This window comes from Acinetobacter sp. ANC_7682, from assembly GCF_056779795.1.
On record NZ_JBWYIQ010000006.1, the window covers coordinates 1 to 57,021 of the forward strand.

General features: G+C 40.3%; 62 protein-coding genes and 1 pseudogene (1 of these 63 only partly in view). 40 read left to right on the forward strand and 23 right to left on the reverse strand.

From position 1 onward, the window contains the following. Positions 1-151: 151 nt before the first annotated feature. A complete protein-coding gene (locus AC1M9D_RS03685; protein WP_481592064.1) occupies positions 152-1,864 on the reverse strand; it encodes an electron transfer flavoprotein-ubiquinone oxidoreductase in 1,713 nt (570 codons plus the stop codon). A gap of 183 nt (positions 1,865-2,047) precedes the next feature. Here AC1M9D_RS03685 and AC1M9D_RS03690 point away from each other — a divergent pair, with 183 nt between their 5' ends. The 5 genes from AC1M9D_RS03690 to AC1M9D_RS03710 all read left to right on the forward strand — a co-directional run bounded on the left by AC1M9D_RS03690 (position 2,048) and on the right by AC1M9D_RS03710 (position 6,429). Continuing rightward, positions 2,048-2,659: a DUF1285 domain-containing protein gene (locus AC1M9D_RS03690; RefSeq protein ID WP_481611541.1), complete on the forward strand. Its 612-nt coding sequence runs from the start codon at positions 2,048-2,050 to the stop codon at positions 2,657-2,659. 49 nt (positions 2,660-2,708) lie between these two features. Next, complete coding sequence (gene murI, locus AC1M9D_RS03695; protein ID WP_092768145.1) at positions 2,709-3,593, forward strand: glutamate racemase; 885 nt, start codon at positions 2,709-2,711, stop codon at positions 3,591-3,593. A gap of 72 nt (positions 3,594-3,665) precedes the next feature. Further along, on the forward strand, positions 3,666-4,628 hold the full coding sequence (locus tag AC1M9D_RS03700) for a DUF4062 domain-containing protein (protein WP_481610299.1): 963 nt from the start codon (positions 3,666-3,668) through the stop codon (positions 4,626-4,628). A gap of 125 nt (positions 4,629-4,753) precedes the next feature. Continuing rightward, positions 4,754-5,770 carry a ferrochelatase gene (hemH, locus tag AC1M9D_RS03705; protein WP_481590816.1) on the forward strand — a complete coding sequence of 339 codons (1,017 nt, stop codon included), beginning with the start codon at positions 4,754-4,756 and terminating at the stop codon, positions 5,768-5,770. A gap of 14 nt (positions 5,771-5,784) precedes the next feature. Beyond that, a complete protein-coding gene (locus AC1M9D_RS03710) occupies positions 5,785-6,429 on the forward strand; it encodes an MBL fold metallo-hydrolase (protein WP_092768141.1) in 645 nt (214 codons plus the stop codon). Positions 6,430-6,780: 351 nt separating this feature from the next. Here the strand turns inward: AC1M9D_RS03710 and AC1M9D_RS03715 are convergent, their stop codons facing one another. Beyond that, positions 6,781-6,960 (reverse strand): DNA gyrase inhibitor YacG, encoded by a 180-nt coding sequence (locus tag AC1M9D_RS03715; protein ID WP_035264978.1) that lies wholly within the window; start codon positions 6,958-6,960, stop codon positions 6,781-6,783. Positions 6,961-7,044: 84 nt separating this feature from the next. On the opposite strand from AC1M9D_RS03715, the gene AC1M9D_RS03720 reads away from it, so the two are divergent. Beyond that, positions 7,045-7,710 (forward strand): class I SAM-dependent methyltransferase, encoded by a 666-nt coding sequence (locus AC1M9D_RS03720; protein ID WP_179999332.1) that lies wholly within the window; start codon positions 7,045-7,047, stop codon positions 7,708-7,710. Then, positions 7,707-8,933, forward strand: a complete 1,227-nt coding sequence (locus AC1M9D_RS03725; protein ID WP_481611542.1) for a TIGR03862 family flavoprotein — start codon at positions 7,707-7,709, stop codon at positions 8,931-8,933. Before AC1M9D_RS03720 ends, AC1M9D_RS03725 begins: the two co-directional genes overlap by 4 nt. Before the next feature lie 24 nt (positions 8,934-8,957). On the opposite strand, the gene AC1M9D_RS03730 is transcribed toward AC1M9D_RS03725, so the two are convergent. Then, complete coding sequence (locus tag AC1M9D_RS03730) at positions 8,958-9,290, reverse strand: HopJ type III effector protein (protein WP_481611543.1); 333 nt, start codon at positions 9,288-9,290, stop codon at positions 8,958-8,960. Positions 9,291-9,409: 119 nt separating this feature from the next. On the opposite strand from AC1M9D_RS03730, the gene crcB reads away from it, so the two are divergent. Beyond that, a complete protein-coding gene (gene crcB, locus AC1M9D_RS03735; RefSeq protein WP_481611544.1) occupies positions 9,410-9,790 on the forward strand; it encodes a fluoride efflux transporter CrcB in 381 nt (126 codons plus the stop codon). A gap of 72 nt (positions 9,791-9,862) precedes the next feature. Here crcB and AC1M9D_RS03740 read toward each other — a convergent pair whose 3' ends face one another. The 4 genes from AC1M9D_RS03740 to AC1M9D_RS03755 all read right to left on the reverse strand — a co-directional run bounded on the left by AC1M9D_RS03740 (position 9,863) and on the right by AC1M9D_RS03755 (position 13,494). Beyond that, positions 9,863-10,114, reverse strand: a complete 252-nt coding sequence (locus tag AC1M9D_RS03740) for a type B 50S ribosomal protein L31 (protein ID WP_035264993.1) — start codon at positions 10,112-10,114, stop codon at positions 9,863-9,865. 77 nt (positions 10,115-10,191) lie between these two features. Further along, the gene (locus tag AC1M9D_RS03745; protein WP_481590817.1) at positions 10,192-11,484 is read right to left on the reverse strand and encodes an ABC1 kinase family protein; all 1,293 of its coding nucleotides are present in this window, start codon (positions 11,482-11,484) and stop codon (positions 10,192-10,194) included. Between the two features lie 144 nt (positions 11,485-11,628). Next, a complete protein-coding gene (locus AC1M9D_RS03750) occupies positions 11,629-12,933 on the reverse strand; it encodes an MATE family efflux transporter (RefSeq protein ID WP_481590850.1) in 1,305 nt (434 codons plus the stop codon). Between the two features lie 99 nt (positions 12,934-13,032). After that, positions 13,033-13,494 (reverse strand): DMT family transporter, encoded by a 462-nt coding sequence (locus AC1M9D_RS03755; protein ID WP_035264998.1) that lies wholly within the window; start codon positions 13,492-13,494, stop codon positions 13,033-13,035. A 111-nt stretch (positions 13,495-13,605) separates the two neighbouring features. Between AC1M9D_RS03755 and hemW the strand changes: the two genes are divergently transcribed. Both hemW and AC1M9D_RS03765 read left to right on the forward strand, forming a co-directional pair. After that, entirely contained in the window at positions 13,606-14,760 is a 1,155-nt protein-coding gene (gene hemW / locus AC1M9D_RS03760; protein WP_035265001.1) for a radical SAM family heme chaperone HemW, read from the forward strand. 125 nt (positions 14,761-14,885) lie between these two features. Beyond that, positions 14,886-15,299 carry a hypothetical protein gene (locus AC1M9D_RS03765; protein ID WP_035265004.1) on the forward strand — a complete coding sequence of 138 codons (414 nt, stop codon included), beginning with the start codon at positions 14,886-14,888 and terminating at the stop codon, positions 15,297-15,299. A gap of 58 nt (positions 15,300-15,357) precedes the next feature. Here the strand turns inward: AC1M9D_RS03765 and AC1M9D_RS03770 are convergent, their stop codons facing one another. From AC1M9D_RS03770 to hemF, 5 genes are all read right to left on the reverse strand, one after another. After that, entirely contained in the window at positions 15,358-15,963 is a 606-nt protein-coding gene (locus AC1M9D_RS03770) for an SRPBCC family protein (protein WP_481611545.1), read from the reverse strand. 171 nt (positions 15,964-16,134) lie between these two features. Then, the gene (locus AC1M9D_RS03775; RefSeq protein ID WP_481596519.1) at positions 16,135-17,958 is read right to left on the reverse strand and encodes an acyl-CoA dehydrogenase C-terminal domain-containing protein; all 1,824 of its coding nucleotides are present in this window, start codon (positions 17,956-17,958) and stop codon (positions 16,135-16,137) included. A gap of 380 nt (positions 17,959-18,338) precedes the next feature. After that, on the reverse strand, positions 18,339-19,127 hold the full coding sequence (aroE, locus tag AC1M9D_RS03780; RefSeq protein ID WP_481594899.1) for a shikimate dehydrogenase: 789 nt from the start codon (positions 19,125-19,127) through the stop codon (positions 18,339-18,341). A gap of 84 nt (positions 19,128-19,211) precedes the next feature. Then, entirely contained in the window at positions 19,212-19,424 is a 213-nt protein-coding gene (locus tag AC1M9D_RS03785) for a hypothetical protein (protein WP_035265018.1), read from the reverse strand. 250 nt (positions 19,425-19,674) lie between these two features. Further along, positions 19,675-20,607 carry an oxygen-dependent coproporphyrinogen oxidase gene (hemF, locus tag AC1M9D_RS03790; protein ID WP_481611546.1) on the reverse strand — a complete coding sequence of 311 codons (933 nt, stop codon included), beginning with the start codon at positions 20,605-20,607 and terminating at the stop codon, positions 19,675-19,677. A gap of 245 nt (positions 20,608-20,852) precedes the next feature. Between hemF and hemN the strand changes: the two genes are divergently transcribed. Beyond that, on the forward strand, positions 20,853-22,223 hold the full coding sequence (gene hemN / locus AC1M9D_RS03795) for an oxygen-independent coproporphyrinogen III oxidase (RefSeq protein ID WP_481611547.1): 1,371 nt from the start codon (positions 20,853-20,855) through the stop codon (positions 22,221-22,223). An 87-nt stretch (positions 22,224-22,310) separates the two neighbouring features. On the opposite strand, the gene ribA is transcribed toward hemN, so the two are convergent. Beyond that, positions 22,311-22,913, reverse strand: a complete 603-nt coding sequence (gene ribA / locus AC1M9D_RS03800) for a GTP cyclohydrolase II (RefSeq protein ID WP_481594923.1) — start codon at positions 22,911-22,913, stop codon at positions 22,311-22,313. A 317-nt stretch (positions 22,914-23,230) separates the two neighbouring features. Here ribA and dxs point away from each other — a divergent pair, with 317 nt between their 5' ends. The 8 genes from dxs (at position 23,231) to AC1M9D_RS03840 (ending at position 31,957) form a co-directional block, all read left to right on the forward strand. Next, complete coding sequence (gene dxs, locus AC1M9D_RS03805; RefSeq protein WP_481611548.1) at positions 23,231-25,135, forward strand: 1-deoxy-D-xylulose-5-phosphate synthase; 1,905 nt, start codon at positions 23,231-23,233, stop codon at positions 25,133-25,135. 118 nt (positions 25,136-25,253) lie between these two features. Further along, the gene (locus AC1M9D_RS03810) at positions 25,254-26,084 is read left to right on the forward strand and encodes an inositol monophosphatase family protein (protein ID WP_092768116.1); all 831 of its coding nucleotides are present in this window, start codon (positions 25,254-25,256) and stop codon (positions 26,082-26,084) included. Positions 26,085-26,492: 408 nt separating this feature from the next. Further along, positions 26,493-28,307, forward strand: coding sequence for a DEAD/DEAH box helicase (locus AC1M9D_RS03815; RefSeq protein WP_180028266.1), 1,815 nt, complete (start codon positions 26,493-26,495; stop codon positions 28,305-28,307). Positions 28,308-28,730: 423 nt separating this feature from the next. Continuing rightward, positions 28,731-29,549 carry an ABC transporter ATP-binding protein gene (locus AC1M9D_RS03820; protein ID WP_035265033.1) on the forward strand — a complete coding sequence of 273 codons (819 nt, stop codon included), beginning with the start codon at positions 28,731-28,733 and terminating at the stop codon, positions 29,547-29,549. Next, positions 29,546-30,325 carry a lipid asymmetry maintenance ABC transporter permease subunit MlaE gene (gene mlaE, locus AC1M9D_RS03825; RefSeq protein WP_035265034.1) on the forward strand — a complete coding sequence of 260 codons (780 nt, stop codon included), beginning with the start codon at positions 29,546-29,548 and terminating at the stop codon, positions 30,323-30,325. The genes AC1M9D_RS03820 and mlaE overlap by 4 nt, the downstream gene beginning before the upstream one ends. Continuing rightward, on the forward strand, positions 30,325-31,005 hold the full coding sequence (gene mlaD, locus AC1M9D_RS03830; RefSeq protein ID WP_092768112.1) for an outer membrane lipid asymmetry maintenance protein MlaD: 681 nt from the start codon (positions 30,325-30,327) through the stop codon (positions 31,003-31,005). Before mlaE ends, mlaD begins: the two co-directional genes overlap by 1 nt. Before the next feature lie 19 nt (positions 31,006-31,024). Next, positions 31,025-31,657, forward strand: coding sequence for an MlaC/ttg2D family ABC transporter substrate-binding protein (locus AC1M9D_RS03835; RefSeq protein WP_035265038.1), 633 nt, complete (start codon positions 31,025-31,027; stop codon positions 31,655-31,657). Between the two features lie 12 nt (positions 31,658-31,669). Next, positions 31,670-31,957 (forward strand): STAS domain-containing protein, encoded by a 288-nt coding sequence (locus tag AC1M9D_RS03840; protein ID WP_092768110.1) that lies wholly within the window; start codon positions 31,670-31,672, stop codon positions 31,955-31,957. A 110-nt stretch (positions 31,958-32,067) separates the two neighbouring features. Here AC1M9D_RS03840 and AC1M9D_RS03845 read toward each other — a convergent pair whose 3' ends face one another. Then, the gene (locus AC1M9D_RS03845) at positions 32,068-33,081 is read right to left on the reverse strand and encodes a CorA family divalent cation transporter (RefSeq protein ID WP_035265042.1); all 1,014 of its coding nucleotides are present in this window, start codon (positions 33,079-33,081) and stop codon (positions 32,068-32,070) included. A gap of 155 nt (positions 33,082-33,236) precedes the next feature. Between AC1M9D_RS03845 and AC1M9D_RS03850 the strand changes: the two genes are divergently transcribed. Both AC1M9D_RS03850 and AC1M9D_RS03855 read left to right on the forward strand, forming a co-directional pair. After that, positions 33,237-33,836: an LOG family protein gene (locus AC1M9D_RS03850; protein WP_092768108.1), complete on the forward strand. Its 600-nt coding sequence runs from the start codon at positions 33,237-33,239 to the stop codon at positions 33,834-33,836. After that, positions 33,833-34,234, forward strand: a complete 402-nt coding sequence (locus AC1M9D_RS03855; RefSeq protein ID WP_092768106.1) for an NUDIX hydrolase — start codon at positions 33,833-33,835, stop codon at positions 34,232-34,234. Before AC1M9D_RS03850 ends, AC1M9D_RS03855 begins: the two co-directional genes overlap by 4 nt. A gap of 17 nt (positions 34,235-34,251) precedes the next feature. Here AC1M9D_RS03855 and AC1M9D_RS03860 read toward each other — a convergent pair whose 3' ends face one another. Then, complete coding sequence (locus tag AC1M9D_RS03860) at positions 34,252-34,884, reverse strand: ComF family protein (RefSeq protein ID WP_092768104.1); 633 nt, start codon at positions 34,882-34,884, stop codon at positions 34,252-34,254. Between the two features lie 67 nt (positions 34,885-34,951). Then, a complete protein-coding gene (gene recG / locus AC1M9D_RS03865) occupies positions 34,952-36,997 on the reverse strand; it encodes an ATP-dependent DNA helicase RecG (RefSeq protein ID WP_481611549.1) in 2,046 nt (681 codons plus the stop codon). 53 nt (positions 36,998-37,050) lie between these two features. Between recG and AC1M9D_RS03870 the strand changes: the two genes are divergently transcribed. Further along, the gene (locus AC1M9D_RS03870; RefSeq protein ID WP_481611550.1) at positions 37,051-37,848 is read left to right on the forward strand and encodes an NAD-dependent epimerase/dehydratase family protein; all 798 of its coding nucleotides are present in this window, start codon (positions 37,051-37,053) and stop codon (positions 37,846-37,848) included. Between the two features lie 36 nt (positions 37,849-37,884). Here the strand turns inward: AC1M9D_RS03870 and plsB are convergent, their stop codons facing one another. After that, positions 37,885-40,458 carry a glycerol-3-phosphate 1-O-acyltransferase PlsB gene (gene plsB, locus AC1M9D_RS03875; protein ID WP_035265057.1) on the reverse strand — a complete coding sequence of 858 codons (2,574 nt, stop codon included), beginning with the start codon at positions 40,456-40,458 and terminating at the stop codon, positions 37,885-37,887. A 301-nt stretch (positions 40,459-40,759) separates the two neighbouring features. Here plsB and AC1M9D_RS03880 point away from each other — a divergent pair, with 301 nt between their 5' ends. Together AC1M9D_RS03880 and AC1M9D_RS03885 are read left to right on the forward strand one after the other, a co-directional pair. Continuing rightward, complete coding sequence (locus AC1M9D_RS03880; protein ID WP_035265059.1) at positions 40,760-41,632, forward strand: acyl-CoA thioesterase; 873 nt, start codon at positions 40,760-40,762, stop codon at positions 41,630-41,632. A 169-nt stretch (positions 41,633-41,801) separates the two neighbouring features. Continuing rightward, positions 41,802-43,055 carry a dicarboxylate/amino acid:cation symporter gene (locus tag AC1M9D_RS03885; protein ID WP_481592045.1) on the forward strand — a complete coding sequence of 418 codons (1,254 nt, stop codon included), beginning with the start codon at positions 41,802-41,804 and terminating at the stop codon, positions 43,053-43,055. 55 nt (positions 43,056-43,110) lie between these two features. Here the strand turns inward: AC1M9D_RS03885 and AC1M9D_RS03890 are convergent, their stop codons facing one another. From AC1M9D_RS03890 to AC1M9D_RS03915, 6 genes are all read right to left on the reverse strand, one after another. Further along, entirely contained in the window at positions 43,111-44,055 is a 945-nt protein-coding gene (locus AC1M9D_RS03890) for a metal-dependent hydrolase (RefSeq protein ID WP_481611551.1), read from the reverse strand. Positions 44,056-44,188: 133 nt separating this feature from the next. Next, a complete protein-coding gene (gene yihA / locus AC1M9D_RS03895) occupies positions 44,189-45,043 on the reverse strand; it encodes a ribosome biogenesis GTP-binding protein YihA/YsxC (RefSeq protein WP_035265068.1) in 855 nt (284 codons plus the stop codon). An 86-nt stretch (positions 45,044-45,129) separates the two neighbouring features. Next, complete coding sequence (locus AC1M9D_RS03900) at positions 45,130-45,576, reverse strand: RrF2 family transcriptional regulator (RefSeq protein WP_035265081.1); 447 nt, start codon at positions 45,574-45,576, stop codon at positions 45,130-45,132. Between the two features lie 106 nt (positions 45,577-45,682). Next, positions 45,683-46,444 (reverse strand): globin domain-containing protein, encoded by a 762-nt coding sequence (locus tag AC1M9D_RS03905; RefSeq protein WP_481594893.1) that lies wholly within the window; start codon positions 46,442-46,444, stop codon positions 45,683-45,685. Positions 46,445-46,593: 149 nt separating this feature from the next. Beyond that, entirely contained in the window at positions 46,594-48,177 is a 1,584-nt protein-coding gene (locus tag AC1M9D_RS03910) for a helicase HerA-like domain-containing protein (RefSeq protein WP_481611552.1), read from the reverse strand. Positions 48,178-48,189: 12 nt separating this feature from the next. Then, positions 48,190-49,392 (reverse strand): PLP-dependent transferase, encoded by a 1,203-nt coding sequence (locus AC1M9D_RS03915; protein ID WP_481611553.1) that lies wholly within the window; start codon positions 49,390-49,392, stop codon positions 48,190-48,192. A gap of 152 nt (positions 49,393-49,544) precedes the next feature. Between AC1M9D_RS03915 and AC1M9D_RS03920 the strand changes: the two genes are divergently transcribed. The 16 genes and pseudogenes from AC1M9D_RS03920 to rpsN all read left to right on the forward strand — a co-directional run. Next, positions 49,545-50,303 (forward strand): type 1 glutamine amidotransferase, encoded by a 759-nt coding sequence (locus AC1M9D_RS03920; protein ID WP_481593797.1) that lies wholly within the window; start codon positions 49,545-49,547, stop codon positions 50,301-50,303. Between the two features lie 235 nt (positions 50,304-50,538). Beyond that, complete coding sequence (gene rpsJ, locus AC1M9D_RS03925) at positions 50,539-50,850, forward strand: 30S ribosomal protein S10 (RefSeq protein WP_004725677.1); 312 nt, start codon at positions 50,539-50,541, stop codon at positions 50,848-50,850. Between the two features lie 59 nt (positions 50,851-50,909). Beyond that, positions 50,910-51,548, forward strand: a complete 639-nt coding sequence (gene rplC, locus AC1M9D_RS03930) for a 50S ribosomal protein L3 (protein ID WP_481611554.1) — start codon at positions 50,910-50,912, stop codon at positions 51,546-51,548. A gap of 11 nt (positions 51,549-51,559) precedes the next feature. Next, on the forward strand, positions 51,560-52,162 hold the full coding sequence (gene rplD / locus AC1M9D_RS03935; RefSeq protein ID WP_035265093.1) for a 50S ribosomal protein L4: 603 nt from the start codon (positions 51,560-51,562) through the stop codon (positions 52,160-52,162). Continuing rightward, complete coding sequence (gene rplW / locus AC1M9D_RS03940; RefSeq protein WP_035265097.1) at positions 52,159-52,479, forward strand: 50S ribosomal protein L23; 321 nt, start codon at positions 52,159-52,161, stop codon at positions 52,477-52,479. Before rplD ends, rplW begins: the two co-directional genes overlap by 4 nt. Before the next feature lie 11 nt (positions 52,480-52,490). Continuing rightward, positions 52,491-53,315 (forward strand): 50S ribosomal protein L2, encoded by an 825-nt coding sequence (gene rplB / locus AC1M9D_RS03945; protein ID WP_035265099.1) that lies wholly within the window; start codon positions 52,491-52,493, stop codon positions 53,313-53,315. Positions 53,316-53,334: 19 nt separating this feature from the next. Beyond that, positions 53,335-53,610 (forward strand): 30S ribosomal protein S19, encoded by a 276-nt coding sequence (gene rpsS, locus AC1M9D_RS03950; protein ID WP_004281508.1) that lies wholly within the window; start codon positions 53,335-53,337, stop codon positions 53,608-53,610. Positions 53,611-53,621: 11 nt separating this feature from the next. After that, on the forward strand, positions 53,622-53,951 hold the full coding sequence (rplV, locus tag AC1M9D_RS03955) for a 50S ribosomal protein L22 (protein WP_035265103.1): 330 nt from the start codon (positions 53,622-53,624) through the stop codon (positions 53,949-53,951). A gap of 1 nt (position 53,952) precedes the next feature. Next, positions 53,953-54,769 (forward strand): annotated as a pseudogene (gene rpsC / locus AC1M9D_RS03960) (30S ribosomal protein S3). Further along, positions 54,709-55,122 carry a 50S ribosomal protein L16 gene (gene rplP / locus AC1M9D_RS03965; protein ID WP_035265110.1) on the forward strand — a complete coding sequence of 138 codons (414 nt, stop codon included), beginning with the start codon at positions 54,709-54,711 and terminating at the stop codon, positions 55,120-55,122. Before rpsC ends, rplP begins: the two are co-directional and overlap by 61 nt. Further along, on the forward strand, positions 55,122-55,319 hold the full coding sequence (gene rpmC, locus AC1M9D_RS03970) for a 50S ribosomal protein L29 (protein WP_035265113.1): 198 nt from the start codon (positions 55,122-55,124) through the stop codon (positions 55,317-55,319). The genes rplP and rpmC overlap by 1 nt, the downstream gene beginning before the upstream one ends. Further along, positions 55,316-55,573 carry a 30S ribosomal protein S17 gene (gene rpsQ / locus AC1M9D_RS03975; protein ID WP_004691314.1) on the forward strand — a complete coding sequence of 86 codons (258 nt, stop codon included), beginning with the start codon at positions 55,316-55,318 and terminating at the stop codon, positions 55,571-55,573. The genes rpmC and rpsQ overlap by 4 nt, the downstream gene beginning before the upstream one ends. A gap of 91 nt (positions 55,574-55,664) precedes the next feature. After that, on the forward strand, positions 55,665-56,033 hold the full coding sequence (rplN, locus tag AC1M9D_RS03980; RefSeq protein ID WP_035265119.1) for a 50S ribosomal protein L14: 369 nt from the start codon (positions 55,665-55,667) through the stop codon (positions 56,031-56,033). 11 nt (positions 56,034-56,044) lie between these two features. Further along, entirely contained in the window at positions 56,045-56,362 is a 318-nt protein-coding gene (gene rplX, locus AC1M9D_RS03985) for a 50S ribosomal protein L24 (protein WP_035265122.1), read from the forward strand. Between the two features lie 16 nt (positions 56,363-56,378). Then, complete coding sequence (gene rplE / locus AC1M9D_RS03990; RefSeq protein ID WP_004809796.1) at positions 56,379-56,915, forward strand: 50S ribosomal protein L5; 537 nt, start codon at positions 56,379-56,381, stop codon at positions 56,913-56,915. A 9-nt stretch (positions 56,916-56,924) separates the two neighbouring features. Continuing rightward, on the forward strand, positions 56,925-57,021 hold the beginning of the coding sequence (gene rpsN / locus AC1M9D_RS03995; RefSeq protein ID WP_067731180.1) for a 30S ribosomal protein S14. It continues 209 nt past the right edge of the window; the window shows 97 of its 306 coding nt (coding positions 1-97); the start codon lies at positions 56,925-56,927; its stop codon lies off the right edge, out of view.

The window sequence follows — 57,021 nt, forward strand, 5'->3', positions numbered from 1 at the left end:
ACGGAATTAGGTCGACCACTTACCCAAGTTACGCCTTAAATTTGGCTCAATTAGGGGCGCTTTGCATTTCAAATCTTTGTGCAACAAAGCCCATTTTATCTAAATAATATAAAAAAACCCGCTTTCGCGGGTTTTTTGATCTCAAACGAGATTACATATTCGGATAGTTCGGACCACCCGCACCCTCAGGTACAACCCAAGTAATGTTTTGTGACGGATCTTTAATATCACAAGTCTTACAGTGAACACAGTTCGCAGCATTAATTTGGAAACGCTTAGAACCATCATCATTTTCCATGATTTCGTATACGCCAGCAGGACAGTAGCGCTGAGCAGGCTCATCCCATTGAGGAAGGTTAACGTTTACTGGAATTGATGGATCAGTTAATTTTAAATGCGCTGGCTGATTTTCTTCGTGTACTGTATTCGAAACAAACACTGAAGATAAACGGTCAAATGTAAGCTTACCATCTGGTTTTGGATAGTTTGGTTTGAAGTTCACTGCATCAACAGTTTTTAAAGCACTGTAATCAGGTGTCAAATCACGTAAAGTGAACGGAACTTTAAATACATTTTGATCGATAAAGTTGAATGCGCCACCGAAGAATGTACCAAACTTATGCATTGCAGGGCCAAAGTTACGAGCATTATATAACTCTTCTTTTAACCAACTGTTGTTAAATTTCTCTGTATATGACGTTAACTCTTTAGCAAAGAAATCTTCGCCTTCTGTCACACGAGCAATTGCAAGGTCGCCGCCTTTTTCTACACCAGCTTTAATTGCTTCAAATACAGCCTCACCACATAACATGCCTGATTTCATAGCAGTGTGTGAACCTTTAATTTTTGCAAAGTTCAAGAAGCCAGCATCATCACCAATTAAGCTTCCACCTGGGAAGGTGAATTTAGGAAGAGAGTTAAAACCACCTTTAACTACTGCACGTGCACCGTAAGAAATACGTTTACCGCCTTCCAATACATCTTTAATTAATGGATGTGTTTTCCAACGTTGCATTTCCATGAATGGATACATATGAGGGTTTTGGTAAGATAAGTCGACAATCATACCCAATGATACTTGGTTATTTTCAGCGTGATATAACCACCAACCACCAGATGAACCAGTTTCAGTTAAAGGCCAACCTGCACCGTGCATGACTTTACCTGGTTTGTGCTTCGCTGGATCGATTTCCCAAAGTTCTTTAATACCGATACCGTAATGCTGAGGATCAGCATCTTTATCTAAGCCGAATTGAGCAATTAGGCGTTTACCTAAATGACCACGGCAGCCTTCAGCGAATAACGTGTATTTCGCATGGAGCTCATAGCCTGGGGTAAAGTTATGTGTTGGCTCACCATCTTTACCAATACCCATATCACCTGTTTGGATACCTTTTACGGTACCATCAGCATGATACAGAATTTCCGCTGCTGCGAAGCCCGGGAAAATGGATACTTCAAGCTCTTCAGCTTTTTGTCCTAACCAGCGTACAACGTTACCCAGAGAGATGACATAGTTACCGTCGTTGTGCATTGTTTTAGGCACAAAAGCATGAGGCATTTTTTGAGATTTTTGATCTGAAAGAAGGAAGTATGTTTCATCTTCTGTAACAGGTACGTTTAAAGGTGCACCTTCTTCTTTCCAATTTGGGAACAATTCATTAATAGCGCGTGGTTCAAGCACTGCACCAGAAAGAATATGCGCACCTACTTCAGAGCCTTTTTCAACGACACATACAGATAAATCGTTGAGGTTGTTTTCAATTGCAAGTTGACGGATTTTGATCGCAGCTGAAAGACCCGCAGGGCCCGCTCCAACGATTACAACGTCAAACTCCATCGATTCACGTTCGATGTGTTCCATAAAGGACTCCTCATAAAGTAAAGGGTGGCAACCGATAATTCCGACGGTGCTGCCATGAGTGTTCTTAGTTGCAGGTACAATTTTGCTCTCGTACCTTTTATATATTTTGCGCTAGTATAGGTTCAAACCTTGATCAAGCCAATTGGCTGAGTCGCTTTATTTTCCGTCAGCAGGGCATAAACCATGGTAAAACAAAATGATTCTATAACAGCACAGCCTGATTCACTTGTACCTGATGATAAAAACTTAATCAATATCGTACAATATCTAAAAGATGCACAGTCAAGTCACAAAAGGTCAATCCCACCTCTTGAACAATGGAGCCCAAAGCATTGTGGCTCAATGGATTTGAAAGTAAAAGCGAATGGTGAATGGTGGCACGAAGGTCAATTGATTAAAAGACAAAGCCTCATTGACCTATTCTCGACAGTACTGTGGAAAGAAGACAACAAATTTTACTTAAAAACACCCGTTGAGCAAATCGAAATTGAAGTCGAAGATGAACCTTTATTGGTCAATCAGGTAGATCAAGTCGAGATTCAAGGGCTTTCCTATCTACAGCTAACAACGACCACTCAAGATCTCATTATTGTGGATCAAGATCATCCAATCTTTATGCGTGATTTTCAAGGAGAGATGCGTCCTTACGTGCATGTGCGTTTCGGCATCAACGCATTGATACAACGTTCAGCTTTTTTTCATTTAGTTGAAATGGGGGAGTTGAGCGAAAATGAGCAAGGTGAATCAGTTTTGAATTTAAAAAGTGGTAATCTGCTATTGCAATTAGGGACTTGAGGTTTAAGCTTAGCCCATTCATTTAAGCATTATAAAAGTAGTCGTTGAGATGTCTGCAATTTTACCCCAACCGAGCTCTAATGAGCCTATGCCTCATGCACTTGAACATGCCCCTATTGGTATTTTCGACTCGGGTATTGGTGGTTTATCAGTTGCATTGGAAATAGCAAAATATTTACCCAATGAGCATATCCTTTACTATGCAGATACAGCTCATGTCCCTTATGGTCCGCGCGAAGATCAAGATATTCGTCAGCTCACAGCACATGCAATCGAGTGGTTGTATCGTCAAGGATGTAAAGTTGCGGTTGTTGCGTGTAATACGGCATCAGCTTTTAGTCTGGATTACTTAAGGACGCATTATGGTGAGCGATTTCCGATCATTGGGTTGGTTCCTGCGTTAAAACCTGCAGTGTTACAGACACAGTCTAAAGTGGTGGCTGTATTGGCGACTCCAGCGACTTTTAGAGGCCAGTTAATCAAGGATGTAATGCAGAATTTTGCAGATCCTTTAGGCGTTAAAGTTCATCAAGTCACCAGTTTGGATTTGGTTCCTTTCGTGGAAGCTGGGCAACAAAATTCGCAAGCCTGTATTGCAACATTACAACGAGTACTTGATCCCGTCATGCAAGATCAAGCCGATTATTTGGTGTTGGGTTGTACGCATTATCCATTTTTAAAATCTGCAATTGAGCATCTTTATGCAGAGCGACTGACTTTGGTTGATTCTGGATTTGCTGTTGCACGCCAAACAGCAAGAGTCCTTATCAAAAATAAATTCAATGCAACTCAACCATATGACAAATCAGTGCAGTTGCGTTGTGTCGTCAGTGGCGGAAATGCGCTTGAACTTCAGCCTGTACTTCAAAATATGATCGGGCATGAAATACTATGGTCAATTGAAAATTTAACTGATACATTCGAAGAAGAATGATCAATATCAAGCTATATATTTTAAGCCTTATGAGTAAGGCATTTTTACCTAGATGCAGGATTGGATTAAGGCATGCTAGATAAGCGTTACCAAGTGTTTATTACAACTTCTGGTAAAGAGATGCAGCCAGAGCGTATGGTTGTGTCTCAAACGCTGATCGGTATGGGTTTTTTTTCCTGGGGTTTAGAACAAAGAACACCTGTAACAACCGCTTTTGCACGCCGTCAAATTGATGATTGTGATTATGTACTTCTGCTTTTAGGAAGCCAGTATGGTGAGCAATCTGTCTCTGGTATTAGTTACATGCACTTGGAATATATCTATGCCGTGACTAAGCAAAAGCCCATTATTGTATTTATGCATGAACAGCCAGAATCGCGTGAGGAGCATTTACGAGAGCATGAAGTGGATCTTCAACAGCGCTTTCAAAATTTCCGTGAACAGATCATTAAAGAAGTTGATCAGGTCGTATTTTTTAAAAGTGCTCGTGAATTAGAGCTAGCACTCAGGTCTCATATGCCTCAAATGCTTGAACGTTACCCTGTTTTGGGTTGGGTAAGACCACAAAGCATTCAAGCAAAACAAGATGAGATTGATCGATTAAGAGCTCAGCTGGCACAAACAAAAATGGAACAAGCCAAATCTGAAGTCGATCCTTTTCTATCTTTGCCTAAAATAGAATGGGATGATCAATTCAGTTTTGATTATCGTATGCATGCCTATGTTGATAGTCATTTTAAAGAAATTATTTGTATACGATCCATGCGATGGCATGAAATTTATACTGTTCTTAAGTCTCAATTTTCCCAAGCAACACCAGAAGATTTTTATTCTAAAGTGTTGAATCAGTATTTGACTGATACGGGGCTGGTCGATGCTCAATTGCAACTTCCTAAGGCACATATGGTATCTAGAGCACAGATTAATGTACGTGCATTGCATACCATCAAGCAACAAATGCGTAATAATGAATGGATCGTTCCTGTAGGACGAGATGATCGTCAGCGGATGTTATGGAAATGCATGAATAAATAGATCAAGTTCATATGATAGTTTTTCTCTGTCATTCACATTTTAAAAAGCAATCATAAAATCACGCCGAATTTACTTAGACTCTGATAAAGTATTTCTCAATTAAACAGTGAATTGATGTGGATCAGATGTCTGAGTTAAAGCCGAAAATCACCGTAATTATTGCCAACTTGGGAACACCAGATGCCCCGACAGTGCCTGCGGTACGAACTTTTCTAAAACAGTTTTTATCTGATCAGCGTGTGATTGAGATTCCATCGTTTTTGTGGAAAATTATCTTACATTGTTTTGTTTTACCATTTCGACCAAAGCATGTTTCTGAAGCATATGCGCAGGTGTGGAATGGAGATTCACCTATGCGTGAAATTCTGTTGAAGCAAACAGATTTAATCCGTCAAAAAGTTATTCAAGATTATCCAGATTTTGATGTTCAGGTCGTTCCTGCAATGACTTATGGTCATCCTAGTATTCATGAGGTTCTAAAAAAACTTTCTCAGACACCGCAAGATCACGTCATTTTATTTCCACTTTTTCCTCAATATTCAGCGACATCTACAGCACCTTTGTATGATGCATTGGCGAAATGGGTTTTAACGCAGAGAAATTTACCTGGCTTAAGTTTAATACGTGATTATTATCAACATCCAAAATTTATTCAGGCTTTGGCAAAGAGTGTTCAGGTTTTTCAGGCGCAGCACGGTAAAGCGGAAAAATTATTAATGTCTTTCCATGGGATTCCTCAGCCTTATGCAGATAAAGGTGATCCATATGCCGACCGTTGTAGAGTTACAGCGAAAAAAGTCGCAGAGGCTCTGGGATTACGTGACGATGAATGGGCTATCAGCTTCCAATCACGATTCGGTAAACAAGAGTGGGTCAAGCCATATACAGATGCGTTGCTGACTGAGTGGGGACAACAAGGTGTTCAATCTGTCCATGTGCTCAGCCCTGCTTTTTCAGCAGATTGTTTGGAGACTTTAGAAGAGTTGGCTGTGGAAAATGCCGAAACCTTTAAAACGGCGGGTGGGAAAGACTATGCCTATATTCCAGCGTTAAACACTGATGCAGCACATATTGATTTGTTGGTCGATTTAGTAGAAGCTCAACTGGATGCACTCAAGATTACCCTTCAACATTCTGCATAAATTTAAAGGTTCCTATGCTTCAAGTTAAAATTATTCCTGTGACAGCATTTCAGCAAAATTGTTCATTGGTTTGGGATCAAGAGACCAAAGAAGCTGTGTTAATTGATGCTGGAGGTGAGCCTGAAAAAATTATGCAAGTTGTGCAAGAGTTAGACTTAACCGTGAAGGAGCTATGGTTAACTCATGGTCATCTTGATCATGCTGGTGCGGTCGGAGCATTGGCGAGAGAGTGGGGTATTCCAGTAATTGGTCCTCATAAAGAAGATGCATTTTGGTTAGATATGATTCAGGAAGTTTCAGCACGATATGGGTTTCCGATACCTGAACCTGTTGTGGTTGATCAGTGGCTTGAAGGTGGTGAAACTTTAAAATTGGGGGATGAGTCCTTTGAGGTTCGATTCGCTCCCGGTCATACGCCTGGCCACGTCATGTTCTATAATGCTAACTATGGCTTGTTATGGACTGGCGATGTTCTTTTCAAGGGTTCAATTGGTCGAACAGATTTTCCCAAGGGAAATCATCAACAGTTGCTGGATTCGATTGAGAGAGAATGTTTTAGTTTGCCAGATGAAACACAGTTTATTTCAGGGCATGGTCCAATCAGTACCATTGGCTATGAGAAAAAGTTTAACCCTTTTGTGGCAGGTAAAGCTGGTTAATTAAAAACGAAAAAAGTGATCTCGATTGATGTCATTCAATTCCCAAAAGAGAAGGGCAGCGGCTAACACAAATAGTGCAGAGATTAAAATCAAGACGAAATCATGTTGATAAATGCCTAGACCTGCAAAAAGGAGGCCTAGGCAAGTTAAAATTATACTGAGTGTGAATGTGAATTTATAAAGTCTCATGTATTTATGAAAGTAGAATTGTTATTTTAATGTGATTTCCATCACAATATCACAACACAAACCTAAATAAAATCTCATTTATTGAGTTTTCTTAAAAAAGCTAATTTTTTTGGTTGTGTAAATATAATTGAATTATTCTTTTAATACTGAGCAAAGTTGGCATTATTCATGATATTCCCCTTGATCAGCTTGAGGAGAATCCTGTGTTGGAAGGCGATATTCATCATTTGCCCAAGCTCCTAAATCGATAAGTTTGCATCGTTCAGAACAAAATGGACGAAATTCATTGCCAGTCCATTGACTAGGCTGTCCACAGCGTGGGCACGGAAATGTTTTTGGCATAAATCAATCCTAGTAAAATAAAACAGCTAAAATAGGCAAAAGCATTTAGAGTTGCTAGACTTGTCGCGTTTTCATAAGTTTGATCTGATTATGCCGATTCGTCAATTTCAAGCACAGCGTATGCATGCGCCACGCGATTTTCAACCGATTCTAGCTGAACCACTATGTGTTGAGATTGGGGCGGGTAAAGGTAAACATGCTTTATTGTTTACGCAACAAAATCCGCAAAGACAACTAATCGCGATTGAACGAACCAGAGAAAAATTTCTAGCGATGCAAAAACAGCATCAATTAGAGGGTCAAACCAATTTGCGACCTGTACATGCAGATGCAATCCCTTGGATCGTACATGCGCTATTTCCACAGCAAGTTGAAGATTTTTTTATTTTATATCCGAATCCTGAACCTCATAATCCAGCGCAACGTTGGTTGAATATGCCTTTTTTTGAATTTTTACTGTCTCGATTGCAACCGAATGGTACGATCACTTTAGCCAGCAATATTCCTGAATATATTGACGAGGCAGAGCAACAACTGCTTAATGTTTGGAACCTTTCTTATGTTAAAGAAAGAATCCCTTCAACTTCGGCAAGAACGCATTTTGAAGTAAAGTATCTAGAGCGTGGTGAATTATGCCAGCAGTTGATTATTCAAAAACCAGAAGCGTACCAAACTCGCTTCGATCACTTTATGCCTCTGCAAGGGCAAATGCCCATCTCTTCTGAAAATCAACAAACGAATAATCTATGAATTTGGAATATTCAAAGCGAATCGCAATCGTAGGCGCAGGTCCAGCAGGTTTAATGGCTGCTGAAGTTTTATCTGCTCATCCTGCATTTGAAGTTCATATTTTTGAACAAAAGCCTTCAGCTGCGCGTAAGTTTTTGATGGCAGGTAAAACAGGTTTAAATATTTCTCATGCCGAACCTCTTGATCAATTTATTGGTCGTTATGATCATGCCGAATGGCTTGCACCTTGGGTGAGAAAGTGGGATGCGCGTTGGATTCAGAATTGGATGAAAAACCTAGGGATTGAATCCTATGTTGGAAGCTCAGGTCGTATATTTCCCAATGAAATGAAAGCAGCTCCATTACTGCGTGCTTGGTTAAAAAGTTTAGTGGATTCCAAAGTCAATTTTCATTATCGGCATCAAATTACCGCGCTTAATCAAAATGAACTGACAGTTTTTGATACTCAATCCAATTCAATACGAACTGAGCAATTTGATGCGATTGTATTGGCGTGTGGCGCTGTGTCATGGGCACAGTTGGGTAGTGATGGGGCTTGGCAGTCATGGTTGGCTAAAGAAGAGTTAAAAGCGTTTTCCCCGAGTAATGCTGGTGTAGTCAGAGCTTGGTCTTCGTATATGGAACCTGTATTTGGCTCGCCACTCAAACGAGTTGAAGCTTGGGTGGATCATCAGCCCAAAGCTAAGGGGGATATTGTGATCACCCATTATGGTTTGGAGAGTGGGTTGGTCTATAAGCATGGTCGGGCACTTCGAACACAATTGCAATATCAAGATTCCATGGTTTTAAATTTAGATTTACTGCCAGAATTATCTGAGCATGAAATCATCTCTAAACTTAAGAATGCTAAGAAACAAAGCATAAATAATGTATGGCGAAAATTGGGATTAGACAATGCAAAGTCAAATTTATTACGTGAATTGACCTCAAAGCATGATTGGGCGATTGCAGAGAAAATGGCTCAGCATATTAAACATTTATCTATCAAACTAGACGGTTTTAGACCCATTGAAGAAGCCATTAGCTGCGCAGGTGGTGTACGGGAAATTGCCTTGACTAAACAGTTACAGTTGAAAAGTAATCCAATTGTTTTCTGCTGTGGAGAGATGTTGGATTGGGATGCCCCGACAGGTGGTTATTTACTTACAGCGTGTTTTGCAACAGGTCGAGCAGCAGGATTAGGTGTAATTGAATACCTAAATAAAACTGTTGAAAAAGACTAGTCAAGCGCTAGTCTTTATTTATGATTATTTCACAGTGAGTGCATTTCCTTCAAATTTAATGCCATCCCATCCATGAATCATGAATTGACGGATATTTTGATGATCTGATGCTTCAGGTGTCGCCAGAACAGAAGCGTAGTGTTCTGCAAAAAGCTGTAATGTTTGTTCTTGAGAAAGACCATTTAATTTGGCAAAGGAAAAAACTTTAGCACTCCCTTGATTTTCATTACTGGCATTATATTGTTGACCATTACTAAATGCGGTTGGCGTATGTGTATAACCTGCTTCAATAAATGAAATTACGTCGGCAAATTTTGCTTCGCCATTTTTTAATTGTTCCAATAATGCTTGAGCCATAATTGAGTCCTTACACGTTTAAATTTGCTACATCTTAACGAAAAAACGCCTGAATCCAAGACAATAATTCGTTACTTTTTAAGGTAAAAATATGATCAATACACGAGAACGGACATAATATGAGTTGGTTATGGGTAGCATGTGGTGGAGCGATTGGTGCAACACTTCGATATATGACCAGTATGTGGTTCATGCAAAATGTATATCAATTTCCATGGGCAACTTGGATTGTGAATATTCTGGGCTGTGTTCTAGCAGGGGGATTTTTTGCATTCAGTTTACAATATCCTATATTACAACAAGAGGCTCGCCTATTTTTTATGGTTGGCATATTAGGTGGTTTTACCACCTTCTCAAGTTTTGGCTTGGAAACTTTTCAATTGATAAAATCTGGACAATACAATTTGGCACTGATGTATGTTGTGAGTAGTATCATGATTGGACTCCTGGGATTGGTTTTGAGTTTTTCCTTTACTCAATTTTATTTAACCAATAAATAACGATGAAAATAAAAAAAGCCTAAATTGGAGGAGTAAATTTAGGCTTAAAAATAGTGAGAGTCGAAAATTTTTTTATTTACGTTTAAAGCGACCGAAACGCTTATTGAAACTTGCCACACGACCTTCATTATTGGCCTGACGGACCTCACCAGTATAGAAAGGGTGCGAAGCACTTGAAATATCTAGCGTGACATAGGGGTAAGTTTTCCCTTGATATTCTTTTGTTTGCTTTGACTGAATCGTACTACCGATGATGAAATACTGATCTGCGTTGGTATCATGAAACAGTACTTCATGGTATTCAGGATGAATATTGGGACGCATGGAAACACTCCTAATTATTTATATTTCGTTATAATATAACATAACAACAATGAGCATTGTAAGGTCTTGTTAATTTTTCAAATAGGAACGAGCGTTTCAAACAAATCATTGAGATTGTCATCGACTTTTAAGTTAATCAGATTCCAATAGTGTCCAGAAATAGTACGATTGACCATTAATGTGTCTGGAGAGGGCTTAAATGTATCCCAATACTTAAGTGATTTTTTCACTAAAATGACGCCATCATGATGAGATGAGTTTTCAGCAAAATTGTATTGAGTGGTAAGGGGTCTGAGCAACACTTCTAACCATTGTTTGTAAAGTTCCTCAGGGAATTTTCCTGTTTCAGCAAGAGCATCCAACGCAAATAGATGTTGTTCAATCTCTTGGATATTTTCAGCACGACCAGCGCGAACTAATTTTTTAAATCGATCCACCAGTTCAGCAGATAAGGTTTTAACACCACCAAAATCATAGATGATGACACTACCATCTGAGCGGAAAGCAAAATTGCCAGGATGCGGATCACAATGAAAACGTTTTAGATAGAAAATCTGATGACCAAGAGCTTGAATTAGTCGACGACCAATTTCGTTGCGTGTATCAAGCGGCCAAGTGCTTGCGGTTTCAATATTGTCACCTGCTTCCAAGCTCAATGTTAGAACTCGTCTGCTGGAATAATCTTTGAACACTTGTGGGATAATAATTTTAGAATCCAATGCTTGATGGAAGGTTCTAAATACCTCTAAATTCTGCGCTTCAATTTCATAGTTGAGCTCTTCGTGTAAGCTGTCTTGAATTTCTGCAAATAATCGATCTTGTAATTTTTTATCGACTTTTAGTACACCCATCAAACGTAAGGCCAAGCGAACTTGTTTTAGATCGCTTTCGCATGCTTCATCTACGCCTGGGTACTGTACTTTTACAACGACTTCTTGGCCATTTTTTAAGGTGGCTTTATGAACTTGCCCAATCGAAGCTGCTGCAAAAGGTTGTTCATCAAATGTTTTAAAAACATCTAACAGTGGCTGACCAAGTTCTTTTTCTACTTGTTGCTTGATTTGTTGGAAGGGCATCGCAGGGGCTTGACGTTGTAATTTAGCAATAGCCTTCGCGACTTCAGGCGGGAAAATATCTTTATATTGTGATGCAATTTGACCAACTTTCATTACAGCACCTTTCATTTCCCCAAGGGTATCTGCAATTTGAACACCAATATCTTGAAATAGCTTACTGCGTGCTTCGTTTTTTTTATCATCATCTGCATTAAAGGTGCGGATAGAGTTGGACACGGTTTTAGTAGCAATACTTGCAGTCATACCTGCGAGTTTCATGAAACGACGGCCGGGAGAGCTCGCTTTGTTTGCCATGAGTTAAGAACCTCGATTCATTATTTTCATCTTCTGATCTGATCATAGGCGACAAATCAAAAGATGCATATTTGAAATTGTTAATGAGTTGTAAGTAAATGATTGGCATAAAAAAATAAATCCCGATCATTCGGGATTTATAGTTCATGATGATTGACTACGCTCAAGCCGCTGATTATTCATATATAAACGCCCGAGTAAGAGTACACAGGCAATACTTAAGCCCACGATCAATCCAATCCATACACCCGCAGGACCAATGTTGGTAAATCTAGAGAGATATACGCCTACAGGAAACGCAATCACCCAATAGGCAAGCATAGTAATCCACATAGGACCCTTCGTATCTTGCATGCCTCGTAGACATCCTGCAGCACTGATTTGCCAAGCGTCCATCAGTTGGTAAGCAACAGCGAATAGCACCAAGTAAACCGCAATTTGAGTCACCAATACATCAGAGGTGTACAACGCGACAATTTGATGGCGGAAGACCCACAATAAAATCATGGTCATCAATGCCAGTACAGTACCTGTTGCTAAACCCAACCATTGGACTTTACGCATAGATTGGTAATCCTTTTCACCATAATACGTTCCCACTCGGATGGTAAGTGCGATCGCGAGAGACATCGGGATCATAAATAATTGTGACGTAATGGAGATGGCAATTTGATGCGCTGCAACCGTAATTTCACCCAATGGACTCAATACAATTGCAGCGGTACTGAAAATACTGACCTCAAAGAAGATAGCCAAACCAATTGGGAAACCTAAAGCAAGGATGCGTTTTAACCAGTAGCGATCAATTTTTTCAAAATGACTAAAGGGTTGGGTTTTTTGATATGCCTGATTATTCAAGATATACAATGCCAACGTGATCAGCATCAGCCACTGTAGAATTGCCGTTGCAAATCCACATCCAGCACTTCCTAATGCAGGAATTGGACCTAAACCATACATAAACACAAAATTAAGCGGAATAAGTACGACTAAGGCCATTAAACTGATCACAGTCACTGGGCGTGGATTACCAATCGCCTCAGAGTATCCTCGTAGTGCAGCAAACATGGTGACTGCTGGCATACCGAATCCAATCGCATGTAAGAATAGGCCAGCTTTAGGGTGAAGTGACTCTGGAACGCCAAGAAGAGGAAGCGTATAGGGGAGAATCTGTAAGACTAGACCAGCAATAATCCCGAGAACTAAAGCAACCCATAATGCTTGTCGTGTAATAGTGGCAATTTTCTCTGGAGTCCTCGCACCGTTTGCTTCAGCAACCAACGGCGTTGTTGCAATCATAATGCCGCTAAATAGCAACATGACAGGAATCCAAAGACCGACCCCGACAGCAATTGCCGCTAAGTCTAATGCAGATAAATGTCCTGCCATAATAGTATCAATCAGTCCTAATCCTGCTTGCGAAAATTGCGTAATCAAGATTGGGATCATGAGATGAAATAGTTTTTTTAATTCATAACTGATGTTGGAAGTTGCAGTCACATTAGACACAAAAATTACTCATCGTTTTTATGTGCTTAGAATGAAGGTTTAGCGTTGTAAAGTGAGAAGCACACCTATAAAAATCACCACGCCACCCAAAATGCGCTGCCAATTAATGGCAATTTTTTCTGTACCTAAAATTCCAAAATGGTCGACTATCATGGACATAACAATCTGTCCAAAAATAATTAATGCCGATAAGGTTAAGAAACCTAATTTAGGTGCGGAATAAATACTAATACTAATGGCATAAACACCTAAAAAACCGCCAAGCCAAAGATGCCAAGGAATTTGTACAATTTCGCTCAATTGTGGTTTTTCAGTCTGTTGAAAAAAAACCAGTATTGCGAGAACTATTGTACCAATCAAAAATGATAAAAGTGCAGCTTGTAATGGAGAATATAAATATTCACGTAATTGTGTGTTAATCGCAGTTTGGAAGGTCATTGCGATTCCGATCCCCAGCGCTAAAGGGATAAAGAATAAAAATTGGCTCGCGACTTTAAACATAAATGTACCCACGTCCTTGTTTTATATTCAGTGTAAAGTAAAAACTGAATCAGTTCTGAGCGTTATGGTGTAGTCATGTTAAAATAAGTTTTTAAGTTTTGAGCTGTACGTTTGGCTACTTTGAATCCACAAGATATTCCATTGTCACTTTATATTCATATGCCGTGGTGTGTGCGTAAATGTCCATATTGCGACTTTAATTCGCATGCAGTACCCAATGGGGCATTGTCCATGGCGTTGGAGAAAGAATATTTACAAGCATTGGTTGAGGATTTCAAAACACAGATAAATTTTGCTCAGGGTCGTCAAATTCATAGCGTGTTCATAGGTGGAGGTACTCCTTCTCTCATTTCTGCTCAAGGGTATCAATGGCTATTTGCTCAGCTAAGCGCTTTGATTCCGTTTGAGGATGATTGTGAAATTACCTTAGAAGCCAACCCGGGAACGGTAGAACATGATCCATTTGCAGATTATTTAAAGGCGGGGATCAATCGGTTGTCTTTAGGTGTCCAAAGTTTTAACTCGAATCATCTTCAAAAACTGGGGCGTATTCATTCCAACCAAGATGCAATTTCAGCAATTGGTTTGGCGAAATATGCAGGCTTTAAGCGAATTAATGTCGATTTAATGCACGGCTTACCTGAACAAACGCTTGAACAAGCATTACTTGACTTAAAACTTGCCGTGGAGCACGGTGCTACACATATCTCGTGGTATCAGTTAACCATTGAGCCCAATACCGTATTTTTTCGAACTCAACCTATATTGCCTGTCGATGATGTATTAGAAGAAATTCAGGTACAGGGTGAGGCCTATTTAATCGAAAATGATTTTACTAACTACGAAGTGTCGGCTTGGCGTAAAGAAAAACCCTCAGCACATAATTTAAATTATTGGCAATTTGGCGATTACTTAGCGATTGGTGCTGGTGCGCATGCTAAAGTAACGCTAAGTGATGGTGTATATCGTTACCAAAAAACACGATTACCGAAAGATTATCTAGCGAAAGTCCCTGCAGAGCATTTGCAGTTTAAGAAAATTGAAGCTGATGAAATGCCATTCGAATTTATGATGAATGCACTGCGACTTAATCAAGGTGTACCAACCTCATATTATGAAGCTCGTACAGGTTTATCTTTGAAATCAATCCAAGTTCAAATTCAGTCATTGATTGACAGAAAATTAATGGTAGATGATCCAAACCGTTTGTCATGCACTGCTCAAGGACATTTATATTTGAACTCATTGCTTGAGGAGTTTCTGTAAGTTCTATAGTTAAACTCCAATGTAATTTTTAACAGCGAAACTGTTAAATCCATACTTATTTCGCTCCTTTACTGTGAAAATAATGATGAGTTTTTTAATGGTTCTCATTAAGATAGGTAATAAAAATGAAATTAGTTCTAGTGGCTTCAATCTTGGGATTGGCATTCGTTGGTTGTGCTGATAAAAACAAAAATAGTGAGCAAATGTCAGAACAAGAGAGACCAGCGTATTTAAATGCTGAAGCTTCTGCGCCTGTTGATCAAGTTGCTCGTGCTGAAGGTGAACAGGTGATCCATTTTACTGGACCAATGGATTTAACATTAGAGCTAAAAACAAACGACAATTTTCAAACGGCTGAACTCAGGGATAACTCGGATGCGGTTTATCACTTGAAGAGCACGGTTGCAGCAAGTGGTGTAAAACTTGCAAATGAAGATGGAGTTTCAATTCATTTTAAAAATTTCAATGGTTTGAATGAGGGAACAGTTGAACTCGTGAAAGATAAGCCAATAGAGATTAAAGAGTACCGTGAGCATTAAAATATATGCATTAATTTACAACACCTGGTTGGTTGGTCAATCAGGTGTTTTTAATTCCTTAATTTGAGCTTTGATCTTCAACATATTTTTTTAAATGATTGGCCATTTCCCACTGAGAACCAATAAAACGATACAGGGCTTCAACTTCTTGTTTTGTTGCGCCTTGAATAAATTTATCGTCTAAAGTTACTTCAATAGTTCGTTCAAATTCTGTGCTATTAGCATTGATACGGTCAAATTCATAGGTAATTTTTGAATGGATTGGGACTTGAGCAAATTGCTCTATGGTTGCGATAACAAACTTCTTATCTTTCTCAAACTCAATCACATGCCATTCATTATTCCAATCTTTTATGCCTGGAATCGGGCTGCTAATAAATTCTTTGAAAGTCGTACCTTTTTGAACACGAATATTCTTAGGCTCAATGGCTTGAGTTGCACCCACATTAATTTTTGGCCAAAGATTTACATTGGTTAAAATATTGAAGACTTCACTCACAGGGCGATGAATAATGACCTCAGCAGATCCACTCGTCGAGTAATTCAAATTCTTTGTTGAATACGTCGTGGTTTTTTGGTGATTTTTAATATCCGATTCAGCGAAGCTATTTGTAGCGAAAAAGACTGCACTGAGTAAAGTTAGGGAGATCAATGTCTTATGCATATTATTTTCCTTTTTGTATATTGATAAAAGCTCGTTTGGAATATTTATGTCGTTTGATCAAGATACCACTGTTGTATTCTTGCTCTAAATGTAATTGCGTATTCTTAAAGTAAGATAGTTCATTCGATCAATAAAAAAAGACCGCCTTGGCGGTCTTTTTTCTATGAAATCTTAGTAATCAAAACTGAAGTGTTCAGCTTCTAAAGACATTAAAGTTTTCGAAGGGTTAACCATAGATTCAGCATGACCTTGAGCACGTGGAAGTAAACGCTCAAAGTAGAAATCTGCAACTTTGATTTTCGCTTTATAAAACTCAGGAGTTTCTTGACCATCACCTGATGCTAACTTCGCTGATGCCACTGCCGCTTGTTGAGCCCAGTAATATGCCATCATTGCATAACCAGAGAACATTAAGTAATCCACAGAAGCACTTGAAACGATGTCGCGATCTTTGCGTGCAGCAAGCATAATACGTACAGTTAATGCGTTCCATTGTGCACAAATCTTAGTTAAGTCCCAAGCAAAACGGCGCATGTATTTATTGCGTGCGTGCTGACCACAGAATTTTAAGATTTCAGCTGTATAGTCACGAACGACTTTGCCTTTAGAAGATAACAGTACTTTACGACCGATTAAGTCTAGTGCTTGAACACCAGTTGTACCTTCGTAAAGCGTTGAAATACGCGCATCACGAACGATCTGCTCCATACCATGTTCTTTGATATAACCATGGCCACCAAAGACTTGCATACCGTGGTTTGCTGCTTCTAAACCTAACTCTGTTAAGAAGCCTTTCAAAATTGGGGTATAGAAACCTAATTTATCATCGTAATCATCAAACTTCGCTTGATCACCTTGAGCTAAAGCATCAGTCATTTTGTCAGCAAGCTGTGCAGCATGATAGATCATTGCACGGCCACCTTCAGCAATCGCTTTTTGAGTCAAAAGCATACGACGAACATCAGCATGATGGATAATTGAGTCAGCTACTTTTTCAGGCTCTTTTTTACCTGAGAGTGCGCGCATTGACATACGTTCTTTTGCATAAGGTAATGCACCTTGGAATGCAAGTTCTGCATGTGCTAAACCTTGAACAGCAGTTCCGATACGCGCCGTATTCATGAAGGTAAACATTGCGTGTAAGCCTTTGTTGACTTCACCAATCAGATAACCCGTTGCAGCATCAAAGTTCAGTACGGCAGTAGCAGATGCTCTGATCCCCATTTTGTGTTCAATAGAACCGCAAGTCACAGGATTGCGTTCGCCTACACCACCATCAGCAGTTGGGATGAATTTTGGAACAATGAATAATGAAATACCACGCGTACCAGCTGGAGAGTCTGGAAGACGTGCCAACACAATATGAATGATATTTTCAGTTAAATCGTGTTCACCCGCAGAAATAAAGATTTTAGTACCTGTGATAGCATAAGTACCGTCACCTTTAGGCTCAGCTTTAGTTTTAACTTGACCCAAGTCTGTACCACATTGTGGTTCAGTTAAACACATTGTGCCTGACCATGTACCAGCAGTGAGGTGAGGCATGTAGGTGTTTTTCTGTTCTTCAGTACCAAATTGCATGATGGTATTCATACAACCCATACTTAAGCCCGGATACATCGTGAAAGACCAGTTTGCTGTACCCATCATTTCTGATTTGATCAGGTTCAGCGACATAGGCAGTGCTTGACCACCAAACTCTTCAGGATACGAAAGACCTTGCCAGCCACCTTGTACAAACTGCTCGTAAGCTTCTTTGAAACCTTTAGGCGTTTTGACTTCGCCATCTTTAAAATGACAGCCTTCTTCATCTCCAGACTGATTAAGTGGAGATAATACATTTTCACAGAAATCTGCAGCACCTTCGATAATCATATCGACAGTATCAGAGTCAGCAGCTTCGCCGTTGCTTAGAGTTTTATAGTGCGCAGGATAATCAAAAACTTCGTTCATTAAGAAACGAATATCACGTACGGGCGCTTTATATGCAGGCATTGAACTTTTCCTAATTTGAATAGAGAAAATACTTGTTAGATGATCCGATTATTGACCTACAACACTAAAAAAACATTGATGTAAGTCACGGAAATAAATGTCAGAATTGCGAATTAGTGTTTAGGCTCTTGAATGAATATAAACTGAATTCATTTGTTGTAGTAGGAGTTTATTAGAAAAAATAATATTATTAATACATAAGCTTAGGTTGGTTTTGTTGTGTGGATGATCATATGTTTAATTTGAATTTATTCAATTTGAATATGCACTAAAAATATGTCACTAAAATCAATTCGAAGAGATTTAATCGATATTATAGAGAGAAAAAAGTGCAATTTAAAAAATTGCACTGTTCACAAGGCACTAAACGTGTGCAAAAACTAAATAAAATCTTTTAATTCTGGACGCACACCATTCCAAATCGCGAAAGATTCAATCGCTTGTCCAACGAGCATTCCAAATCCTTCTGCAGTCGGAATTCCACGCTGTTTCGCTTGATCAAGGAAAGTGGAAGGTTTGCCATAGGCCATTTCATAGGCATATTTGAATTTTAACTGTTGAGGTAGAGTGATTGCATCGCCAGATAAGCTTGCCGAGGTAGCATTAATAACAATATCAAATTCACCTGCTATGTGATCAAGACCACAAGCGTTTAGCTCTAGATCTGGGACAGCAGGTTGTAAGTCCTGAATCAATTGCTCTGCGCGAGCAACCGTTCGATTAGCAATCATGATTTTATTTACACCAGCTTTATGCAGTGGATAAATCACGCCACGTGTTGCACCACCTGCGCCTAAAATAAGCACGCTTGCTTGCTCAAGAGGCCAATTTAAATGTTGAATGGCTGCAACAAGTCCTTGGCCATCGGTATTGTCGCCATGCAATACACCATTTTTCATCCATAGTGTATTTACTGCTTTTGCAATTTTGGCACGTTCAGTGAGTACATCACATTGTGCAAAAGCTTGTTCTTTAAACGGCACCGTGACATTCAGACCAATACCACCAGCCTTAAAAAATTCATTGATACTCTGTGTAAAACCATCGAGAGGAGCAAGGCGTTTGCTATATTCAAGGATCACCCCAGTCTTTTGTGCGAACGCATGATGAAGCTCTGGAGATCGAGATTGTTCAATGGGATTTCCAATTACGGCAAATTGTTTGCGCATTGCTCTAATTCCTGATGAAGAAGTGGCAAACAATATACGTCAAATGCAGAAAGTTCCCAATATGAACATATTCAATGAAGTGTATTAATGACTTGGGTTACAAATTTCAAATAGGGTATGAAGTAAAATATGCGCAATGTTGAGCAGTAGACCAACAGCTGCAAACACCATCAAGCTAAAACCAAAGCTATCATTGAGTAGTGTTTCTGAAAATATAGTGGTACTGATTGCACTCAAAAGAGCAATAACCAGTGTCCAAAATACGACAACACGTGCGCGAATAGAGTTGTGTTGCATATCGATTCCTTATGCAGAAGTAAAAACTTCCATGAGTAATACAAGTAAAAATTGATTGTACAGTACTTTGCTTAAATTAAACTTAAGAGCTGTGTCAGAAGTGTGACAAAATTTAATCAATTTATCTATTGTGTCTTTTTTTCTAAGAGAATGTAATGGAATTATTCAATTTCGTTAGACAATGGGATGAATATATTGCTCAACAAAAAAGCCCTGTTTTAACAGGGCTAGTGATTTACATTTAATGCAGTTAAGCGAGCCAATCTCTCGGTTTTAAATAGTAGTCGGTTAATTTTTTTTCAGCAGAGCCTTCATCCCATTCAGGTCTGTATTTCCAACCCGTTAATGGAGGAAGACTTACTAAAATAGACTCAATTCGACCGCCAGTTTGTAATCCAAATAACGTCCCTCGATCGTAAACTAAGTTATATTCCACATAGCGCCCACGACGATACAATTGGAAATCGCGTTGAGCTTCACTATAGGGTTTATCTTGATTACGTTGGAAGATTGGTAGAATCGCATTGAGATATCCATTGCCTACAGCTTGCATGTATTTAAAACAAGTTTCGAAATCCCACTGATTTAAGTCATCAAAAAATAATCCACCGACACCACGTTGTTCATCACGATGCTTCAAATAAAAATAATCATCACACCATTTTTTATGATCTTGGTAGACATGATCGCCAAAAGGTGCACAAAGATCGTGCGCAGTTTGATGCCATGATTTAACATCTTCATCATTCGGATAAAATGGCGTTAAATCAAAACCGCCGCCAAACCACCAAATAGGATCTTGTCCTTCTTTTTCTGCGACAAATAGTCTTACGTTGGCATGTGAGGTCGGCACATTTGGATTTCTAGGATGGATCACTAAAGAAACCCCCATGGCTTGTGCTTGTGCGCCAGCTATATGTGGGTGCCGTTCGGTAGCGGATGCTGGTAACTTTGAGATATTGATGTGCGAGAACATCACACCACCTTTTTCGATCACTGTACCATCTTGCAATACGCGTGATCTGCCACCACCACCTTCGGGACGTTCCCAATCATCGATCTCAAATTGGGCATTACCGCCACCTTGTTGTTCTTGTTGTTCAAGCGCAGCACAAATTCGAGTTTGTAAGTCGAGTAAAAATTCACGAACACGTTGAATATCTGCAGAAGTCGGGTGTGACATACCAAGCCTCTTGGGCAATGAAAAACTAGCTACATCAAAACATAAATTGTATGAAAGATTAAGGTGATTTTATCGATATAGCGGATCGAGATTTAAGTTTAGTCAGGGTAAACGTACTTTGTGATTTGAATTTGCTTATGAATCCTGACCAAGATACTAGGTTGAATTAAAACAATAAGCTCCTCAAAATAGAACGACTGAAAGCAGTTAAGCTTTTAATATGTGGTGATTTTAAAGGTGGGGATATGTTCGAAAACGTTATTTCACTGGTGCAAAAATATAATGTTCCAGGTCCTCGATATACGAGCTATCCCACAGTTCCGTATTGGGAGCAGTCGACTTTTGATCAAGTACTATGGCAGCAAAAACTAAAAATACGTTTTGATCACTCGAATAGCCAACGTGGTATTAGCCTTTACATTCATTTACCTTTTTGCGAGTCCTTATGTACTTTTTGTGGATGTCATAAAAAAATCACTAAAAAACATGAAATGGAACAGCCCTATATTTTGGCTCTGTTAAAAGAATGGAAATTGTATTGTGAGTTATTTATAGAGCGTCCTTTGATTAAAGAGATACATCTAGGCGGAGGGACACCTACATTTTTTTCTCCTCAGCATCTTAAACAGTTGATTGATGGGCTTTTAGCGTTATCAGCAGTAGCTGAAGATCATCAATTTAGTTTTGAAGGACATCCTAATAATACTTCCTACGAACATTTAAAGACGCTGTTTGAATTGGGTTTTAGACGCGTTAGCTTTGGCGTGCAGGATTATAATGAAACCGTGCAGAAAGCGATCCACCGAATTCAACCTATTGAACACGTAAAGCAGGTTACAGAATGGGCGCGTGAAATTGGTTATACCTCTATTTCGCATGATTTGGTCTACGGGCTGCCCTTTCAATATTTAGATGATGTTTTAAACACAATTGATCAAACCATTCAAATTAAGCCAGATCGTTTAGCCTTTTACAGTTATGCACATGTACCATGGATCAAAGGCAATGGGCAACGTGGTTTTAAAGACCATGATGTTCCGCGAGATGAAGAGAAAAGACAGTGTTATGAGCAAGGAAAACAAAAATTATTGTCTGCTGGATATCATGAAATAGGGATGGATCATTTTGCGCTTGAGCATGATGATATGTATCAGGTATTTCAAGCCCAACAGTTACATCGTAATTTTATGGGATATACCGTTTCAAAAACAGAAGTGATGATTGGCTTAGGGATGTCAGCTATTGGCGATTGTTGGCAAGGTTTTGCCCAAAATGAAAAGACGCTTGAAGATTATTATGCTCGATTAGAACAAAACGAAATTCCAGTTTTTAAAGGTCATCTTTTAACAGAAGAAGATTTGAAAATTAGAAAGCATATTTTAAATCTCATGTGCCACTTTGAGACGAATTGGCAAGGTGATATGGATTTTGCGCAGCGACCACAAGTTTTAGAAGATTTAGCTGAAATGCAAAATGATCAACTTGTGAAGATGAGTCAATATGGATTGATGGTGACAGAAGCTGGAAAACCATTTGTACGAAATATCTGTATGGCTTTCGATTTAAGGTTAAAAAGAAACAAACCTGAAAATCGGATATTTTCTATGACGATATAGTCATCTTCACAAATTGGGCTGAGTCTAAGTGAAAAAATACCCCTAAGCATCGGGGTATTTTTTTACAACGATTAAATTATGCTGTAGTTAAAAATCATCCTTTTGATACATATGTGACATGCGCTCATGTTTGGTTTTTAAGTATTCTTCATTGAATTTATTCAAACCGACCGTTAACGGGACACGATCAATCACATCAATTCCTAAATCAGTTAAAGCTTTAATTTTGAGAGGATTGTTTGTGACAAGTTTGACTTGTTTCACTTGTAAGTGATCCAGCATGATACTGCACATATCGTATTTACGCGCATCAGCGGGTAAGTTGAGCATCAGGTTAGCATCCACTGTGTCATGTCCTTGATCTTGCAAGGCATAAGCACGAATTTTATTGGTTAAACCAATACCACGACCTTCTTGACGTAAATATAAAATTACGCCTTGTCCTGCTTCGTTAATCAGTTTTTGAGTTGCTTGAAGTTGTGGGCCACAATCACATTTTAATGAAGCAAAAGCATCGCCTGTTAAACATTCGGAATGGATTCGAACCAAGACAGGAGAGGTGGGTGCTGTATCTAATCCTTTTGACAATGCTACGTGTTCTTCACCAGTTTTAGGGTCTTGAAAAACAGTGATTTTAAAATCACCAAAGGCAGTGGGTAATTTAGATGTGGCAACAAACTCTATAGGCACAGTGACTTCCATTACATGTTCATAATTTGGCTAAAGTATAGCTGAATGATCAGGCCATAGTTGAGTATCATTGTGCAAATTTACACAGAAGATTTCCTTTTTTTTGCAAAGCACAAGATAATAGTTGATAAGTAGCATCGATATTCAGGATAATCTAGCTACCTAACAACGCCCGTTTAGCGAAAGCTCAACACTGGACCAATATAAATGTGGTTGATTTAAGGTGTTTTTTTTCGATTTCTCGATCAATAAGAAGAATCGAGCTAACCCATTTACCTAGCTTAGGATTTGCCAGGCTTTAGAAGGCATTGCCACATATGTTGTATACCGAAATACCTAGTCAACGTCCTGTTACGCCTTTGTTGGATGCGATTGATCATCCAATGCAATTGCGTCAACTAGCCAAAGAACAATTGAGTCAAGTGTCGGACGAGCTACGTCAATTTATTTTGTATGCTGCTGGACAAAGTGGTGGGCATTTCGGTGCCAATCTAGGTGTAATCGAATTAACTGTTGCTTTGCATTATTGTTTCAATACACCACATGATCGTCTTATTTGGGATGTGGGTCATCAAGCATATCCACATAAAGCTTTGACTGGACGTCGTGAGCAACTAACAACAATTCGTGCAAAAAATGGCTTAGCGGCGTTCCCCGCTCGTGAAGAGTCTGAGTTTGATACTTTTGGTGTGGGCCACTCATCAACTGCTATTTCAGCGGGTTTGGGAATGGCTTTAGCTCGTCGTTATCAAAAAGATCCTTGTGAAGTGGTTGCAATTATCGGTGATGGTGCAATGACAGCAGGGATGGCATTCGAAGCCATGAATGATGCTGTTGCACATAATGCTGATCTCATGGTGGTACTGAACGATAATGATATGTCGATTTCATGTAGCACGGGTGGTTTTGCAAAACATTTGGCTGCGATTTGGGAAAAAGGGCAATCTGTACACATTGATGAGCAGGGCAATCCATTTATTCGGGATTATCCTGAGTGGGACTACACTTCACGCTTACATTGTGCTGCTACAGAGGCTGCAGATAACTTATTTAAAGCGATTGGATTTGACTATTTTGGTCCATTCGATGGTCATAATGTCGATGAACTTGTTAATGTATTTAGTGCCTTAAAAAAACGTAAGGGGCCGCGCTTAATTCATATCTATACCAAGAAAGGTAAGGGCTTCGCACCTGCTGAAGCAGATCAAATAAAATATCACGCAATTGCTAAATTAAATGCTGCATCAGCTTCAACAAAAGCACCCAAATATTCTGATGTTTTTGGGCAATGGTTGTGTGATGAAGCCCAGTTGGATGATAAGTTGTTAGCCATTACACCTGCCATGTGTGAAGGTTCAGGTATGGTGCAATTCGCCAAACAATATCCTGATCGTTACTTTGATGTGGCAATTGCAGAACAACATGCAGTGACCTTAGCTGCTGGTATGGCATGTGAAGGTTTAAAACCAGTAGTGGCAATTTATTCAACCTTCTTACAGCGTGGTTATGATCAGCTCATTCATGATGTGGCATTACAAAACCTTGATGTCACATTTGGTATCGATCGTGCAGGTTTAGTAGGTGAGGATGGACCAACTCATGCTGGTGCATATGATTACGCATTTATGCGTACAGTTCCGAATATCGTGATTATGGCACCAAAAGATGAAAATGAATGCCGTCAAATGCTACATACCGCTTATTTGCACCCGGGTCCTGCTGCAGTACGTTATCCACGCGGAAATGGTTTAGGTGTTGAAATTCAAAAAGAACTGACAGCGCTTGAAATTGGTAAAGCTGAGTTAACTTTGGAGCTGAATGTAAAAGCCGAAGAAGTGATTACTATTTTAGCTTTCGGTAGCCGCGTGATTGTTGCAGAACATGCTGCTCAGCTTTTAGTTGATCAATTGGATGTTGCGGTACGCGTTGTGAATATGCGGTTTGTTAAACCCCTAGATGGTCAAATCATTCGACAATATGCAGATCAAACCCAACTTTTTGTAACGGTTGAAGAGCATGCAGTCATGGGGGGGGCTGGAAGTGCTGTGAATGAATTTATAATGGCCGAACACATTCTCAAGCCAGTTTTGAACATAGGCTTACCTGATCAATTCTTAGCACAAGCCAGTCATGGTGAGATGCTTAAAGATTGTGGATTGGATGCAGAAGGTATCCAATCTTCAATTCAACAAGCTTGGTTAAAGCTTGTACAGGTGGTTTAAATACAAGTCATAAAATTTTAGAAACATTTTTTACCTAAAAGTGCCGATATTTGATAAAATGTCGGCGCTTTTATGCATTATTCTTTATCAGTATCTTCAAATTTGTAGTGGGTGTTCAATGGAACCTATGGTGGTGATGGCTGCGCGTGCGGCTCAAACAGTTGGTCAAGAGCTTTTAAAAGCGCATCAGAATCGTCATAAACTTGATCTGCAAGTTGAAGAAAAAGGTATCGAAGGTCCTGTGACTCGCGTTGATCGCTATGTTGAAGAATTGACGATCGATATCTTGCGCAAAAGCTATAAAAATCACAGCTTCCTTGGTGAAGAGTTTGGTATGCAAGAAGGTAAAGGTCACGATGCTGATTGGTGTTGGGTGATCGATCCTTTAGATGGTACTTTAAACTTCATTAATGGTGTCCCACACTTCTGTATTTCTATTGCAGTTCAACACAAAGGCGTGACTCAACACGGTGTTGTGTATGACCCAATCAAAGATGAATTGTTCTCTGCGAGTCGCGGTCGCGGTGCAATGATGAACCAACGTCGTATTCGTGTGAATGTAAAAGATAGTTTAGATCGTACGTTCTTGGCTGTTGGTCATGCATATCGTGCTAAACGCGATGGCGAAGTAGTTTCTTATGCAAAAAATCACTTCGATTCTTTGTTGGCAGTAACTGAGCAAGGTGCTCAATTCCGCCGTTTAGGTTCAGCAGCACTCGACTTAGCTTATGTTGCTGCTGGTCGTTACGATGGTTATTTCGAACTTGGTTTGAAACCATGGGATATCGCAGCGGGTGAGCTAATCGTTAAAGAAGCTGGTGGTACAGTAGTTGATGCGCGCGGTGGTTCAAATTCAATGGAAAATGGTCAAGTCTTGGCTTGTTCTATGAAATTATTGAAACCATTGATGCAAGCAGTTGTCCCAGCTTGGGGTGCTGCTGCTAAATAAGCAGATCAAATTTATGAAAGCTCCCTAATAGGGAGCTTTTTTATCTCCAAAACATGATAAATTTGAATATTTGTACTTGAACGCATCAAAAAGCAATTAAACTTAATGACATTATAAAAAAATCTGTTATACTCCGCGCACGCACTAAATTTCGTTCATTACCTGAACATTTCTCTTCTATATTGTGTATGCGCGTCCGGTCCAAAGAGAGGACATTATTTCGCGCCCCACCCAATCGCTAAAAGCGATTCCTTCAGGTTCAGGCTGTAATCATGTGTGCGTTATACGCATCGTCGTTCTCGGATCGCCGCTGATTCTATATTTTCAGCGATTATTGCTGTACCGCTTTTTGCCGATGTCCATCAGACTTTATTTAATGGAGCACCCAATTTTCGGGTGAAAAACTCTATGAGCAAAACTTTTGCTGATTTTCCACTACACGAATCACTTCAACAAGCATTACAAGCATTAGGCTTTACATCGCCTACTCCTGTTCAGGAACAATCAATTCCTGCTGCTTTAGATGGTAAAGATCTTTTAGTATCAAGCCAAACAGGTTCTGGTAAAACTGCTGCATTCTTATTACCTACACTTCACGCTTTAGCGGGTAGTGAAGATACGTTGCTTTCTTTCAAAGAGCGTATGCGTGCTGTAACTGCACCTACAATTTTAGTACTTTGCCCAACACGTGAATTGGCTCAACAGGTCAGCCAAGATGCGATTGCATTTGTACGTCACATGAAAGGTGTTCGTATTGCTGCGATTATGGGTGGTATGCCTTTTGGTAAACAAATCCAACAATTAAAAGGTGCACAAGTTGTTGTGGCGACTCCAGGTCGTTTACTTGATCTTGTAAACCGTCGTCAAATCAAATTGGACAAAGTTAAATCATTAATCGTAGATGAAGCAGACCGTATGCTTGATCTTGGTTTCTCTGAAGATTTAGAGGCGATCAGTGATTTAGCGGGTAACCGTGATCAAACATTAATGTTCTCTGCGACGTTCGCACCACGTATTATTACGTTGGCAGAACGTATGATGAATGAGCCAGAACGTATTGCGATTGAAACTGGTCACACGACGAATACTGACATCACTCAGACTCTACATTGGACTGATGGTTTTGAGCACAAGAAAAAGCTTTTAACACATTGGTTGAATGAAGAAGATCTTGATCAAGCTGTTGTATTTGCTTCTACGCAAGAAGATACAGATATGCTTGCAGAAGAACTGTCTGAAGCTGGTCTTTCAGTTGTAGCACTTCATGGTGCAATGCCACAGACTGTACGTAACCGTCGTTTGCGCAGCATCCGTGAAGGTCGCGCAAAAATTTTAGTTGCAACTGATGTTGCAGCACGTGGTCTAGATGTACCAACAATTTCACACGTGATTAACTTTGGTCTTCCAATGAAGAACGAAGATTATGTACACCGTATTGGTCGTACAGGTCGTGCAGGTCGTACTGGTAAAGCAATCACATTAGCGACTTACCGTGAACGTGGTAAAATTCGTGCTTTAGAAGACTACTTAGATGCACGTCTAGAAGTTTCTGAAATTGAAGGTCTTGAGCCATCTCCACCTCCAGCACGCGGTAGTCGTGATGGCGCTGGTCGCGGTCGTGGCCGTGGTGGTGAAGGCCGTGGCCGTGGTGGTTTCGGTGGTGGTCGTCGTTTTGAAGGTGAATCAAACTTCAAACGTCGCGAAGGTAACCGTGATGGCGAACGCCGTTCGTTTGGTGAAGATCGTCCACGTCGTGAATTCAATGGTGAAGATCGTCCACGTCGCGAGTTCAACAACGACCGTCCACGTCGTGAGTTTAATGGCGAAGATCGTCCGCGTCGCGAGTTCAACAACGATCGTCCACGTCGTGAATTCAATGGTGAAGATCGTCCACGTCGCGAGTTTAACAATGACCGTCCACGTCGTGAGTTTAATGGCGAAGATCGTCCACGTCGCGATTTCGGTGACCGTCCGCAACGTTCATTTGATGATCGTCCAAAGCGTGATTTCGGTGATCGCCCTCGTTCTAACGATGACAATCGTGGTAACCGTGTAGATTATAAACCTCGTGAAAACAGTTTTGGTGACCGTCCAAAACGTGATTTCGGTGACCGTCCAGCACGTCGAGAAGGTGGTTTTGATCGTCCAAAACGTACATTTGGTGATGACCGCCCAAAGCGTGAATTCAATAGCGATCGCCCACGTCGTAAATTTAACGACTAATCGGTATAGCTAAATAAACCAGCCTTCGGGCTGGTTTTTTTATTGCTCATATCAAAAAATCTGTTAGAATAAAAGTGATTAATTTCACATTATTTATGGTAAATGTAAAATATGAATAATAAGATTATAATGATTGAGACGAAGCAAATGAATGTTGGTGCAATCATGATGTACGTGTTCTTTTTATTGGTATTACTTAATCTTGCCTATTACTTTTTTAGTATCACATTATAAATTTATAAAAAAGAATAATTTCAAATCATTGTTTCATAAATAAAACACATCTTTCTATAAGCAAAATTAATAAAAATGATCAATAATGCTACAATGTCCGCTTAACCTTGTATTTTATAAATAACATTTAAATTCAGTTATTTCAGAGTATAGTATGCAAGCTGAAAAATTGTAGGAACACGCTCAGCTATGAATAATCAAATACAAATCGATGAGCAAGCGTTGATCGAAGTAAAAAATTTAAGCTTTAATCGTGGTGATCGTGTTATTTACGACCAAGTCAATTTAAAGATTCGTAAGGGTCAAATTACTGCCATTATGGGGCCTTCAGGGACGGGGAAAACCACGCTTCTTAGACTCATTGGGGGGCAACTTGTACCTGATGCAGGCGAGGTCTTGTTGGATGGTAAAAATATTAGCCAAATGAGTCGTCAGGAATTGTTTAAAGCACGTGCTCGTATGGGGATGCTCTTTCAGAGTGGTGCGCTTTTCACTGATATGACTGTCTATGAAAATGTAGCTTTCCCTATCCGCGCCCATACTCAATTGCCTGAACATTTGATTGCAGAACTGGTCGCTTTAAAACTCGAATCTGTAGGATTACGTGGCGCTGAGCAAATGATGCCTTCTGAGCTTTCAGGGGGGATGAATCGCCGTGTGGCGTTAGCTCGTGCAATTGCACTAGATCCAGATTTGATTATGTACGATGAACCATTTGCTGGTCAGGATCCCATCGTAATGGGGGTTTTAACCCGATTGATTCGTTCTTTACGAGAAGCGTTAGACCTAACGACCATTATCGTGTCTCACGATGTTGCTGAAACATTATCGATCGCAGATTACATTTATGTGGTTGCGGAAGGTAAAGTACAAGGCGAGGGCACACCTGATCAGTTAAAGAATCATAGTTCGCCTTTCGTCCGTCAATTCTTAACAGGTTCGGTCGAAGGTCCTGTGGATTATCAATTTAGTCATCAAGCATATTTAAGTGATGAGGTGCGTACATGAATGCGATAGCCTCACTAGGTAGACGCGTTATAGAACGTGTTCAAGGTATTGGCGTTGCAGCCATTATGCTAGTTCAAATTTTATTTTCGATGCCGACTTGGATTGGAGTCAAACTCTTTATCTATCAAATGTATCGTGTTGGCGTATTATCATTGCTTATCATTGTGGTGTCAGGGCTGTTTATAGGTGCAGTCTTGGGTTTACAGATGTATAGCATTTTGGTCACTTTCGGCAGTGAAGCGATGCTTGGAGCAGCAGTTTCGTTGACCTTGTTGCGTGAACTTGCGCCAGTGGTTGCAGCCCTTCTTTTTGCGGGGCGTGCAGGATCTGCTTTAACCGCCGAAATTGGTTTGATGAAAGCGACTGAGCAATTGTCTAGTATGGAAATGATCGGTGTTGATCCACTTAAACGCATTATTTCACCACGTTTATGGGCGGGTATATTTAGTTTGCCTATGCTTGCCGTAATTTTTGCTGCTGTGGGGATCATGGGCGGAAAAATGGTCGGTGTGGATTTTTTAGGTGCTGATGAAGGTTCGTATTGGAGTGGTATGGAAAGTGCCGTTCAATTTTATAAAGATGTCTTTAATGGCACGATCATCAAAAGCTTTGTATTTGCTTTAATCTGTACGTGGATTGCCGTATATCAGGGGTATTCATGCGAGCCTACATCAGAAGGCATTGCGACAGCAACAACAAGAACGGTAGTGTATTCATCACTATGTGTTTTAGGATTTGATTTTGTTTTGACTGCGGTCATGTTTGGAGGTGTGTAATGAAATCACGTACGAGTGAGCTCGCAGTTGGAATATTCGTGATTCTATTTGGTTGTGCATTATTTTTCTTGGCAATGAAAGTAAGTGGCTTAGCTGGGACAAATTTAAAAGATAGTTATAGCATGACGGCAACTTTTGATAACGTGAATGGTATTAAACCACGTGCTAAAGTTGCACTAAGCGGCGTAAAAGTAGGTGAAGTTGAGTCAATCACATTAGATCCGTTAACACGTCTTGCAACAGTGAAAATTAATTTAGATGGTGAGCTGACATCTTTCAATGATGAACAACTTAAAACTGTGCAAGAAGGTGCTTTAGAAGAGTTGCGTTATAGCAGTGACTATGAAGCTGCGATGCCATCGCAACAAAAAGAAATGGAAAAGCAACTGATCGCTAACATGAACTCCATCACCAATATTGATGAAGATGCTTACATTATGGTAGCGACAAATGGCTTACTGGGCGAGAAGTATCTCAAAATTGTTCCAGGTGGTGGTTTAAATTATTTAAAACGTGGTGATCAAATTGGCAACACACAAAGCACAATGGAAATTGAAGACTTAGTGTCTAAATTTGTGACTGGTGGTGCTGGTGATTCAGCTGCGAAAAAAGATTCAAATGGTTCATCAGATGCAGAAACTGTAGAATTCACAGATGAAACTGCTTCTTTTGTTGAATGATTAAATAGAGGAAAAATAAATGAATACGTTCGTAAAGCAAACACTGACTGTTAGCGTTTTATCGACGATGATTGCGAGTACAGCATTTGCTGCACCTACGGAGACTCCTCCTGCATTTATCAAAAAAGTAGCTGATGGCTTAATTTCACGTTTAAAAGCAGACCAAGCTAAGTTACAAAATAACCCTGCTGCGGTACGCGCAATTGTTCGTCAAAATTTAGATCCATATATTGATTCGCAATCATTTACTCGTATCGTGATGGGAACTTATGCGACGAATCAATATAGTAATGCTGCTCAACGCGCACAGTTTGAGAAGAACTTCCGTGAAACATTGATTGAAAACTATGGCAGTGCTTTCTCTAAGTTTTCTAATCAGACATATACAATTCGTCCGTATAAAGCATCTAACACTAAAAACCCTGTTGTAACGATTGATTTTATTAACAAGGGTGAGAAGATCCCTGTATCGTTCCAATTGGCTGATAAAGGTGATCAGTGGAAGATTCGCAATATCAACGTTTCTGGAATTGACTTAGGTTTGCAATTCCGTAATCAGTTTGCTGCTACTGTGAAGCGTAATGGTGGCGATATCAATAAAGCAATTGCAAACTTTAAGCCTGATGCTGAAGCTGCAGTTGAGAAAAAATAACAGAGAACAATTGTGATTTCACTCAAAGATCAAGAAATTATAGTTTCTGGAAAAATTAGTTTCGACAATGCTGAACAGTATTATCAACAAGGTTTAATGTTGATTCAGCAGGCAAATCAGTTTCCACTTACTGTAAATTTATCAGGTCTTGAACATGGTAGTACTCTGGCGCTAGCTGTTTTAGTGCGTTTATTGCGTCAAGCACCTGGAACATCGAGTTTACAGTTTAAATCTGTGCCAGAAAAAATGATGAAAATCATTCAATCTTGCCATTTAGAAAATGATTTAAAATTGATTTGATTGAAAAATGAAAAAGCACCTTAGGGTGCTTTTTTATCGCTTTAAAATAGTAATTTACTCAACAGAAGGTACTTCATACGTTGTTTAAAAAACACAACATCCAAGCGTGCTCAAATCCATTTTTTCCATCTAAAATAAATCAGTGGTCCAAATAAGAATACTAGGATAATCAGACTGACAACAACAAAGCTCGTCGTTCCTTGAGCAAAGGGCAGTACATCAGTGTTCATACCATAAATACTGGCCACCAACATCGGGGGAGCAAGCATGCTAGGTAAAATCGAGAATCGACGAATCGTATCATTCTGTTCAGTATTAATGAAACCCGAAGTGGTATCCAATAGGAATCGAACCTTTTGGAACAAGAATGCATCATGTTCTACTAATGAGCGAACATCCTCACTGAGTTCTCGAATATCAGCATCATAAATATGACTGCCTAAGGCACGGGGTCTTGCTAAGAAGGTCAGAACGCGGCGTAAGTCAATTAAACAGAGTTGCGCTTTACCCAACATATCTTCTTTTTGAGCAAGACGGGTAATCATATCATCGAGATCAAGAATTTGCTCACGGTGGCGAACATTCAATACTTCTGTAGAGTAGAGTTCTAGATCCTTGTGGATATCTTCTAAGATATCCGCAAGCTCATCGAGTTTAGCTTCGAGTAAACCCAAAAGTATCCAAGTCGGATCTTTATAGTCAATGTCGTAATCATTACGGCGAGCACGTGCTCGAAAGGCACGGAAAGCAACGAGCTTTTCACCACGTAAAGTAAATAGTCGATCTTTATGTAAAATAAATGCAACGGTTTGAACCGTTCCTAGCATATTGGATGACTCTTCAGGGTCACCATCGACTTGGTAGTTTTTATTTTTCGTTAAAAAATACGTACTGATATGTAAAATGCCATCATCATCACGGTAGAATCGTGCAGATGAAGAAATATCTTCTAATGATTTTAGTGTTGGAAGATTTTGTTTATAGGCATCTAAAACCCATTCTTGCTCATCTTGAGAGGGTGCAATTAAATCGATCCAAACCAATTCAGGGTGTAAATCAAACCCACCATTGATCGTTGCATCTTCTAGACTACCGCGCTCTGTGGCATAAAAGGCTTCAAGCATTTTATCTTTTCTCCCTTGCGCAGTTTGTGTGTGAACGATGGGTGTATTTTAGACAAGGATGCCATGAAAAAAAACTGATTCCATCATTAATTAGGTTAAAAAACACAGAACATATCATTTTAATTGTTGTTATAAAAACTTAAGGCTAATTTTAAATGAATTCTATTGCAATATTTTGTGGTTCAACATTAGGTTCCGATCCTGTTTATGCTGATGCAGCAAAGAAAACAGGGAAATATTTAGCGCAACAAGGCAAGACCTTGGTGTATGGTGGCGGTCGTTCAGGATTAATGGGGATTGTTGCGGATAGTGCATTAGAGGCTGGTGGAAAGGTCATTGGCGTGATTCCACAAGGATTGGTGGATCGTGAATTAGCACATCCAAATTTGACTGAACTTCACGTTGTTACCAGTATGCATGAGCGTAAAACGCTGATGGCAGATTTGTCGGATGGTTTTATTGCCTTACCGGGTGGTGCAGGAACAATTGAAGAAATTTTTGAACAATGGACATGGGCGCAACTCGGTATTCATCTTAAACCCTGCGCATTTTTAAACATTAACGGGTTTTATGATGGTCTATTACAATTCATTCAACATACGACAGATCAAGAGTTTACTCGAGCTCGCTTTACCAATGCATTAATCAATTCAACTTCAATCGAGGATATTGTGTCAAAATTCGAGTCTTATCAGGCACCACAACCGAAATGGGGTGTCCAAGATCGAGAAGATTTGGTGAAACTAGATACATGAGCAAAGTCATTACTGTCGCAGCAGCGATTATTTCCAATGAGGATCAGCAGTTGTTGTTGGTTCGAAAAAAGAATACCCAGTTTTTCATGCAGGTTGGTGGGAAGTTAGAGGAGAATGAGCCTTCTGAAGACACGATTCTGCGAGAAATTAAAGAAGAAATTGGCGCTGAGGCAGTAATAGATCAATATATAGGTCGTTTTGAAACCAAAGCTGCAAATGAAGCGGATCATCAGTTGATTAGTTATCTCTATCGAGTTCAGCTTAAACAAGAGCCTCACATTCATGCAGAAATTGCTGAAATGAAATGGATCGATTTAGATGATGATGCTACGCCTTTAGCACCGTTAACTCGAGAAATCGTGATTCCTTGGTGTAGGCAGCATTTTAATGCCGATTAAAACTTAAAGTGACTGTGTCAATATTCTGCGGCTGCAATGCATGCGATCTGAATGTTCTGACAGCCGAGCTTTTCTAGTGCATTGGCCAACGCATTGACTGAACTCCCTGTGGTCACGACATCGTCAATAATCAGGATATTTCTAAACTTTCCTTTTTCTGAACGTATTGGTTTGAATTGAGATTGAATATCCTCGATTCTTTCTACACGTGTTAAGCCTTTCTGTGAGTGTTGTGCTGAACGTTCAATTGGCTGCCAAATGGGTATTTGCAGTTTTTTGGAAAGAATTTTTCCGATGACCATCATTTGATTATAACCACGCTCCTTCAAGCGCTCGTTTGAAATAGGCATAGGTACAATCGCTTGAAAACGTTTCAGTTTAAGTTCTAGCAATGTGTGTGCTAGAAAAGTTTGATAATGAAGTTGTTGTTCATATTTGAATAAGTGAATAATGCGATCTATAGGAAAGCTATAGTCGAAACAAGCATAAATATTTCTTTCATGTCGATGAATGAGTGAAGGGCTTTTCCATGGGAGCATTGTCCAACAGTCATCACATAATCTGTGGGTTTGAGTTGGAGAGAATCCGCATAATTGGCAAGCGCGTCGTGATAATAATGTGTGATAGAGGTTATGAATAGGGCTCAGCATCATGGCTCAAGTTATTTTTATTGTGAGTACCTATGATTATAACTGAGTTCGTTGATTAAGGAACATATTAAACATACGCATATCTAGGTGCTTCTGGTAACCATCGTTTAAGAAGAGCATCCGCTTGATGTGGGTAATCTTTTAAAATTTGAGTCGCGACATAGTGTGCTTGAGTTAACAGATGGTCATCACGTTCCAATTTAGCCACGCGAAAGCCCATGTCTCCAGTTTGTTTCGTTCCTAACAGTTCGCCTGGGCCACGGATTTCCAAATCTTTTTCTGCTATTAAAAAGCCATCATTGGTTTCACGCATAATGCGTAAACGCTCTTGTCCATTCTGCGATAAAGGACTTTTATACAATAATGCGCAAAAACTTGCTTTAGCACCTCGACCCACACGCCCCCTTAATTGATGTAGTTGAGATAGACCCAGTCGCTCCGCATTTTCAATGACCATGATGGATGCATTTGGTACATCCACTCCAACTTCGATCACAGTTGTTGCGATCAGCAGTTGTAATTGATTGTCTTTGAACTGTTGCATGACAGCTTGTTTTTCATCAGCTTTCATTTTGCCATGAACCAAACCAATATTGAGGTGCGGAAAGCGTTCTTTAATCTCCTGATAAGTCGCTTCAGCAGCTTGGGCATCTAACGTCTCTGATTGTTCCACTAATGTACAGACCCAATAAGCCTGCTTACCTTCAGCGCAGTTTGTCGCAATACGCTGCAGGACCTCTTCACGACGATCGAGTGGAATAGTGACTGTTTGGATTGGAGTACGCCCTGGGGGTAACTCATCAATCACAGAAGTATCTAAATCGCCGTACGCTGACATTGCTAACGTACGTGGGATAGGCGTGGCGGTCATTACTAACTGATGTGGTGTCGTATCCTGTGCCCCTTTATTTCGTAATGCTAGACGCTGGTCAACTCCAAACCGATGCTGTTCATCAATGATGACAAGACCCAATTTATGAAACTGGACGTTATCCTGAAATAGTGCATGAGTGCCGACGACCAATTGGGCAGAGCCTTCTCTAATCTGCTGTTCTGCAGCAGCGCGTGCTTTCCCTTTTTGTTTGCCTGATAACCAAGAAACTTGGATGCCGAGTGGTTCGAACCATTTTTTAAAATTTAAATAATGTTGTTCTGCGAGGATTTCAGTCGGTGCCATAAGAGCAACTTGCCATCCCTCTTCGAGTGGATGACATGCCGCAATGCCTGCTACTAAGGTTTTGCCTGCACCTACATCACCTTGCACTAGTCTGAGCATCGGTTTGTTTTGTTTAAGATCTTTCACAATTTCATTTGAAACACGTTTTTGAGCATTCGTCATTTCAAAGGGAAGTATGGAGAGAAGTTGTTTGGCAAATGTTCGACTGGCTGAAAATGCAGGTGCGGAGATCTGCTGAATGTATGCACGACGAGTCAATAAACTAATTTGATGACTGACTAATTCTTCAAAGATGAGACGTTGCTGCGCAGGATGCTGTCCTTCAGCCAGTTGCAACATATTGGCATCGGTGGGAGGGTGATGAATATATTCTAGTGCTTCTTTTAAAGCATACCCATTGGTAAATTTTGCAGGAATCAGTTCTGGTAAATCATGGGCATGTTGTGCTAAAGCTTGTTTAATATATTCGCGCAGTTTAGGTTGAGTGAGTCCTTCCGTTGATGGGTAAATTGCGGTTAGCTGCGTTTTTGGAAGTGGTGTATGTTCAGTAATCAATTGAATTTCTGGGTGATACATTTCTAGGCCACGAGCGCCTACTCGGACTTCACCAAACACTCTTAAGCGATTTCCAGGCTTTGCGCGATCCATCAATGCTTTATAAATATGATAAAAACGTAAGGTGACTTTTCCAAAATCATCTTGTAATAATATTGCCATGGATTTGCGTTTACCGGGCGGCATATCCATTGATGCGACAGTGCCTTCAAGTAAATAGCTTCGACCTACTTGAAGGTGATTCATGGGCACAATAGTACTGCGATCTTCATAATCTCGAGGCAGATGAAACAAAAGATCATCCGTATTCCAGATATTTAATTTTTCGAGTAAAGCGGCAGCGGCGTTTCCTACACCTTGCAACTGATGGACTGCAGTCATGTCCCCTCAACTTTGCTTAAATTGAATTTATAACACTAGAGAATAGGTCTTACATGCATATTCTATTTATCGGTTATGGTAAAACATCGCAACATGTTGCTAAACAATTATTTCAACAAGGACATCAAATTACCACAGTCAGTTTAAGCAGGAAAGATCAAGCAGGTGCTATGCATCTTCAACAAGATATACACCAACTTGATTTATCGAAATTGTCGCCTATTGATGCAGTATACGTGTTGATTGCACCCAAAGACCCATCACTAAACGGGTATAAAGCAGCTTTCATGGATGCGATTCCACATATGAGAAATCAGCTGGCACTGCATCCTATCCAAAAGATTATTGTTGTCTCATCGACACGCGTTTACGGACAAGATCAAGGGGAGGAGATTGATGACCAAACAGAGATCAATCCGCAAGATGAGAAAGCATTAGTGTTAGCCACAATGGAGAAGCTTTGGCAAGAAGCCTTTCCACAGCAATGTATCATTGTGAGACCCACTGGTATTTATGGCGTATCCGTGAAGAGAATGATGCAGCTTTCTCAAAATACAATGGACTATCCCAATGTGCATTGGTCGAATCGAATTCATATCGAAGATTTAGCGGGTTTTCTTGTCCATTTACTTCACGTGGAACATCCAGAAAAAACTTATATTTGTAGTAATAATCAACCCATTCCATTACATGAAATTATTCTGTGGTTCCAAAAGCAGTTAAACATCCCTTCATTAAAATTATTGAGTGAGGCACAGCGTGGAAAGAAAATTTATGCCTCTCGAATGTTAAGCACTGGTTTTAAATTGAAACATGCTCAATTTTTTAAGGATTATCGAGAACTCATTTAGGCATAAAAAAACCCTCACTGGGGAGGGTTTTAGATACTATTTTTTCTTGCGTTTTAAGCGTTTTTTGGCTTGTTGATCAGCAACTGCATCCAAAGCTTCTTTGAGCTCTTCATCGTTAAATGAAGTGATATGTTGCAACATTTGTAAGGTTACATCATCTAGTACCAAGTTGGCATATTGAGCAACCTCTTTGAATTGTGCATCAAAGACTATTGCGCCTTCTTCGTTATTACTGATATAGCCTTGTTGAGTCAGAACTTTGATAAAACTTTGGAAGAGCGCTTTATCAAAGAATTCAGGTGAGTTGAACTCATAAAGTACAGATAAACGCTGACCTAATAGATGGCTTAAATCTTCGACCTGCTTGGTCGTAATATTTCCAGAGCCACGTTGAGTAATTAGGGCAAGTGTCATGTAGTAGCGTTCAATACTTTGCTTCACTGGAGCAGCAAGCACGACTAACTGATTGTGTTGTTCAGAGTTAGGTGCAGGGCTACATAAATTTCCATGTTCATCAATCGTAATCAACTGTGCTTCTACCAGACCTTGAACATAGTTACAGATCTGTTCTTTAAGCTCATCCGTATTCCACTTAAGGAAAAGTTCAGCTTTCAAGAATGGATAAAGTGTACGAATGACATTAATCAAATCGCCCTGTGAAATTTTACCATTGTGCTCGACCATCGCAGCAATCAGTGATGGCAAGACATAAGCATGCAAAATATTATTGCGGAAATATGTCAGTAATACTGCTTGACCATCTTCAATCGCAATAATATCGCCAAGGACATGTTTTACACGCTTAATCAACTTGAGTTTTAAACCATAAGCAATGATTTCTTTACCAGACAGTGGTGTGATTTGAACTCGATGATCATAAGGTAAAGCTGTTAGAAGATTTCGATAGGTATCTAACTGTTTAATACAAATCTCTTCATCAAGCGTGTGCTTGGAAGTCGATAAAAGAATAAGTGACAATAACGAAACTGGGTTGATAACAGCAGCACGGTTAATATTTTCAAGAATTGCATTTGCTGAGGTGTTGACTGCATCAGAAACTTCTTGAGGAATCGGGTCATCATTCTTCTCAATTTTGATATGTTCAGCACCATGCTGTTTCAAAATCTCATCAAGGAAGACGGGTTCACCAAAGTTTACGTGTACTTTACCGAAGATGCGTTCAATCTTTCTTAAGGTTTGTAAAATACCAAAGATAGATTCGGCCTCTTTAGGCTTACCATTCATTTCACCGACGTAAGTTGCACCTTCCATCAGGCGTTCATAACCAAAATAGGTCGGGACAAATACAATAGGTTTAGCACGACCACGCAAATGACTATGCACAGTCATTGCCAACATACCTGTTTTCGGCGGTAATAAACGTCCAGTACGTGAACGTCCACCTTCAATAAAGTATTCTAATGGCGTGTTTCGCGATAGGATACTGTATAGATATTCTTTGAATACAGTGGTGTATAACGCATTTCCACGGAAGGTTCGACGTATAAAAAATGCACCGCCACCACGTAAAAGCTGACCAACGAATGGCATATTCAGGTTATCACCTGCAGCAATGTACGGTACCATCATCCCACGCTTATAAATCACATAAGAGAGTAATAGGTAGTCAATATGGCTACGATGACAAGGTGTATAAATAATTTCGTAGTCTTTCGCTAATTCACGAACTGTATTGAAATTATGTACTTCTACGCCGTCATAGAGTTGAGTCCAAAGACGCGTCAGGGCTTGTTCTGCAAAACGTACTGTTGCATGAGAATAGTCTGATGCAATTTCATTCACGTAGCCGATCGCACGGCGCTCAGCTTCAATCAAACTGATTTTAGAGCGAATACTTTCTTTGCGAATTCCGTCCTGAACATCTTGAGATTTAATCAATGATTGCATCACGTTTCGACGATCTGACAAATCTGGACCTAATACAACTTCACGCTGACGATCTAGATAATCATTGAGTTGATTGACGATATATGTTGCAGGAGACAAGTTTGGATGTGTTACACGTGCGTAATCTACCAATTCGCGCAGTGATTTTGGTTCATGAAATTCAAGAAAAGATTGGCGACCATGTAAACCAATATTCATCAGTTGTTTAACAGTACTTGGCGTTGCCCAAGTGTCCGTAAATAGCAATTTAAATAATGAATCTTCTTTGTCCGGTGAGCGGCCCCACAATACAGTCACAGGTATAAGTTCAATGTCAGTATCTGGATGCTTATCCAATATCTCGATCAATCTGAGGAGACGAGGTGGAAATGCATGGGGTGGCGGATTAAGTAAGTTTGTTTCATCTTGGTGTTGTAAAAATAATACAGCAGCTTTCTCTTTATGGTCCCCGATCATGAGTGGGTCAAGTGCTGGCGCGAGATTTAATCGACGAGTTTCGCCGTCAACCACTAACGCATTACTACGCGAGTAATTTTGTAATACATAGCACACCACTTTTTTGTGAGTCGTGTTATTTTCAGTGGGTGGTGTTGAAGGTTGGGTTTCAGTAGGAACCTCTCCAAGAACATGCGGTGTTACTACGAGGTCAAGCAACTTACTGGAAAGTCGACGATACATTTGACCAAAGCCATTCTTGGACATACATACTCCTAGCCAAAGACGAATTTCGCATGACGCGAATGAAGGCAATTATTTTCTTAAATCTGTGATCAAAACAATATGTCATTTTCTAACAAAATGCACAGAATTTGGATGAATTTTCGTTAATAATCGTATTTTTAGCCAAAATATCAAATTTGTTTTATGACAATATAGTCAAGCAAAGTTTAGTTGTTTACTCGGAAATTATGGCAATATAGAGATTGAGTCATTAAATTGGAAAATCTGTTTAAATTCAACAGGCCCAATTTAATGTCGTAGCAATGAAATATATAGGTCCGATATGAATCAGCTCACGCAAGAACTCGTAGATTTACTCACGCTAGAAAGACTTGAAGAAAACATTTTTAGAGGCAAAAGCCAAAATTTGGTTGGCAAACGTGTCTTTGGTGGGCAAGTTCTAGGTCAAGCGTTACGTGCTGCTTCATATACAACTGATCGCCCTGCACACTCATTGCATGCATATTTCTTATTTGGTGGAGACGTTAATGCACCCATTATTTATGAAGTAGATCGAATCCGAGATGGGCGTAGTTTTGTGAGTCGCCAAGTTCGTGCGATTCAACATGGCAAGACGATATTCATGTGTATGGTATCTTTTGCAGACCAAGAAGAGGGTCTCAATTATCAAGTTGCTGAACCCGAATACCCACCAGTAGATGGGTTAAAATCTGAAGCTGAACTCAAGAAAATGATTGTGGATTTTGTACCAGAGAATGTGCGTGCCAGCTTTATGCGTGATCGTCATGTTGAAATTAAGCCTGTAATGCCAGTCAATCCATTCCAACCACAACCTGAGGCGCCGTCTTACGCGCACTATATTCGTACACATGATCGTTTGGCTGATGATGTAGATGAAAACGCATTACATCAGGCGATCGCTGCTTTTTATTCAGACTTTACTTTGATGACAACCGCGCTACGACCACATGGACTCAGTTATATTTCACCGAGTTTACAGTGTGCCAGCATTGACCATACCATGTACTTTCATAAACCATTTCGTGTAGATGATTGGATGCTCTATGACATGGAGGCAACGATTAGTGCAAGTTCAAGAGGATTGAACTTTGGACGAATGTGGCAAAATGGACAATTGGTCTGTAGTACAGTACAAGAAGGTCTAATTAGAATTCGTGAAATCGAAACGCAATAAGATAATTGATCTATGCTTCAAGCCAAATCTTCAGATTTGGCTTTTTTACTTCATATTTGTATTTATAAATTATTCGTTTCGGTTGCAAAGCTAACAAGAAAAAATGATCGATTCTTGAAGTCGCTCATGGCATAGTGCGACTAATAAATCAAAATGAAAAGCACAGGACATGAGTCTAAATACGCAAATTTTAATTGCTGCAATTTTAGGTGTGGCTTTTGGCTTCTTGTTAAATGTATTCCCTGATACAGCATTTTTTAACGGAAGTTTATATGGCTTAGGGATTGCCAGTAGTATTTTTATTGGTCTACTTAAACTATTACTGATTCCTCTAATTTTTAGTTCTATTGTTGTCGGAGTTTCCAATCTGCAGACTGGTGGCCAACTTGGTAGAACTTGGAAAATTACCCTTGCTTGTTGTGTCACAACCACAACGTTGGCGCTGATTTTAGGGCTTGCGTGTGCGCATCTTTTCGAGGTCGGGAAGGGTGTAGACATCACTATTTTTCAAGAGACCATGAATCAGCATCAGACGCCTGATACTTTGACTCCCTCGAGTTTTTTTACCAACTTTATCCAAAATACACTAATAAACCCGTTTAAAGCATTTGCTGAAGGTAATGTGTTAGCCGTTGTCGTTTTTGCACTTTTAATTGGGGTGGCTCTCGTTAAAGGTGGTGAAAAATTTAAAACAGTGAAAGCGTTGAGTCAGCAATTTTTTGAAATCATGATGTTGATGATTGGTTGGGTGATGAAGCTCGCACCAATAGGGATTTTTGCGTTACTGGCAAAGTTAATCGCGACGGAGGACCTATCTGTTCTGAGTCGATTAGCAGAATTTGCAGCAGTAGTCACGGGAACGACCATCTTTCATGGCCTTGTTGTTTTGCCTTTGTTGCTCTGGATTTTCGGGAGAATGAATCCAATTACATTTTTTAAGGGAACACGAGCAGCCTTGATTACGGCGTTTGCTACCAGCTCAAGTTCCGCAACCATGCCGCTATCAATGAAGTGTGCTCAGGAAAATTTAGGAGTAAGACCCCAGACTGCAGGATTTGTGATCCCTCTCGGGACACAGTTGAATATGGATGGGACGGCATTGTATGAGGCTGCGGCGGCGCTGTTTATTGCGAATTTAATGGGGCTTGACTTAACGTTAGGACAACAATTGATTGTGTGTGCGACAGCAATGATTGCATCTTTAGGGGCACCAGGTATACCTAGCGCAGGTATGGTTACCATGATTATGGTTTTACAATCAGTTGGACTCCCAGCAGAAGCAATCGCGATATTATTGCCGATTGACCGTTTGTTAGATACCGTTAGAACAGTGGTGAATGTGCAGGGGGATATGATGATTAGTGTTGTTGTAGATCGTTACACGAATCCTGATCATGAACCTATTGAAAAAAATACAGCTTAAAAGATTAGATCAGATATAAAAAAGCAGGGATCACCCTGCTTTTTTATTGAATACATTATGCAACTTTCAGTGCTGCACGTTCCGCTGCTGGTGACTGATTTAGATAGTTGATCGCATCTTCAGTTTTTGCTTCATGAACAGGGTCATACCAAGGCATTAAATAGCCGAGTTGTTGAGAAACAAGCCAGAATGGGTGAGGAAGTAAAGCATTGTCTTTTTGGGCAATTCGTGCCCATTCACGCCAAATCCAAGGTTTGTAAACAGCTGGTTTAATTGATTTAAAGCGAGGGTCTTGACCCATAATATGAGCAGCACCATCAACCCATAAACCTAATACAGCAGCAATCACAACTACACTTTGATAATAGCGAGAAATATAACCACCGCCAAGATGACGATATAAGTCAAATGCAACGGTACGGTGTTCAATTTCCTCAGCACCATGCCATTTTACGAGATCGAGCATATTGGCATCAGCACCCAATTCTCCCCATTTTTTGTTGTACAAGGCATATTTGCCGAGGACACAAGTCATATGTTCAACAGTAGCAATAATACCTAATCTAAATAAATCCCACTGATGATCTAAGGCTTTTGGGACGTTTAGACCTAAAGGTTTATCCGCTAAAAGTTTTCCAAAAAGAAAGTCCATGATATCGAGGTTACGTTGAATATCGATATGACGTGCGCTGAGATATTCTTTATTTGCTGAATTATGTGCTTGAGCGTGCATCGCTTCTTGGCGAATAAAAGCTTTCACATCTTCTGCAAGTTTTTCATCAGTAATTTTGGGTAATACTTTGTTGTACAGACGACAAAACCAAAATTCGCCTGCTGGTAAGATATTGTTAATTTCATTGATAAAATAACTAACGAAAGGCTGATTTGGAACCCAATCTACTGGTGTATCCGCCCACTCAAATTTAACTTTACGAGGTTTGATGTGATACTCAATAGAAGATCCAATCTTACTATTTCTTAATCGAGACAATAATTTCATCACACTTTCCTGAATTTTTGTTGTGATTATCATTTTTCAGTATAAAAAAATGCCCTCAAATAACCTTAGCATTTGAGGACATTGATGTATCAATTAGTGAATGTAATGATTTAACCATTCAGTAGGGTAGATACTATTCAGCTTTGTTGGATTCTAGTTCGGTTGTTTCGCTTGGTGATTCATCATCTTGTTGAATATCATGATCAAAATCTTCATCGATGTCTGATTCACTTACTTCAGGAATTGCACTTAGATCAAATCCGTTAGGTTGCTCAAGCGTAAAATTTAAACGACCAGCAATAACGCTTGCGAGTTCTTCAAGACCTTGCTTATTGAGGGATGAGAACAATTGGATAGAGAAGTTAAGCTTCATTTTCTTTAATTGAGCTTTGACTTCTTGCAATGCTTTAGAAGCTGGACCACGATTTAACTTATCTGATTTTGTTAATAAAACATGGACAAATAATTTACGTGAATAAGCCCATTCTAACATCATGACATCGAAATGTTGTAAAGGGTGTCGTATGTCCATTAACAATACAAGCCCTTGTAAACTTTCACGATGAATGAGGTAGTTTTCAAGCTCTTTTTGCCAAACGATTTTCATGCTTTCAGGTACAGCAGCATAGCCATATCCAGGAAGATCAACTAATCTTTGTTCGGCATTGCCCATGCTAAAAAAGTTAATCATTTGTGTGCGACCAGGTTTTTTAGACGCACGTGCAAGTTGTTTTTGATTAGTTAATGCATTAATCGCACTCGATTTACCAGCATTCGAACGACCTGCAAAAGCAATCTCATAACCTGTGTCTTCTACACATAAATTCAGTTTTGGTGCACTCATTAAGAATTCGGCTTTGCGCAACCAGTTGAGCGCTTGAACCGAATATTCAGTAATCGCTGGATCGGCTTTTTTCTCATAGCTGATCTTTTGCTTTGGGGCATTTGACGCCTTACTGTTTTTCGACTTTCCTCTGCTGTGATGCATAGCTCAACTTCAATAACTCAATTTACAATCAGCTATTATAAAGGAAGTCGCGCATGCAAGCGAATACTCAATCGAATTGAGTCAATCTATGGTGTAACTTGAATGAAAGGAATGGGTGAATCTGAATTGAATTTTATACCTGAGGTGGGTATAACATCCTTCAGTTTAAATTGATCTAAATGCTGATAAAACTGTTGGACTGCATGATCTAAAATGCCTTTCAAGCCACAGTCACTTCTTAATACGCATGGCGGGTTATGACACTCTACAATTTGCTGATCGCCTTGAAGTGTTCTCACTAAAGTCCCTAATGAGATATTCAGAGTTTGAGGGGCTAGACGTATACCGCCACCTTTGCCTCGACTGGTCATTAGCCAATTTTGTTTTGCCATAAAGTGAACGATTTTCATGGCATGGTTTTCTGAGACCTGCAATTGGTTTGCCAGTTCTGCAATGGTATAAGGCAAGTCGCGAGGTTGTGCGACATACATCAATATACGCAGCGCATAGTCGGTAAATTTATTCAGTTGCATAGATCATCATAAAAGATAGCTTATTTCCATCTTAACATTGAAAGCCCCGTGAACGGAGCTTTCAATGATCTCTTAAAATCTTATTTCGGTTAAAGATTTAGATGAATTAATTTTTTAGTGGTGCAGATACCTCAACCACATCACCTACTTGATAGTGGTTTAATAAGATATTTGCCACAGAATATTCAGTTGCTTCATCTACCGCTTTTACTGTGATTTGATACTGATCAGCTTGTGCAACATCAAAGCTAAATTGTTGTGGTTGGCGCATCTCTTGCCCCGGTACTTGGACTCGCACCGAAATATATTCACCTGCTTCAGCCGTCGCAATGGTGTGACCGTCTTTGGCAGCTAAAGTGAAGGTTTTGGTGTTAGCTTCAGCTTCAATCGCTGTAATTTTAAATTCACGCCAGCCAGCCCAACCACCATTTTGTGCAGTCAAAGCTTCATATTTTGATTTTTCGACACCAATTAAAATGTCTGCCAATTGCATATACGCGGCTTTCCAAGCAGCAATCAGATCAGAGTCCATTGGCACATCTAATACTTCGCTGATTGAATGCAGAAGGTTTTCACCCACAATCGAGTATTGATCCGCTTGAATGTCTAAACTTACGTGTTTAGTGGTAATTCGCTCAATCGCTTTTGCTAAAACTGTAGGATTTTCAATATTTTCAGCATATGCCAAAACAGCAGCAGCTAAAGCACGTGGCTGACGACCAGTACTTTGATGATCCATGTTAAATGTATTTTTTAACTCGGGGTTGTTGTTCAGCATGCGATTATAGAAATAGGTCGTAAGAGCAACACCATTCTCACGCAGAACGGGAACAGTCGCTTTTACAAGTTCAATATGTTGTGGCGTCATGAGCTTCAACTTTGGCTTTATTAAAAGATATATTTAAAATACATCTTTTAGGGTCGAGCTGCAATATGACTTGCATAGAAAACCTTAAAATAATTATGGGATATTAAAATATCCCATAATGAAGTTAAAAATGATGGGTAAAGGGAGGACTATTTTTTTCCAAATAATGAGCCTAGTAGACCGCGGACGATTTTTTGTCCAGTGCTTCCGCCGAGGCTTCGTGCAGCGCTTTTAGCAAACGTACCGACAATATCTTGGGTGAGTTTTTCACGTTGTTTGGCTGCACGTTCTGCTTCTTTTTGTTGTTCCCGGGCAAGGCGTTCTTGTTCTTTGACTTGCTGTTTTGCGAAAGCTTCTTGCTCTTTAGCAATTTGCTTTGCGTAGGCCTCTTGTTCCTTAGCTTGTTGTTTTGCTAACGCTTCTTGTTCGGCTTGTTGTTGACGCTGAACTACTTTGTTTTGCAGCATTTCAAAAGCACTTTCTCGATCAAGTACTTGCTCATAAACACCTGCAACCACACTGTTTGTCATGAGCGTCTTGCGCTCTTCAAACGTGATAGGTGTAAAAGATGAATATGGGGGCATGACCCAGCCGCGTTCAACCATTTGTGGAGTGCCTTTCTCATCTAGACAGCTAATTAGCGCTTCACCAACTGCCAACTCCGTAATGGCGTCCTGTACTTTGAATGCAGGATTGGGTCTAAAAGTATCAGCTGCAGTTTTTACTGCTTTTTGATCTTTTGGTGTGAAGGCGCGAAGTGCATGCTGAACACGGTTACCTAGTTGTCCTAAAACGCTTTCAGGTAAATCGAGCGGATTTTGGGTGACAAAATAAATACCTACTCCCTTGGAGCGGATTAAGCGTACCACTTGTTCGATTTTTTCTTGCAAAGCAGGGCTGGCATTGTCAAACAGTAAATGTGCTTCATCGAAGAAAAATACCAATTTCGGTTTATCCATATCACCGACTTCAGGTAATTGTTCAAACAGTTCGGAAAGCATCCACAGTAAGAAAGTCGCATAAAGCTTTGGTGTGTTCATTAATTTATCGGCAGCGAGCAAATTAATATTGCCGTGACCTTGTGCATCGGTTTGGATAAAATCCATGAGGTCTAATGCAGGCTCACCAAAAAATTGATCACCGCCTTGATCGGCCAGTGCTAGCAAATTACGTTGGATTGCACCCAAGCTGGCAGGAGAAAGATTGCCGTATTCTGCTTTAAAGTCAGCTGCATGCTCAGTCACATAAGTGATCATCGCCTTGAGGTCTTTAAAGTCGATCAGTAATAACCCTTGATCATCCGCGATGCGGAAAATCGCAGAAAGCACACCTTCTTGGGTGTCATTCAAATTTAGCATTCGGGCTAAAAGCAATGGACCAATTTCTGATACTGTAGTCCGAATCGGGTGACCTTGTTCGCCAAATAAATCCCAAAAGACCACAGGTGATGCGCTAAATGGGATTGATTCAATATTGAGGCTCTTGATGCGTTCATCAAATTTTGAATTGCTTTCACCAGCTTTGGCAAGGCTAGAGACATCACCTTTTGCATCGGCTAAAAATACCGGCACACCAATACGAGAAAAGTTTTCTGCCAAGACCTTTAAAGTGACTGTTTTGCCTGTTCCTGTTGCGCCGGAAATCAAGCCATGTCGGTTTGCCAGTTGCGAATGTAAAACAATCTCTTGGGATGTATCTGAGGTTTTTTTTGCGATGACAATTGGTGTGCCCATAATTATTCCTTTTTATTCGATCTTTTGTTGTTGCATTATTTTGAGTGCTTGTTGAATATCTTCTATCAAATCTTGCGGATGTTCCAGTCCTATACAAAAACGAACCAATATTCCTTCTTGTAAATGTGGATGTGCAAGCTCACGCATTTGATCAATTTGATAGAGCATTACTAAACTCACTGGGCCACCCCAGCTAAAACCTAATTTAAACAGGTTAAGCGCATCACAAAAATTGCGTATATCTTGAAGATTATATTTTTTATCAAAAATTACACTGATTAAACCTGCGCTTAATTCTGATAGGCAAACTTCTTTCCAAAAAGTATGACCTGCAGATTTTGGATTGGCAGGGTGCAATACTTGTGCAAACTCATTTTGCTGTTGAAGCCAGTTTAATAAAGTTAGCGCTGATTTAGATTGGTGCGTATAACGGAGTTCCATTGAAGATAGGCTGCGCTGAATCTGTGCGGTGTCATCGCCTGATATAGAAATTCCTTGAATTGCATGCATGCGAAATAGCTTGTGGTATAAATCCTTGTTTTTTGTTACGACACTTCCCATGAGAATGTCACCACCACCGCTTGGATATTTGGTGAGTGCATGGACGGTAATATCGACTGCTAAGTGTTCTGTACCAAAATCAAAAGCATTAAAAGCTAGACCCGCTCCCCAAGTATTATCAAGTGCGGTAAGCATCTTATGAGCTTGAGCTTTTTTCACCAGATTCGTTAAATCTGGAAATTCAAGTGTTACAGATCCTGCAGCTTCTAACCAAATTAACTTAGCTTTATCACTGGGTTTAAAGCTCTCAATATCAATCGGATTATAGACCTTAACGACAATACCATAACGTGATTCTAGGTTTCGCAAATGCTCCATATTTGGACCGTAAATATTGTCCGCGACCCAAACTTCATCACCATGTGCTAAAAAACAAGAATTCACCAAGTTGATTGCAGAGAGTCCGCTTGGTGCAAGTAGACAGTATTCTCCGCCTTCTAATTGTGCAATATTGTCGCCTAGCGTAAACGTGGTAGGGGTGCCATGCGTTCCGTAACTATAGTCATAAGGATCGGTCCAATGGCGATTGAAAAGAGCATCGGTATTTTCAAAAATGATCGTTGATGCGCGATAAATAGGGGGTTGAATACTATTTAAAAGTTGAGGTGCTTTTCTAGGGCTATGTATGAGTTGAGTTTGCGTATTTATTTTCACAATTTACCTGTATAAACCGTCATTTTATAACTAACAAAACATACTACTAAAAAACTGCATAGCTGTGCTTTGTTTAAAATTATTTAACAACCTATAGGTTGGCTTCATTTTTGCAACTGCTAGTGCAATATAAGAAAAGTTCGGGTTGGAAAATGAAGCCATTAAAAGTGCATTACTTTCAGCATATTGCTGGTGAAGGGTTCGGAAGTTGTTATGAATATTTAAAATCAATTGGAGCACAAATTAGTGCTACGGAATTTTTTGCCTTACCTGTTGAGATGGCATTAGAAATCGAGGCGTTACCAGCAATTGAAGATATTGATTTACTCATCATCATGGGTGGAGCAATGAGTGTAAATGATGAGGCTAATTATCCATGGCTAAAAATAGAAAAAAGATGGATCCGTCGATATTTATCACTAGGCAAGCCTGCAATTGGTTTGTGTCTCGGAGGTCAGCTTATAGCCAATGCTTTGGGAGCAAGTGTACGTTTAAATGAGCAACAAGAGTTAGGTTGGACTAAAGTCTTCAGAACTCAACATGGTTTATCAGATTACTTTGAAATACCTAAAGAATTGGAAATAATGCAATGGCACAGTGAGACTTTTGAGATTCCTAAAGGAGGCGTCAGACTGGCTGAAAATAATGTGTGTGCAAACCAAATGTACCAAATTGGAAAGAATGTGCTGGGTTTTCAGTTTCATCCAGAAATAACGCCGAAAGTTTTACAAATGTATATTGAGAATGAAGAGCATGAGAAGGTATTTTCTGGCGCTTATGTACAATCTTTAGATACCTTAAAACAAACAAAAAAAACTAAGTTCCAAAAAGGGAATGAATTGCTGATCGATGCAATTAATTATGTATTGGGGTTCGGGCAGGGTGTACAAAAGAAAGCCGCCAACGCTTAACCGTAAATTGAGAAAAAATGATAAATAGGTTTGCTTAACAGTTAAACAATCGTTATAATGGGCGACCCTTTGATATTAAGGGCTAAACAACGTTGATTGTTGTTTAGATCGTTACAGTCGTGGCATCGATCACGACCTTAGTGATTTTCACTGCCTCTGACACTTGCCTTGTTTTCGGACAGGGGGAGATGCGTCATGGGTGATTCTTTATATATTTGGCTTGGAGTTTACTGGTATGTCTAACCAGAGAATCCGTATCCGTTTGAAGTCTTTTGATCACCGTTTAATTGATCAATCTTCTCAAGAGATCGTAGAAACAGCAAAACGTACTGGCGCACAAGTTTGTGGTCCAATCCCGATGCCAACTCGCATCGAGCGTTTTAACGTTCTAACTTCACCGCACGTTAACAAAGATGCGCGTGATCAGTATGAAATCCGCACTTACAAGCGTTTGATCGACATCGTTCAACCTACAGACAAAACTGTAGATGCATTGATGAAATTAGATCTTGCAGCTGGTGTAGACGTTCAGATCGCATTGGGTTAAGGCTTTCGGTTAATTAACACTCTAAGTTAATTAAGCCGCTTTTTTAGAGGTTTATGCACATGGCTATTGGTTTAGTCGGTCGCAAGTGCGGTATGACACGTATCTTTACAGATGCTGGTGTTTCTGTACCTGTTACAGTGATTGAGGTTGATCCTAACCGCATCACTCAAATCAAAACGCTTGAAACTGATGGTTATCAAGCGATTCAAATCACTACTGGTGAACGTCGCGAATCTCGCGTTACTAATGCTCAGAAAGGTCACTTCGCTAAAGCGGGGGTTGCTGCTGGTCGTTTAGTTCAAGAATTCCGTGTTACAGAAGCTGATCTTGAAGGTTGTGAAGTTGGCGGAACTATCGGTGTAGATTTGTTCACGGTTGGTCAAATTGTTGACGTAACTGGTCAGTCTAAAGGTAAAGGTTTCCAAGGTGGTGTTAAGCGTTGGAACTTCCGTACTCAAGACGCTACTCACGGTAACTCTGTTTCTCACCGTGTTCTAGGTTCTACAGGTCAAAACCAGACTCCTGGTCGCGTATTCAAAGGCAAAAAAATGGCTGGCCATTTAGGTGCTGAACGCGTAACTACACAGGGTCTTGAAATCGTTGCTATCGATACAGAGCGTTCAGTTCTTGTAGTTAAAGGCGCGGTTCCTGGTGCTACCGGTGGTGACGTAACTGTTCGTCCTACTATCAAGGCTTGAGGGGAAATAACGTGAATTTAAATACTGTTTCCGGCTCTGCTGTTGAATTATCAGAAGTTGCGTTCGGTCGTGAATTCAATGAAGCTCTTGTACACCAAGTTGTTACAGCTTATTTAGCTGGTGGTCGTCAAGGTTCAAAAGCTCAGAAATCACGTGCAGACGTTTCTGGTGGTGGTAAAAAACCATTCCGTCAAAAAGGTACTGGTCGCGCTCGTGCTGGTTCTATTCGTAGCCCAATCTGGGTTGGCGGTGGTAAAACTTTTGCTGCTCGTCCACAAGACTGGTCTCAAAAAGTAAACCGTAAAATGTATCGCGGTGCTATGCAATGCATCCTAGCTGAACTTGTTCGTCAAGATCGCTTAGTTTTAGTTGAAGAGTTTGCTGTAGCTGCTCCAAAAACTAAAGAATTGCTTGCAAAACTTAACGACTTGAATGCTACTCGTGCATTAATCGTTACTGATGCTGTTGATGAGAACTTGTATCTAGCTGCTCGTAACCTTCCACACGTTGATGTGGTTGATGCTGCTGCTATCGATCCTGTTAGCTTGATCGCGTTCGATAAAGTTGTTATGTCTGTAGCTGCTGCTAAGAAAATTGAGGTAGAACTCGGATGAACAACGAACGTATCTATCAAGTCCTAAAAGGACCTGTATTCTCAGAAAAAGCACAAGTTTTAGGTGAAACTGCTGGTGTTCAAGTGTTTAAAGTTGCTATCGATGCAAACAAACTTGAAATCAAAAAAGCAGTTGAACAATTATTTGGTGTAGAAGTTGTTAAAGTTAACACGACTATCACTAAAGGTAAGACTAAACGCTTTGGTAAAACTATCGGACGTCGTTCTGATGTTAAAAAAGCATACGTCACCCTGAAAGCTGGCCAAGATGTAGAAATGGCTGACTTGGGCGATACCGCTGAAAGCACAGCGGAATAAGGACGAGAATTATGCCTATTCAAAAATGTAAGCCAACGTCTCCAGGACGTCGCTTTGTAGAGAAAGTCGTTCACGACCATCTTCACAAAGGTGCGCCTTATGCTCCGTTGGTAGAAGCTAAAAAACGTACTGGTGGTCGTAATAACAACGGTCACATTACTACACGTCACGTTGGTGGTGGTCACAAGCAACATTACCGTATTGTTGACTTTAAACGTAACAAAGATGGCATTCCTGCGACTGTAGAGCGTATCGAATACGATCCTAACCGTACTGCACACATTGCATTAGTTTTGTATGCTGACGGTGAGCGTCGTTATATCATTGCGCCTAAAGGTCTACGTGCTGGTGATAAAGTTCAATCTGGTAACGATGCTCCAATTCGTCCAGGTAACTGCTTACCACTTCGTAACATGCCTATCGGTTCTACTCTTCACAATATCGAGCTTAAAATCGGTAAAGGCGCTCAATTAGTGCGTTCTGCTGGTGCTTCTGCTCAGTTATTGGGTCGTGACGGTTCTTACGCAATTATTCGTCTACGTTCTGGCGAAATGCGTAAAGTACACGTTGAATGTCGCGCAGTTCTTGGTGAAGTTTCTAACCAAGAAAGCAACTTACGTTCACTAGGTAAAGCTGGTGCTTCACGCTGGCGTGGTGTTCGTCCTACCGTTCGTGGTATGGCGATGAACCCGGTAGATCACCCACATGGTGGTGGTGAAGGGCGTAACAAAGGTATTCAACCTGTAAGCCCATGGGGTCAAAAAGCTAAAGGGTACAAGACACGTACCAATAAGCGTACGACTAAGATGATCATTCGCGACCGTCGCGTTAAGTAACAAGTAAAGGAATCTGACAATGCCTCGTTCTCTGAAAAAAGGCCCATTCGTCGATGCGCACTTGTTCGCTAAGGTTGAAGCGGCTATCGCGGCTAATAACCGTAAGCCGATCAAAACTTGGTCGCGTCGTTCGATGATCCTCCCGGATTTTGTTGGTTTAACAATTTCTGTACACAATGGTCGTAACCATGTTCCGGTAATCGTATCTGAGCATATGGTTGGTCACAAGCTTGGTGAATTTGCACCGACTCGTACTTACCGTGGTCACGGTGTTGACAAGAAATCTAAACGTTAATAGGTGCTATGATGGAAGTAACTGCTAAATTACGCGGTGCCGCTATCTCGGCACAAAAAGCTCGTTTGGTTGCAGACTTGATTCGCGGCAAATCTGTTGCGCACGCTCTTAACATCCTAAACTTCAGCAACAAAAAAGCTGCAGTTTTAGTTAAGAAAGCGTTGGAATCTGCGATTGCAAACGCTGAACATAATAACAGTTTAGATGTAGACGATCTTAAAGTTTCTACGATCTACGTTGATGAAGGCATGAGCCTTAAGCGTATTTTGCCACGTGCTAAAGGCCGTGCAGATCGTATTACTAAGCGTACTTGTCACATCACCGTTAAGGTAGGGGTTTGATATGGGTCAGAAGGTTCATCCAATCGGTATCCGCCTAGGTGTTGTGAAACGTCATAACGCTAACTGGTATGCGAATCCGAAACAATACGCTGAATACTTGCTTAAAGATCTTCAAGTTCGTGAGTTTTTGAACAAAAAACTCAAGAATGCGATGGTAAGCAATATTCTTATCGAACGTCCAACAGGTGCTGCTAAAGTAACAATTAGCACTGCTCGTCCTGGTATCGTAATCGGTAAAAAAGGCGAAGACATTGAAAAATTACAGCGCGAACTTACCAACATTATGGGTGTTCCAGCGCAAGTAAGCATCAACGAAATTGATCGTCCAGATTTAGACGCTCGTCTAGTTGGTGAAGCAATTGCTTCTCAATTAGAAAAACGTGTAATGTTCCGTCGTGCTATGAAGCGTGCGGTTCAAAACACTATGCGTGCTGGTGCGAAAGGTATCAAAGTTGAAGTTTCTGGTCGTTTAGGCGGTGCAGAGATTGCACGTACTGAATGGTATCGTGAAGGTCGTGTACCTCTACATACTCTTCGTGCTGACATCGACTATTCAGCGGTTCGCGCAGAAACTACTTACGGTACGATCGGCGTTAAAGTTTGGATCTTCCGTGGTGAGATCTTGGGCGGCATGAAACAAGTCATGAACCCAGCTCCAGCTGAAGAACGTCCAGCTAAACGTGGTCGCGGTCGTGGTGAAGGTCAAGAGCGTCGTGGTCGTCGCAATGATCGTTCTGCTGAAAAAGGAGAATAATCCATGTTGCAACCTAAACGTACTAAATTCCGTAAAGTGCAAAAAGGCCGTAACACTGGTCTAGCACATCGCGGTAGCACAGTATCTTTTGGTACTATCGCACTTAAATCAGTTGAACGTGGTCGCATGACTGCGCGTCAAATTGAAGCAGCGCGTCGTACAATCAGCCGTCGTGTAAAACGTGGTGGTAAGATCTTTATCCGTGTATTCCCGGACAAACCAATTACTGAAAAACCATTAGAAGTTCGTATGGGTAAAGGTAAAGGTTCTGTGGAATATTGGGTTTGTGAAATCAAACCAGGTAAGATCCTGTACGAAATGGAAGGTGTGAACGAAGAATTAGCGCGTGAAGCATTTACGCTTGCTGCTGCTAAACTTCCGTTTAAAACCACTATCGTGACTCGGACGGTAATGTAATGAAAACTAAAGATCTACGTGAAAAGTCGGTAGAAGAATTGACAGCTTTGCTTGATGAGCAACAGTTGAACCAATTCCGTCTTCGCATGGCTAAAGCAACTGGTCAATTGGGTAAATCGCACGAAGTGCAATTAACTCGTAAAACTATTGCTCGCATCAAGACCCTCCTTACCGAAAAACAGGGGAACGCACAATGAGTGAGCAAACAGTTCGCACGTTAACAGGCAAAGTAGTAAGCGACAAGATGGACAAGTCTATCGTTGTTCTTATCGAACGCCGCGTTCAACACCCGTTGTATGGCAAATCAATCCGCCGTTCAACAAAATTACACGCTCATGATGAGAACAACACTGCTAAAACTGGCGATGTTGTAACTATCAAAGAAAGCCGCCCAATTTCTAAAACTAAGTCTTGGACTTTAGTTGAAGTTGTTGAAGCAGCTGCTGAGTAAATAACGTTCTTGTTGCATCATCGGTCAATTTCGAGTACTCTTTGAGCCTTTCGAAATTGTGACCGGTGATGCTCGGTTTTGGAGTAGGGCAATGATTCAGACCGAAACTATGCTCGACGTAGCAGACAACAGTGGTGCTCGCCGCGTACAATGTATTAAAGTACTTGGTGGTTCACATCGTCGTTATGCTTCAGTTGGCGACATTATTAAAGTTACTGTAAAAGAAGCAATTCCACGTGGCCGTGTTAAAAAAGGCGACGTAATGAATGCAGTAGTTGTACGTACAAAATTCGGTATCCGTCGTCCAGATGGTTCTGTTATTCGTTTCGATGATAACGCTGCTGTTATTTTGAACAACAACAAAGCTCCGATTGCTACTCGTATTTTCGGACCAGTGACTCGTGAACTTCGTACTGAACAGTTCATGAAAATCATTTCATTGGCTCCTGAAGTTCTATAATAGAGGCAATCATGGCTAAGATTAAAAAAGGCGATCAAGTAATCGTGATCGCAGGTAAAGAAAAAGGCAAACAAGGTACTGTTTTGTCTGTTTCTAATGACCGAGTTAAGGTTGAAGGTCTTAACTTAGTTAAGAAGCATCAAAAGCCTAACCGTGCAACAGGTGCTGAAGGCGCTATCGTTACACAAGAAGCTTTGCTTCATATCTCTAACGTGGCAATTTTTAATGCTACAACCCAAAAGGCTGACCGTGTTGGTTACCAAGTGATTGACGGCGTGAAAACTCGCGTTTACAAATCAAATGGTGAATCAGTGGCGGTAGCGAAGTAATAGGTTGAAATAGGCAATGGCCAGACTTAAAGCGCGTTACAACGACGAACTTAAAGCTCAATTACAAGAACAATTGGGCGTTAAGAATGTGATGGAGATCCCTCGCATCACTAAAATCACGATCAATATGGGTGTTGGTGCAGCTGCTGCTGACAAAAAACTCCTTGATGGTGCTCTTTCTGATATGCAAGCTATCGCTGGTCAAAAACCAGTTCTTACGTTAGCTCGTAAATCTATCGCTGGTTTCAAAATCCGTGATGGTTGGCCGATTGGTTGTAAAGTTACTTTACGCGGCGAACGCATGTACGAATTCTTAGACCGTTTGATCTCTATCGCGATCCCTCGTATCCGTGACTTCCGTGGTTTCTCTGCGAAATCATTTGACGGTCGTGGTAACTACTCTATGGGTCTTAAAGAACAGATCATGTTCCCTGAGATCGATTTTGATAAGATTGACCGTATTCGTGGTATGGATATTACCATCACTACGACTGCTCGCACCGATGACGAAGGCCGTGCGCTTATGCGTGCATTCGGCTTCCCGTTCAAATAAGAGGTCGATATGGCTAAGAAAGGTATGATTAATCGCGAATTGAAACGCGAAGCTACTGTTGCTAAATACGCTGCAAAACGTGCTGAATTAAAAGCTGTTATTGCAA

Coding starts and splice junctions, on each gene's coding strand:
- AC1M9D_RS03685 (WP_481592064.1), bottom strand. CDS start 1,864: ATGGAACACATCGAACGTGAATCGATGGAGTTTGACGTTGTAATCGTT.
- AC1M9D_RS03690 (WP_481611541.1), top strand. CDS start 2,048: ATGGTAAAACAAAATGATTCTATAACAGCACAGCCTGATTCACTTGTA.
- murI (WP_092768145.1), top strand. CDS start 2,709: ATGTCTGCAATTTTACCCCAACCGAGCTCTAATGAGCCTATGCCTCAT.
- AC1M9D_RS03700 (WP_481610299.1), top strand. CDS start 3,666: ATGCTAGATAAGCGTTACCAAGTGTTTATTACAACTTCTGGTAAAGAG.
- hemH (WP_481590816.1), top strand. CDS start 4,754: ATGTCTGAGTTAAAGCCGAAAATCACCGTAATTATTGCCAACTTGGGA.
- AC1M9D_RS03710 (WP_092768141.1), top strand. CDS start 5,785: ATGCTTCAAGTTAAAATTATTCCTGTGACAGCATTTCAGCAAAATTGT.
- AC1M9D_RS03715 (WP_035264978.1), bottom strand. CDS start 6,960: ATGCCAAAAACATTTCCGTGCCCACGCTGTGGACAGCCTAGTCAATGG.
- AC1M9D_RS03725 (WP_481611542.1), top strand. CDS start 7,707: ATGAATTTGGAATATTCAAAGCGAATCGCAATCGTAGGCGCAGGTCCA.
- AC1M9D_RS03730 (WP_481611543.1), bottom strand. CDS start 9,290: ATGGCTCAAGCATTATTGGAACAATTAAAAAATGGCGAAGCAAAATTT.
- crcB (WP_481611544.1), top strand. CDS start 9,410: ATGAGTTGGTTATGGGTAGCATGTGGTGGAGCGATTGGTGCAACACTT.
- AC1M9D_RS03740 (WP_035264993.1), bottom strand. CDS start 10,114: ATGCGTCCCAATATTCATCCTGAATACCATGAAGTACTGTTTCATGAT.
- AC1M9D_RS03745 (WP_481590817.1), bottom strand. CDS start 11,484: ATGGCAAACAAAGCGAGCTCTCCCGGCCGTCGTTTCATGAAACTCGCA.
- AC1M9D_RS03750 (WP_481590850.1), bottom strand. CDS start 12,933: ATGATCCCAATCTTGATTACGCAATTTTCGCAAGCAGGATTAGGACTG.
- AC1M9D_RS03755 (WP_035264998.1), bottom strand. CDS start 13,494: ATGTTTAAAGTCGCGAGCCAATTTTTATTCTTTATCCCTTTAGCGCTG.
- AC1M9D_RS03765 (WP_035265004.1), top strand. CDS start 14,886: ATGAAATTAGTTCTAGTGGCTTCAATCTTGGGATTGGCATTCGTTGGT.
- AC1M9D_RS03770 (WP_481611545.1), bottom strand. CDS start 15,963: ATGCATAAGACATTGATCTCCCTAACTTTACTCAGTGCAGTCTTTTTC.
- AC1M9D_RS03775 (WP_481596519.1), bottom strand. CDS start 17,958: ATGCCTGCATATAAAGCGCCCGTACGTGATATTCGTTTCTTAATGAAC.
- aroE (WP_481594899.1), bottom strand. CDS start 19,127: ATGCGCAAACAATTTGCCGTAATTGGAAATCCCATTGAACAATCTCGA.
- AC1M9D_RS03785 (WP_035265018.1), bottom strand. CDS start 19,424: ATGCAACACAACTCTATTCGCGCACGTGTTGTCGTATTTTGGACACTG.
- hemF (WP_481611546.1), bottom strand. CDS start 20,607: ATGTCACACCCGACTTCTGCAGATATTCAACGTGTTCGTGAATTTTTA.
- hemN (WP_481611547.1), top strand. CDS start 20,853: ATGTTCGAAAACGTTATTTCACTGGTGCAAAAATATAATGTTCCAGGT.
- dxs (WP_481611548.1), top strand. CDS start 23,231: ATGTTGTATACCGAAATACCTAGTCAACGTCCTGTTACGCCTTTGTTG.
- AC1M9D_RS03810 (WP_092768116.1), top strand. CDS start 25,254: ATGGAACCTATGGTGGTGATGGCTGCGCGTGCGGCTCAAACAGTTGGT.
- AC1M9D_RS03815 (WP_180028266.1), top strand. CDS start 26,493: ATGAGCAAAACTTTTGCTGATTTTCCACTACACGAATCACTTCAACAA.
- AC1M9D_RS03820 (WP_035265033.1), top strand. CDS start 28,731: ATGAATAATCAAATACAAATCGATGAGCAAGCGTTGATCGAAGTAAAA.
- mlaE (WP_035265034.1), top strand. CDS start 29,546: ATGAATGCGATAGCCTCACTAGGTAGACGCGTTATAGAACGTGTTCAA.
- mlaD (WP_092768112.1), top strand. CDS start 30,325: ATGAAATCACGTACGAGTGAGCTCGCAGTTGGAATATTCGTGATTCTA.
- AC1M9D_RS03835 (WP_035265038.1), top strand. CDS start 31,025: ATGAATACGTTCGTAAAGCAAACACTGACTGTTAGCGTTTTATCGACG.
- AC1M9D_RS03845 (WP_035265042.1), bottom strand. CDS start 33,081: ATGCTTGAAGCCTTTTATGCCACAGAGCGCGGTAGTCTAGAAGATGCA.
- AC1M9D_RS03850 (WP_092768108.1), top strand. CDS start 33,237: ATGAATTCTATTGCAATATTTTGTGGTTCAACATTAGGTTCCGATCCT.
- AC1M9D_RS03855 (WP_092768106.1), top strand. CDS start 33,833: ATGAGCAAAGTCATTACTGTCGCAGCAGCGATTATTTCCAATGAGGAT.
- AC1M9D_RS03860 (WP_092768104.1), bottom strand. CDS start 34,884: ATGCTGAGCCCTATTCATAACCTCTATCACACATTATTATCACGACGC.
- recG (WP_481611549.1), bottom strand. CDS start 36,997: ATGACTGCAGTCCATCAGTTGCAAGGTGTAGGAAACGCCGCTGCCGCT.
- AC1M9D_RS03870 (WP_481611550.1), top strand. CDS start 37,051: ATGCATATTCTATTTATCGGTTATGGTAAAACATCGCAACATGTTGCT.
- plsB (WP_035265057.1), bottom strand. CDS start 40,458: ATGTCCAAGAATGGCTTTGGTCAAATGTATCGTCGACTTTCCAGTAAG.
- AC1M9D_RS03880 (WP_035265059.1), top strand. CDS start 40,760: ATGAATCAGCTCACGCAAGAACTCGTAGATTTACTCACGCTAGAAAGA.
- AC1M9D_RS03885 (WP_481592045.1), top strand. CDS start 41,802: ATGAGTCTAAATACGCAAATTTTAATTGCTGCAATTTTAGGTGTGGCT.
- AC1M9D_RS03890 (WP_481611551.1), bottom strand. CDS start 44,055: ATGAAATTATTGTCTCGATTAAGAAATAGTAAGATTGGATCTTCTATT.
- yihA (WP_035265068.1), bottom strand. CDS start 45,043: ATGCATCACAGCAGAGGAAAGTCGAAAAACAGTAAGGCGTCAAATGCC.
- AC1M9D_RS03900 (WP_035265081.1), bottom strand. CDS start 45,576: ATGCAACTGAATAAATTTACCGACTATGCGCTGCGTATATTGATGTAT.
- AC1M9D_RS03905 (WP_481594893.1), bottom strand. CDS start 46,444: ATGACGCCACAACATATTGAACTTGTAAAAGCGACTGTTCCCGTTCTG.
- AC1M9D_RS03910 (WP_481611552.1), bottom strand. CDS start 48,177: ATGGGCACACCAATTGTCATCGCAAAAAAAACCTCAGATACATCCCAA.
- AC1M9D_RS03920 (WP_481593797.1), top strand. CDS start 49,545: ATGAAGCCATTAAAAGTGCATTACTTTCAGCATATTGCTGGTGAAGGG.
- rpsJ (WP_004725677.1), top strand. CDS start 50,539: ATGTCTAACCAGAGAATCCGTATCCGTTTGAAGTCTTTTGATCACCGT.
- rplC (WP_481611554.1), top strand. CDS start 50,910: ATGGCTATTGGTTTAGTCGGTCGCAAGTGCGGTATGACACGTATCTTT.
- rplW (WP_035265097.1), top strand. CDS start 52,159: ATGAACAACGAACGTATCTATCAAGTCCTAAAAGGACCTGTATTCTCA.
- rplB (WP_035265099.1), top strand. CDS start 52,491: ATGCCTATTCAAAAATGTAAGCCAACGTCTCCAGGACGTCGCTTTGTA.
- rpsS (WP_004281508.1), top strand. CDS start 53,335: ATGCCTCGTTCTCTGAAAAAAGGCCCATTCGTCGATGCGCACTTGTTC.
- rplV (WP_035265103.1), top strand. CDS start 53,622: ATGGAAGTAACTGCTAAATTACGCGGTGCCGCTATCTCGGCACAAAAA.
- rplP (WP_035265110.1), top strand. CDS start 54,709: ATGTTGCAACCTAAACGTACTAAATTCCGTAAAGTGCAAAAAGGCCGT.
- rpmC (WP_035265113.1), top strand. CDS start 55,122: ATGAAAACTAAAGATCTACGTGAAAAGTCGGTAGAAGAATTGACAGCT.
- rpsQ (WP_004691314.1), top strand. CDS start 55,316: ATGAGTGAGCAAACAGTTCGCACGTTAACAGGCAAAGTAGTAAGCGAC.
- rplN (WP_035265119.1), top strand. CDS start 55,665: ATGATTCAGACCGAAACTATGCTCGACGTAGCAGACAACAGTGGTGCT.
- rplX (WP_035265122.1), top strand. CDS start 56,045: ATGGCTAAGATTAAAAAAGGCGATCAAGTAATCGTGATCGCAGGTAAA.
- rplE (WP_004809796.1), top strand. CDS start 56,379: ATGGCCAGACTTAAAGCGCGTTACAACGACGAACTTAAAGCTCAATTA.